The 53,983-nt window shown below is 72.2% G+C and carries 56 protein-coding genes and 2 pseudogenes; 13 read left to right on the top strand and 45 right to left on the bottom strand.

Annotated features, from left to right (window positions below; all coding sequences use genetic code 11):
• Both TR46_RS11575 and TR46_RS11570 read right to left on the bottom strand, forming a co-directional pair.
• Nucleotides 1-2,397 (bottom strand): sialidase family protein (locus tag TR46_RS11575; RefSeq protein ID WP_042397988.1); only part of this gene is annotated, 2,397 nt, incomplete at its 3' end.
• 199 nt (nucleotides 2,398-2,596) lie between these two features.
• Nucleotides 2,597-3,613 (bottom strand): LacI family DNA-binding transcriptional regulator, encoded by a 1,017-nt coding sequence (locus TR46_RS11570; RefSeq protein WP_042397985.1) that lies wholly within the window; start codon nucleotides 3,611-3,613, stop codon nucleotides 2,597-2,599.
• Nucleotides 3,614-3,821: 208 nt separating this feature from the next.
• Here TR46_RS11570 and TR46_RS40940 point away from each other — a divergent pair.
• Nucleotides 3,822-4,151 (top strand): annotated as a pseudogene (locus tag TR46_RS40940) (nucleotidyltransferase domain-containing protein); the annotation flags it as partial.
• A gap of 25 nt (nucleotides 4,152-4,176) precedes the next feature.
• Here TR46_RS40940 and TR46_RS45015 read toward each other — a convergent pair.
• The 9 genes and pseudogenes from TR46_RS45015 to TR46_RS11530 all read right to left on the bottom strand — a co-directional run bounded on the left by TR46_RS45015 (nucleotide 4,177) and on the right by TR46_RS11530 (nucleotide 11,362).
• On the bottom strand, nucleotides 4,177-4,305 hold the full coding sequence (locus tag TR46_RS45015; RefSeq protein WP_269084252.1) for a hypothetical protein: 129 nt from the start codon (nucleotides 4,303-4,305) through the stop codon (nucleotides 4,177-4,179).
• A gap of 65 nt (nucleotides 4,306-4,370) precedes the next feature.
• A pseudogene (locus tag TR46_RS45305) lies at nucleotides 4,371-4,727 on the bottom strand (hypothetical protein); the annotation flags it as partial.
• 114 nt (nucleotides 4,728-4,841) lie between these two features.
• On the bottom strand, nucleotides 4,842-5,321 hold the full coding sequence (locus TR46_RS11560) for an SRPBCC family protein (protein ID WP_174505113.1): 480 nt from the start codon (nucleotides 5,319-5,321) through the stop codon (nucleotides 4,842-4,844).
• Nucleotides 5,322-5,458: 137 nt separating this feature from the next.
• Nucleotides 5,459-6,001: an arginine repressor gene (locus TR46_RS11555; protein WP_042397979.1), complete on the bottom strand. Its 543-nt coding sequence runs from the start codon at nucleotides 5,999-6,001 to the stop codon at nucleotides 5,459-5,461.
• Nucleotides 6,002-6,006: 5 nt separating this feature from the next.
• Nucleotides 6,007-7,209 (bottom strand): acetylornithine transaminase, encoded by a 1,203-nt coding sequence (locus TR46_RS11550; protein ID WP_042397976.1) that lies wholly within the window; start codon nucleotides 7,207-7,209, stop codon nucleotides 6,007-6,009.
• Nucleotides 7,206-8,144: an acetylglutamate kinase gene (argB, locus tag TR46_RS11545; protein WP_042397973.1), complete on the bottom strand. Its 939-nt coding sequence runs from the start codon at nucleotides 8,142-8,144 to the stop codon at nucleotides 7,206-7,208. The genes TR46_RS11550 and argB overlap by 4 nt, the downstream gene beginning before the upstream one ends.
• Nucleotides 8,145-8,159: 15 nt before the next feature.
• Nucleotides 8,160-9,335: a bifunctional glutamate N-acetyltransferase/amino-acid acetyltransferase ArgJ gene (gene argJ, locus TR46_RS11540; protein WP_042398119.1), complete on the bottom strand. Its 1,176-nt coding sequence runs from the start codon at nucleotides 9,333-9,335 to the stop codon at nucleotides 8,160-8,162.
• Nucleotides 9,336-9,364: 29 nt separating this feature from the next.
• A complete protein-coding gene (argC, locus tag TR46_RS11535; RefSeq protein ID WP_042397971.1) occupies nucleotides 9,365-10,420 on the bottom strand; it encodes an N-acetyl-gamma-glutamyl-phosphate reductase in 1,056 nt (351 codons plus the stop codon).
• Between the two features lie 111 nt (nucleotides 10,421-10,531).
• The gene (locus tag TR46_RS11530) at nucleotides 10,532-11,362 is read right to left on the bottom strand and encodes an SDR family NAD(P)-dependent oxidoreductase (protein WP_052432715.1); all 831 of its coding nucleotides are present in this window, start codon (nucleotides 11,360-11,362) and stop codon (nucleotides 10,532-10,534) included.
• A gap of 143 nt (nucleotides 11,363-11,505) precedes the next feature.
• Between TR46_RS11530 and TR46_RS11525 the strand changes: the two genes are divergently transcribed.
• Complete coding sequence (locus TR46_RS11525; RefSeq protein WP_042397966.1) at nucleotides 11,506-12,363, top strand: 3-hydroxybutyryl-CoA dehydrogenase; 858 nt, start codon at nucleotides 11,506-11,508, stop codon at nucleotides 12,361-12,363.
• A 54-nt stretch (nucleotides 12,364-12,417) separates the two neighbouring features.
• Here the strand turns inward: TR46_RS11525 and TR46_RS11520 are convergent, their stop codons facing one another.
• The 6 genes from TR46_RS11520 to TR46_RS11495 form a co-directional block, all read right to left on the bottom strand.
• On the bottom strand, nucleotides 12,418-12,696 hold the full coding sequence (locus tag TR46_RS11520) for a hypothetical protein (RefSeq protein ID WP_042397963.1): 279 nt from the start codon (nucleotides 12,694-12,696) through the stop codon (nucleotides 12,418-12,420).
• Nucleotides 12,697-12,698: 2 nt separating this feature from the next.
• Nucleotides 12,699-12,929 carry a hypothetical protein gene (locus TR46_RS11515; protein ID WP_030265321.1) on the bottom strand — a complete coding sequence of 77 codons (231 nt, stop codon included), beginning with the start codon at nucleotides 12,927-12,929 and terminating at the stop codon, nucleotides 12,699-12,701.
• A 67-nt stretch (nucleotides 12,930-12,996) separates the two neighbouring features.
• Nucleotides 12,997-13,221 carry a hypothetical protein gene (locus TR46_RS11510; protein ID WP_042397960.1) on the bottom strand — a complete coding sequence of 75 codons (225 nt, stop codon included), beginning with the start codon at nucleotides 13,219-13,221 and terminating at the stop codon, nucleotides 12,997-12,999.
• Between the two features lie 50 nt (nucleotides 13,222-13,271).
• Nucleotides 13,272-13,502, bottom strand: coding sequence for a hypothetical protein (locus tag TR46_RS11505; protein ID WP_042397957.1), 231 nt, complete (start codon nucleotides 13,500-13,502; stop codon nucleotides 13,272-13,274).
• 192 nt (nucleotides 13,503-13,694) lie between these two features.
• Nucleotides 13,695-13,913 carry a hypothetical protein gene (locus TR46_RS11500; RefSeq protein WP_152626418.1) on the bottom strand — a complete coding sequence of 73 codons (219 nt, stop codon included), beginning with the start codon at nucleotides 13,911-13,913 and terminating at the stop codon, nucleotides 13,695-13,697.
• Between the two features lie 47 nt (nucleotides 13,914-13,960).
• Nucleotides 13,961-14,536, bottom strand: a complete 576-nt coding sequence (locus TR46_RS11495) for an RNA ligase 1 family protein (RefSeq protein ID WP_042397949.1) — start codon at nucleotides 14,534-14,536, stop codon at nucleotides 13,961-13,963.
• 156 nt (nucleotides 14,537-14,692) lie between these two features.
• Between TR46_RS11495 and TR46_RS11490 the strand changes: the two genes are divergently transcribed.
• The 3 genes from TR46_RS11490 (at nucleotide 14,693) to hemC (ending at nucleotide 16,595) form a co-directional block, all read left to right on the top strand.
• On the top strand, nucleotides 14,693-15,025 hold the full coding sequence (locus TR46_RS11490) for a hypothetical protein (RefSeq protein ID WP_042397945.1): 333 nt from the start codon (nucleotides 14,693-14,695) through the stop codon (nucleotides 15,023-15,025).
• A gap of 158 nt (nucleotides 15,026-15,183) precedes the next feature.
• Nucleotides 15,184-15,477, top strand: coding sequence for a hypothetical protein (locus tag TR46_RS11485; protein ID WP_042397942.1), 294 nt, complete (start codon nucleotides 15,184-15,186; stop codon nucleotides 15,475-15,477).
• A 188-nt stretch (nucleotides 15,478-15,665) separates the two neighbouring features.
• Complete coding sequence (hemC, locus tag TR46_RS11480; protein WP_042397939.1) at nucleotides 15,666-16,595, top strand: hydroxymethylbilane synthase; 930 nt, start codon at nucleotides 15,666-15,668, stop codon at nucleotides 16,593-16,595.
• Between the two features lie 21 nt (nucleotides 16,596-16,616).
• Here the strand turns inward: hemC and TR46_RS11475 are convergent, their stop codons facing one another.
• From TR46_RS11475 to infC, 14 genes are all read right to left on the bottom strand, one after another.
• Nucleotides 16,617-16,931, bottom strand: a complete 315-nt coding sequence (locus TR46_RS11475; RefSeq protein WP_042397936.1) for a hypothetical protein — start codon at nucleotides 16,929-16,931, stop codon at nucleotides 16,617-16,619.
• 87 nt (nucleotides 16,932-17,018) lie between these two features.
• Nucleotides 17,019-17,408: a hypothetical protein gene (locus tag TR46_RS43405; protein WP_042397934.1), complete on the bottom strand. Its 390-nt coding sequence runs from the start codon at nucleotides 17,406-17,408 to the stop codon at nucleotides 17,019-17,021.
• 94 nt (nucleotides 17,409-17,502) lie between these two features.
• Nucleotides 17,503-18,489: a 2-dehydropantoate 2-reductase gene (locus tag TR46_RS11465; RefSeq protein WP_042397931.1), complete on the bottom strand. Its 987-nt coding sequence runs from the start codon at nucleotides 18,487-18,489 to the stop codon at nucleotides 17,503-17,505.
• Between the two features lie 34 nt (nucleotides 18,490-18,523).
• Nucleotides 18,524-19,426: a HipA family kinase gene (locus TR46_RS11460; RefSeq protein ID WP_042398116.1), complete on the bottom strand. Its 903-nt coding sequence runs from the start codon at nucleotides 19,424-19,426 to the stop codon at nucleotides 18,524-18,526.
• 70 nt (nucleotides 19,427-19,496) lie between these two features.
• Nucleotides 19,497-20,033: a MarR family winged helix-turn-helix transcriptional regulator gene (locus tag TR46_RS11455; protein ID WP_084718310.1), complete on the bottom strand. Its 537-nt coding sequence runs from the start codon at nucleotides 20,031-20,033 to the stop codon at nucleotides 19,497-19,499.
• Between the two features lie 54 nt (nucleotides 20,034-20,087).
• Nucleotides 20,088-21,008 (bottom strand): carbohydrate kinase family protein, encoded by a 921-nt coding sequence (locus tag TR46_RS11450; RefSeq protein WP_042397928.1) that lies wholly within the window; start codon nucleotides 21,006-21,008, stop codon nucleotides 20,088-20,090.
• Nucleotides 21,005-21,931 carry a pseudouridine-5'-phosphate glycosidase gene (locus TR46_RS11445; RefSeq protein WP_042397925.1) on the bottom strand — a complete coding sequence of 309 codons (927 nt, stop codon included), beginning with the start codon at nucleotides 21,929-21,931 and terminating at the stop codon, nucleotides 21,005-21,007. The genes TR46_RS11450 and TR46_RS11445 overlap by 4 nt, the downstream gene beginning before the upstream one ends.
• 189 nt (nucleotides 21,932-22,120) lie before the next feature.
• A complete protein-coding gene (pheT, locus tag TR46_RS11440; RefSeq protein ID WP_042397922.1) occupies nucleotides 22,121-24,643 on the bottom strand; it encodes a phenylalanine--tRNA ligase subunit beta in 2,523 nt (840 codons plus the stop codon).
• Complete coding sequence (gene pheS / locus TR46_RS11435; protein WP_042397917.1) at nucleotides 24,643-25,767, bottom strand: phenylalanine--tRNA ligase subunit alpha; 1,125 nt, start codon at nucleotides 25,765-25,767, stop codon at nucleotides 24,643-24,645. The genes pheT and pheS overlap by 1 nt, the downstream gene beginning before the upstream one ends.
• Before the next feature lie 232 nt (nucleotides 25,768-25,999).
• Entirely contained in the window at nucleotides 26,000-27,112 is a 1,113-nt protein-coding gene (locus TR46_RS11430; protein WP_042397914.1) for a sensor histidine kinase, read from the bottom strand.
• A gap of 51 nt (nucleotides 27,113-27,163) precedes the next feature.
• A complete protein-coding gene (locus TR46_RS11425) occupies nucleotides 27,164-28,027 on the bottom strand; it encodes a TrmH family RNA methyltransferase (protein ID WP_042397911.1) in 864 nt (287 codons plus the stop codon).
• Nucleotides 28,028-28,146: 119 nt separating this feature from the next.
• Nucleotides 28,147-28,533: a 50S ribosomal protein L20 gene (rplT, locus tag TR46_RS11420; RefSeq protein WP_030265265.1), complete on the bottom strand. Its 387-nt coding sequence runs from the start codon at nucleotides 28,531-28,533 to the stop codon at nucleotides 28,147-28,149.
• 87 nt (nucleotides 28,534-28,620) lie between these two features.
• Nucleotides 28,621-28,815 (bottom strand): 50S ribosomal protein L35, encoded by a 195-nt coding sequence (gene rpmI / locus TR46_RS11415; RefSeq protein ID WP_042397906.1) that lies wholly within the window; start codon nucleotides 28,813-28,815, stop codon nucleotides 28,621-28,623.
• A 118-nt stretch (nucleotides 28,816-28,933) separates the two neighbouring features.
• On the bottom strand, nucleotides 28,934-29,701 hold the full coding sequence (infC, locus tag TR46_RS11410) for a translation initiation factor IF-3 (protein WP_042397903.1): 768 nt from the start codon (nucleotides 29,699-29,701) through the stop codon (nucleotides 28,934-28,936).
• Between the two features lie 433 nt (nucleotides 29,702-30,134).
• Between infC and TR46_RS11405 the strand changes: the two genes are divergently transcribed.
• Nucleotides 30,135-30,515 carry a DUF1844 domain-containing protein gene (locus TR46_RS11405; protein ID WP_042397899.1) on the top strand — a complete coding sequence of 127 codons (381 nt, stop codon included), beginning with the start codon at nucleotides 30,135-30,137 and terminating at the stop codon, nucleotides 30,513-30,515.
• Nucleotides 30,516-30,593: 78 nt separating this feature from the next.
• Here the strand turns inward: TR46_RS11405 and TR46_RS11400 are convergent, their stop codons facing one another.
• Nucleotides 30,594-31,343: an SseB family protein gene (locus tag TR46_RS11400; protein ID WP_042397898.1), complete on the bottom strand. Its 750-nt coding sequence runs from the start codon at nucleotides 31,341-31,343 to the stop codon at nucleotides 30,594-30,596.
• Nucleotides 31,344-31,508: 165 nt separating this feature from the next.
• Nucleotides 31,509-31,847 (bottom strand): hypothetical protein, encoded by a 339-nt coding sequence (locus tag TR46_RS40930; RefSeq protein WP_152626417.1) that lies wholly within the window; start codon nucleotides 31,845-31,847, stop codon nucleotides 31,509-31,511.
• Here TR46_RS40930 and TR46_RS11390 point away from each other — a divergent pair.
• Together TR46_RS11390 and TR46_RS11385 are read left to right on the top strand one after the other, a co-directional pair.
• A complete protein-coding gene (locus TR46_RS11390; RefSeq protein ID WP_042397891.1) occupies nucleotides 31,834-32,538 on the top strand; it encodes a serine hydrolase in 705 nt (234 codons plus the stop codon). The genes TR46_RS40930 and TR46_RS11390 overlap by 14 nt on opposite strands.
• A gap of 54 nt (nucleotides 32,539-32,592) precedes the next feature.
• Nucleotides 32,593-33,792: an amino acid deaminase/aldolase gene (locus tag TR46_RS11385; RefSeq protein WP_042398109.1), complete on the top strand. Its 1,200-nt coding sequence runs from the start codon at nucleotides 32,593-32,595 to the stop codon at nucleotides 33,790-33,792.
• Nucleotides 33,793-33,876: 84 nt separating this feature from the next.
• On the opposite strand, the gene TR46_RS42225 is transcribed toward TR46_RS11385, so the two are convergent.
• From TR46_RS42225 to TR46_RS11365, 4 genes are all read right to left on the bottom strand, one after another.
• Complete coding sequence (locus tag TR46_RS42225) at nucleotides 33,877-34,863, bottom strand: DUF2510 domain-containing protein (protein WP_042397887.1); 987 nt, start codon at nucleotides 34,861-34,863, stop codon at nucleotides 33,877-33,879.
• A 126-nt stretch (nucleotides 34,864-34,989) separates the two neighbouring features.
• Nucleotides 34,990-35,781, bottom strand: coding sequence for a 3-oxoacyl-ACP reductase (locus TR46_RS11375; RefSeq protein ID WP_042397883.1), 792 nt, complete (start codon nucleotides 35,779-35,781; stop codon nucleotides 34,990-34,992).
• Between the two features lie 7 nt (nucleotides 35,782-35,788).
• Nucleotides 35,789-37,195: an aldehyde dehydrogenase family protein gene (locus tag TR46_RS11370; RefSeq protein WP_042397881.1), complete on the bottom strand. Its 1,407-nt coding sequence runs from the start codon at nucleotides 37,193-37,195 to the stop codon at nucleotides 35,789-35,791.
• Between the two features lie 11 nt (nucleotides 37,196-37,206).
• On the bottom strand, nucleotides 37,207-38,568 hold the full coding sequence (locus tag TR46_RS11365) for a glutamine synthetase family protein (RefSeq protein ID WP_042397878.1): 1,362 nt from the start codon (nucleotides 38,566-38,568) through the stop codon (nucleotides 37,207-37,209).
• Between the two features lie 98 nt (nucleotides 38,569-38,666).
• Here TR46_RS11365 and TR46_RS11360 point away from each other — a divergent pair, with 98 nt between their 5' ends.
• The 3 genes from TR46_RS11360 to TR46_RS11350 all read left to right on the top strand — a co-directional run bounded on the left by TR46_RS11360 (nucleotide 38,667) and on the right by TR46_RS11350 (nucleotide 42,644).
• Nucleotides 38,667-39,449, top strand: coding sequence for a FadR/GntR family transcriptional regulator (locus tag TR46_RS11360; protein ID WP_042397874.1), 783 nt, complete (start codon nucleotides 38,667-38,669; stop codon nucleotides 39,447-39,449).
• A gap of 401 nt (nucleotides 39,450-39,850) precedes the next feature.
• A complete protein-coding gene (locus tag TR46_RS11355) occupies nucleotides 39,851-40,597 on the top strand; it encodes a gamma-glutamyl-gamma-aminobutyrate hydrolase family protein (protein WP_042397871.1) in 747 nt (248 codons plus the stop codon).
• Nucleotides 40,598-40,601: 4 nt separating this feature from the next.
• Nucleotides 40,602-42,644, top strand: a complete 2,043-nt coding sequence (locus tag TR46_RS11350) for an alpha/beta hydrolase family protein (RefSeq protein ID WP_042397868.1) — start codon at nucleotides 40,602-40,604, stop codon at nucleotides 42,642-42,644.
• 49 nt (nucleotides 42,645-42,693) lie between these two features.
• On the opposite strand, the gene TR46_RS11345 is transcribed toward TR46_RS11350, so the two are convergent.
• Nucleotides 42,694-43,620, bottom strand: a complete 927-nt coding sequence (locus TR46_RS11345) for an oxidoreductase (RefSeq protein WP_042397866.1) — start codon at nucleotides 43,618-43,620, stop codon at nucleotides 42,694-42,696.
• A 122-nt stretch (nucleotides 43,621-43,742) separates the two neighbouring features.
• On the opposite strand from TR46_RS11345, the gene TR46_RS11340 reads away from it, so the two are divergent.
• On the top strand, nucleotides 43,743-44,702 hold the full coding sequence (locus TR46_RS11340; protein WP_236655298.1) for a 5'-3' exonuclease: 960 nt from the start codon (nucleotides 43,743-43,745) through the stop codon (nucleotides 44,700-44,702).
• Between the two features lie 55 nt (nucleotides 44,703-44,757).
• Here TR46_RS11340 and TR46_RS11335 read toward each other — a convergent pair whose 3' ends face one another.
• Nucleotides 44,758-45,297 (bottom strand): hypothetical protein, encoded by a 540-nt coding sequence (locus TR46_RS11335; RefSeq protein WP_161790115.1) that lies wholly within the window; start codon nucleotides 45,295-45,297, stop codon nucleotides 44,758-44,760.
• Nucleotides 45,298-45,776: 479 nt separating this feature from the next.
• Between TR46_RS11335 and TR46_RS39310 the strand changes: the two genes are divergently transcribed.
• On the top strand, nucleotides 45,777-46,286 hold the full coding sequence (locus tag TR46_RS39310; RefSeq protein ID WP_236655300.1) for an NUDIX domain-containing protein: 510 nt from the start codon (nucleotides 45,777-45,779) through the stop codon (nucleotides 46,284-46,286).
• On the opposite strand, the gene TR46_RS11330 is transcribed toward TR46_RS39310, so the two are convergent.
• The 6 genes from TR46_RS11330 to TR46_RS11305 form a co-directional block, all read right to left on the bottom strand.
• Nucleotides 46,204-47,292, bottom strand: coding sequence for an aminotransferase class I/II-fold pyridoxal phosphate-dependent enzyme (locus TR46_RS11330; RefSeq protein ID WP_152626414.1), 1,089 nt, complete (start codon nucleotides 47,290-47,292; stop codon nucleotides 46,204-46,206). The two genes, TR46_RS39310 and TR46_RS11330, sit on opposite strands and share 83 nt — an antisense overlap.
• Nucleotides 47,289-48,629, bottom strand: a complete 1,341-nt coding sequence (locus TR46_RS11325; protein ID WP_042397862.1) for a radical SAM family protein — start codon at nucleotides 48,627-48,629, stop codon at nucleotides 47,289-47,291. Before TR46_RS11325 ends, TR46_RS11330 begins: the two co-directional genes overlap by 4 nt.
• A gap of 87 nt (nucleotides 48,630-48,716) precedes the next feature.
• Complete coding sequence (locus TR46_RS11320) at nucleotides 48,717-50,588, bottom strand: hypothetical protein (RefSeq protein WP_152626413.1); 1,872 nt, start codon at nucleotides 50,586-50,588, stop codon at nucleotides 48,717-48,719.
• 203 nt (nucleotides 50,589-50,791) lie between these two features.
• Complete coding sequence (locus TR46_RS11315) at nucleotides 50,792-51,757, bottom strand: SMP-30/gluconolactonase/LRE family protein (RefSeq protein WP_042397856.1); 966 nt, start codon at nucleotides 51,755-51,757, stop codon at nucleotides 50,792-50,794.
• 97 nt (nucleotides 51,758-51,854) lie between these two features.
• Entirely contained in the window at nucleotides 51,855-52,808 is a 954-nt protein-coding gene (locus TR46_RS11310) for a helix-turn-helix domain-containing protein (protein WP_084718288.1), read from the bottom strand.
• A 155-nt stretch (nucleotides 52,809-52,963) separates the two neighbouring features.
• Nucleotides 52,964-53,983, bottom strand: a 1,020-nt coding sequence (locus TR46_RS11305; protein ID WP_042397853.1) for a chitinase, incomplete at its 5' end; no start/stop codon positions are given.

Below are 53,983 nucleotides of genomic sequence, written 5' to 3'. Positions count from 1 at the left end.
GGTGGGAGTCGGCGTGGGGGTGGGCGTCGGCGTGGACGTGGAGGTCCCGCCGGCGATGTCGCCGTACAGGATCCCGCGCCCGTTGCTGCTCACGTACACCCGGCCGTAGGTCCGCATGTCGCCGGTGATCGCCGCGCCGGTCCAGCCCCACTGGTGCTGGTCGTCGTTGATCCGCACCCAGGTGGCTCCCGCGTCGTCCGAGCGGAAGATCCCGCGCACCCCGCCGACCTGCGCACTGCTGTACAGCGCCGGGTAGCTGCTGCCCGGGGCCGCCTTGCCGAAGCCGATGTCGTCGGCCTGGTCCACGGCGCCGACCCGGGTGAAGCCCGCGCCGCCGCTGGTCGAGTGCCACAGCCCGTAGGTGCCGCCGCTCTGGCCGCCGGCGAACCAGATGTCGCCCTTGACCCCGGGCACGGCCTTGAAGCGGACGTTGCCCGCGCTCGGCAGCCCGGTGGCCGCCGTGGCGCTGAAGGTCGCCCCGGCGTCGGTGCTGACGTAGAAGGTCCCGCCGGAGTAGCCGTAGAAGGTCTTGGGGTCGGAGCGGTCCGAGGCGACGGTCGCGCCGGCGGGGATCCCTGTCGAAGCGCTCCACGCGTTGCCGTAGCCGGTCGAGTGGTACACCCCGGTACCGGCCGGGCTCCACACCGTCGCGCTGCCGTCGGCCGCGAGCGCCACGGTGCCGCCGCCGGTCACCCCGCCGGGCTCGGTGGAGGCCGCGAACCAGTCGGCGCCGTCGTCGGTGGAGTAGCCGATGTGCTTCTCCGTCGAACCTGACGCGGTGTCACCGACCCGTACGATCACGCTCGGTGTGCTCTCCGCGTAGTCGATCCCGGTGGAGGTGCTGAACTGCGGCGAGGAGAAGGCCTTGGCCGGGACGGCGGTCACGTCGGTGTGCCGGAAGCCGCTGAGGTCGCCCAGCGCGCTGAGCAGCGGGGCCCCGGTCGGCGGGCTGATCAGCCCGTTGACCGCGGTCTCCTCCAGGCCCTGGACCACGGGCGCGATGGTGATCTTCTTGCCCGCGTCGAAGTCGGTCAGGTCGCTGCTGCCGAACAGGGTGGCACCCGTCCCGTACATCATCCGGTCGGAGTTGAACGGGTCGATCTCCAACGACTCGGTCATCCAGCCGAGTTTGGGCGTCTCCTCGGGCGGCGAGGGGTTGGCGTTCATGGTCAGCCAGGGCACCGAGGTCAGGTCGATGGTGTACTGGTCGGCCCTGGTCGGGTAGCTGGTGTAGGACCAGAACGGCTTCCAGGTCGCCCCGCTGTCGGTGCTGCGCCAGATCTGGGTGTCCGGCCACCACGAGCTGTAGGCGGTCACCATCAACGTCCCCGGGTGCTCCCGGTCCACGGTCAGACCGCTGTAGCCGAAGTAGTCGTTGCTGGTGTCGGTGGACGGCACCGGGCTGACATTGGTCCAGGTCCCGGTGGAGGTCGCGTACTTCCAGACGTCGCCGTGCGCTCCGTCGTAGGGGCCGCCGGTGTCGCTGTAGGTGATGAACAGGTTCCCGCCGGAGGCGTCGAGCACCGCCTTGTGCGGGATCATGCCGGTCGGCTGCCCGGTGACCGCCGTCCAGGTGGAGCCGCCGTCTTCGGAGCGGTAGATGCTGTGCGCCTTGTCCGCGACGCCCACGTAGACCGTCTTGGTCACCCCGTTGGCGGTGCCGCTGCCCTTGTCCAGGACCTCCCAGAGCACGCCCTCGGGGTCGTTCTGGTAGCCGGTGGTGTCGGTCGGGTCGGGCGCGTACGGGCCGGTGTCGGGGAAGGACGTGACCTTGGCCCAGGTCACGCCGTAGTCGGTGCTGCGCCACAGGCCGTTGCCGCTCTCGGCGCCGAAGTACAGGACCTTGTCGTTGTTGGGGTCGATGGTCAGCCGCTCGCCCATCCCCCGGCCCGGCATGTTGCCGCCGACCTTGAACGGCAGCACGGTGCGCTGCCAGGTGGCGCCCTGGTCGTCGGAGCGCAGGATGGCGCCGTCGTTCGGGTCCCAGCTGTTGGTGTAGCTGCCGGCGGCCAGGTAGACCCGGTTCGGGTCGACCGCGTCGGTGGCCAGGCTGGCCACGCCGCTGAGGTTCCAGTCGCTCCAGCCGATCGAGTCCAGCAGCGGGATCCACTTGCCGGTCGCCGGGTCCTGCCGGTAGGCGCCGCCGACGTCGGTGCGCGCGTAGACCAGCCCGGAGCGGCCCTCGTTGAAGACGATGCCGGGGACGAAGCCGCCCCCGCCGATCTGCACATTTTTCCAGTTGTAGGACTGGCTGGTGGCGGCCGCGGTGACGGTGTCCGGAGAACCGGCCTGGCGCTGGGCCGGGAGCGCTCCCGGCAGCAGGCCGACCACGGCCACGGCGGCGGCAGCGGTCAGCACGGAGAGCAGGGATCTGGCCTTGGTGCGTGGGTGGCGCATCGGGCGGCTCCTCGGGAGGTGCGCGGGGGTGGGCCCGCCCATGAACGCAGTCGACTGACGGTTCGTCAATCCGACCTATGGGACATGCAAGCGCTTCGCCGAACACCAGCGGCTCAGGCGGTTCTGAACACCCGTCACCCGTGAAAGCTACACAGCCGGATCCCCGGCCGCCCGGGCCGAGAGCTCAAGCCGCGCGGCCTCAGGCCGACTGGCGCAGCACCAGCGCGGTGTCCATCACGACCTGGTCCTCGGCCTGCCCCAGCCCCAGCAGTTGTGCCACCGCCCGTGCGCCCATCTCCTCCACCGGCTGCCGCACCGTGGTCAGCAGCGGACGGACCCGGCAGGCGACCGCGTCGTCGTCGAACCCCACCAGGGCGACGTCCTCCGGTACCCGGATCCGCATCCGCTGCAGCACCCGGAGCGCCCCGGCCGCCATCAGGTCGGAGGCGGCGAAGACGGCGTCCAGCCCGGGGCGCAGCTCCAGCAGCCGGACCATCGCGTGCTCCCCTGAGGCGACGGTGAAGTCCCCGTACGCCACCGTCTCGCGCCCCGGCCCGTCGGCCTCGCGCACCGCGCGGAAGTAGCCGCGCAGGCGGTCCGCGCCGACCGACATGTCCGGCGGCCCGGCGATGGTGGCGACGGTGCTCCGCCCGGAGTTGAGGAGATGGCCGACCGCGCCGGCCGCGCCGCCGAGGTTGTCCGCGTCCACATAGGGCAGGTCCCCCGGCGCCAGCGGCCGTCCCAGCGAGACCACCGGCACGCCCGCGGCCCGGATCAGCTGCGGCAGCGAGTCGTCGCCGCGCGGCCCGACCAGCAGCACCCCGTCCACATGGCCGCCGCAGAGGTAGCGGAGCAGCGAGGGCCGCCGGGTCCGGCGGGATGCGGTCAGCACCACCAGCTCCTGCTCGCCGGGCTGGAGCGCGCGCTCGACGCCGACCAGCAGCCGCGAGTAGAAGACGTCCGACCGGTAGTGGATCATGTCCTCGAAGACCACGACGGCGACCGCCCCGGTCTCCCGCGCCCCCACGCTCTGCGCCCGCTGGCGCACATAGCCCAGCTCCTGCACGGCCGACTCGACCCGCGCCAGCGCGTCCTCGCTGACCGGCGCGGACCGGTTCAGCACCCGGGACGCCGTCGCTGTGGAGACACCCGCCCTTCGCGCGACCTCGGCGAGGGTGGGTCGCGAGGCGGGCGGGGCGGGGGGAGCAGCAGCCATCTCCGGTCCCTTCGACTGTCGGCCGTCGGCCGAACACGGGCGGGCCCCGGACCGCCCCCGGATCCCGTCAGCGCACCATGAACCGCCTGTCAGGCACCCGTCACCGCGCAATACGGAGCGTCGGGCACGGCCGACCCACTGTCAAGACTCCTGCACACCAAGACCGTTGGCCCCAGCCCTCGACCCGCGGTCACAGTAGGTTGTGACCATGACCGAATCCCTGCCGTCCGGCGGCGTAGTGCACGACGCGGACGAACTGGAGGCACGGTGGGCGGACGCCTGGCGGCCGGAGCGGATCGCGGAGCGCCTGGACGGAGTCGGCGTGCCCTGGTGCGTCGCGGCAGGGTGGGCACTGGACCTGTTCCGCGGCACACAGTCACGACCGCACGGCGATCTGGAGATCGCCGTGCCCGCAGCGGGATTCCCGGAGATCCGGACCCGCTTCCCCGAGTACGCCTTCGACGCCGTGGGCTCCGGACAGGTCTGGCCGGCCGCGGACGCCGAGGCGCTGGCCGCCGTGCACCAGACCTGGGTACGGGGATGAACAGGTAGAAGACTCCGGATCATTCCGGGTAGCGGTGGAACGCGACCGTGGGAATCGGGAGCCCCAGCGGCTCGGGCAAGGGAATCGGCTGGCCGAACGCGCCCTTCGCATGCTCCTCGTAGACCCCGGCGACCAGCACCAGCACCACCCAGGTCCCGTCCGGGGGTCGACGATCACATAGATCGGAATACCGGCACGCTGGTAGGCGGCGCGCTTGTCCTCATAGTCGCGCTTGGCCGCGCCCCGCCCCGCACTGACCGTCTCCACCACTGCTCGCACCACGGAGGCGGGCCAGTCGCGCACATACTCGGGAATGTCCTCCGCCAGCGCGATGGCCACATCGGGGCGCGGCCTGTCCGTGGGACCGATGGCGATACCACGCTCCGAGAACGCCTCGAAAGGCTCGGGAACCGTACGGACGAACACCCGACCCGGGACATCGTGAAGGTGGGTGGGATTCGCCTGCACCACGATCTGGGAGTCCAGCAACTCCGCCCAAGCACCGCTCGGGAGCTCCAGCTCGCTCCACAGCCGCTGGATCTCACGCTCCTCGTCGCCCTCGTAGCTCATGCCACCAACGCTATGCGCAGCCGCGCGGCGTCGACGATCGGCGTCAGCTCTGCCGGGTGCGCAAGGTCAAGCCCCTCCTCGAACGCGCGTTGGACAGTCAGGCGCGTGACTACTTCACGTTCCGGAGACGAGCCCGGCCAGGTGGTGCAGCGAGTTGATCAGGTGCTCGGGGCCGAACGGCGGGAAGCTGATGCCTCGGTCACGGATGTACTGGGGCACCGCGGACCAGTCGTAGCTGAGTGTGACCTCGGTTTCGGACGGGCCTTGCGGCGCCAGGTCGTAGCGCCAGAGCCAGCCGCCGAACTCCATCTCCCCGTCGTCCTTCTCCCGCCCCGTCAGCCAGCCGATGGCGCGCGGCGGGTCGAGCACCTGGACCTTGTTGACGGTCTGGTAGTCACGGTTCGGATGCCCGGCGTGGTACATGCTCATCCGAAAGACCTGCCCGGCCTCGGTCAGCGGCGCCCTGTCGACCGCTCCCGAGACCCACCCGGTGCCGTCGATCGCAGCATGCGTCGTCGGATCCGCCAGCGCCGCGAACACCTTCGCGGCGGGCACGGCCACCGTCAGGGTGGCGCTCATCTTCTCCTGGTCCATGGTCTGCACCGCTCCTTGTCACTGGTCATCCCGCCGCCGGCCCCCACCGGCGCGGAGGCGGGACGTTCCCAGCATGGAGACGACTCGGCAGGGCGGAACTCATCGGTCGGACCGAAAGCGGGCGTGGCCGCGCCCGGTCAGGACTGGGCCAGTTCCAGCATGCGGGCGGCCAGGGCGTTGCCGCCGGCGGGGTCGCGGGAGATGAGGAGGACGGTGTCGTCGCCGGCGATGGTACCGATGATCTCGTGGATGCCGGACTGGTCGATGGCGGAGGCCAGGAACTGGGCGGCGCCGGGCGGGGTGCGCAGGACCACCAGGTTGCCGGAGGCGGTCGCGGAGACCATGAGCTCGGAGGAGAGGCGGGCCAGCCGGCCCTCGTTGCCGAACTCGCCGCCGGCCGCCTGGGGGGTGCGGTCGCCGCCCTCCGCCGGGACGGCGTACACCAGATTGCCGTACTGGTTGCGGATCTTGACCGCGCCCAGCTCGTCCAGGTCCCGGGAGAGGGTGGCCTGGGTGACCGCGAGGCCGTCGTCCGCGAGCAGTTTCGCCAACTGGCTCTGCGAGCGGACGGGCTGACGGGTCAGCAGGTCCACGATGCGCCGGTGCCGTGCGGTCCGCGTCTGCGGCAGCTGGGACACCGGTCCCGTGGTGACCGGATCGGGCTGGGCGTCGTCGGCCATGGGGTTCAGTCAGCCTCTCGTACGGAACGCAGGATGCCGGGGAGCACGGCGAGCAAGGTGTCCGCGTCGCGCTCGGTGAGGATCAGCGGCGGGGCCAGCCGGACGACGTCCGGGACGGCGGCGTTGACCAGGAAGCCGGCCCGCTGGGCGGCGGCCTGGACCTGCGCGGCGACCGGCTGGGTGAGCACGATGCCGAGCAGCAGCCCGGAGCCCCGGACCTGGTCCACCAGCGGGTCGCCGATGGCCTCGATGCCGTTCCGCAGCCGCTCCCCCACCTTGGCGACCTGGTCCAGCAGGCCCTCGGCCTCGACGGTGTCCAGGACCGCGTTGGCCGCGGCGCAGACCACCGGGTTGCCGGAGAAGGTGGAGCCGTGGTGGCCGGGGTGCAGCAGCTCGGCCGCCTCGCCGAAGGCCAGGGTGGCGCCGATCGGCAGCCCGCCGCCGAGGCCCTTGGCCAGGGTGACGATGTCCGGGTCCACGCCCTCGAAGGCCTGGTGGGCGAACCACAGTCCGGTGCGGCCGATGCCGGTCTGGATCTCGTCCAGGACCAGCAGGGTGCCGGTGGCGCGGGTGATCTCCCGGGCCGCGAGCAGGTAGTCGGCGGGCGGGACGACCACGCCGTTCTCGCCCTGGATGGGCTCCAGCACCACCAGGGCGGTGTCGGTGGTGACGGCGGCGCGCAGCGCCTCGGCGTCACCGAAGGGGACGTGGCTGACGTCGCCCGGCAGCGGCCGGAACGGGTCCTGCTTGGCGGGCTGGGCGGTGAGCGACAGCGCGCCCATGGTCCGACCGTGGAAACCGCCGTGGGCGGAGACCATATGGGTGCGCCCGGTGAGCCGGCCGATCTTGAAGGCGGCCTCGTTGGCCTCGGCGCCGGAGTTGGAGAAGTAGACCCGGCCGGTGGTGTCCCCACGCCCGGAGAGGGAGACCAGCCGCTCGGCGAGCCGGACCGTGGGCTCGGCCAGGAAGAAGTTGGAGATGTGCCCCAGGGTGCCGATCTGCGCGCTGACCGCCGCGACGATCGCCGGGTGGGCGGTGCCGAGGGCGTTGACGGCGATGCCGCCGAGGAAGTCGGTGTAGCGCTTGCCGTCCGCGTCCCAGAGGTGGACCCCCTCGCCGCGGACCAGCGGGATGCGCGGGGTGCCGAAGTTGTTCATCAGCGTGTGCTGCCACCGCTGGGTGAGGTCCTGGTTGCCGGTCCCGGTCATGCGAGCCCCCCGGTGATGATGGTTTCGGTGTCGGCATCGGGCACGACCATGGTGCCGATGCCCTCGTCGGTGAAGATCTCCAGCAGCAGGCTGTGCTGCACCCTGCCGTCCAGCACACGTGCGGTGCCGACGCCCTCGCGGACGGCGCGCAGGCAGCCCTCCATCTTCGGCAGCATCCCGCTGGCCAGGGTCGGCAGCAGCTTCTCCAGCTCGCTCGCGCTGAGCTGGCTGATCACGTCGTCGCTGGCCGGCCAGTCGGCGTAGAGGCCCTCGACGTCGGTGAGCACGACCAGCATCTCGGCGTCCAGGGCGACCGCCATCGCGGCGGCGGCGGTGTCGGCGTTGATGTTGTAGACATGGCCGCCGGAGCCGCGGGCGATGGAGGAGATCACCGGGATCCGGCCGTTGTCCAGCAGCGCGTTGACCGCGCCGGGATCGACATGGGCGATGTCGCCGACCAGGCCGATGTCGACCTGGTCGCCGTCCACCTCGGCGTATCGCTTGACCGCGGTCATGGTGTGGGCGTCCTCGCCGGTCATGCCGACGGCGAACGGGCCGTGGTCGTTGAGCAGTCCGACCAGTTCGCGCTGGACCTGGCCGGCCAGCACCATCCGGACCACGTCCATGGTCTCCGGGGTGGTCACCCGCAGGCCCGCGGTGAAGTGCGAGTCGATGCCCAACTTCTGGAGCTGGGCGCTGATCTGCGGACCGCCGCCGTGCACGATGACCGGGCGCAGCCCGGCGTAGCGCAGGAAGACGACGTCCTGGGCGAAGGCCGCCTTGAGCGACTCGTCGACCATGGCGTTGCCGCCGAACTTGATGACCACGGTCTTGCCGTGGAAGCGCTCCAGCCAGGGCAGCGCCTCGATCAGCGTGAGCGCCTTGGGCAGCGCGGTGTTGTTGCGGGCCTGTTCGCCCTTGGGTGCGATCTGCACGGCCGTCGGGCCCCTTCAGCTGGAGTAGGCGCTGTTCTCGTGGACGTAGTCGGCGGTGAGGTCGTTGGTCCACACGGTGGCCTCGGCGTCGCCCGCGTGCAGGTCCGCGGTGATCACGACCTGACGGTCCGTCATCGTGACCAGCTCGCGGTCCTCGCCGACGCCGCCCGACTTGCAGACCCAGACGCCGTTGATGGCGACGTCGAGGGCGTCCGGGTCGAAGGCGGCGCTGGTGGTGCCGATCGCGGACAGCACCCGGCCCCAGTTGGGGTCCTCGCCGTGGATGGCGCACTTGAGCAGGTTGTTGCGGGCGATGGTGCGCGCCACGTCGACGGCCTCGGCCTCGGTGGCGGCGTTGACGACGTCGATCCGGATGTCCTTGCCGGCGCCCTCGGCGTCGCCGACCAGCTGCAGCGCCAGGTCGGCGCAGACGGCGCGGACCGCCTCGGCGAACGCGGACTGATCGGGCGTCAGTCCGCTTGCGCCGGAGGCCAGTAGCAGCACGGTGTCGTTGGTGGACATGCAGCCGTCGGAGTCCACCCGGTCGAAGGTGGTACGGGTGGCCGCGCGCAGCGCGGTGTCCAGCCGCTGGGCGTCCACCACGGCGTCGGTGGTGAGCACGACCAGCATGGTGGCCAGGCCCGGGGCGAGCATGCCGGCACCCTTGGCCATCCCGCCGACGGTCCAGCCGTCGGGGTGGGTCACCACCGCGGTCTTGTGCACGGTGTCGGTGGTCTTGATGGCGACGGCCGCGGCCTCGCCGCCGTCCGCCGCCAGGGCCGCCGCTGCGGCGTCGACTCCGGGGAGCAGCTTGTCCATCGGCAGCCGGACCCCGATCAGCCCGGTGGACGCGACGGCGACCTCGGCCGCGTTGAGGCCGAGCACCTCGGCGGTGCGCTCCGCGGTGGCGTGGGTGTCCTGGAAGCCGAGCGGTCCGGTGCAGGCGTTGGCGCCGCCGGAGTTGAGGATGACGGCGGAGACTGTGCCGCCCTTGACCACCTGCTCGGACCAGTGCACCGGGGCGGCCTTGACCCGGTTGGAGGTGAAGACACCTGCGGCGGCGAGGGCGGGCCCGTCGTTGACGACCAGGGCCAGGTCGGGGGTGCCGGAGGCCTTGATGCCCGCGGTGACACCGGCCGCCCGGAAGCCCTTCGCCGCGGTGACGCCGACGCCGGTGGCGCCGGCGCCGATGGTTTCGTTGCCGGGGGTGGTGGAGCTGGTCACGGTGCGACTCCAGTCTGGGGAAGGCCGAGCTCCTCGGGCAGCCCGAGGGCGATGTTCATGCTCTGGACGGCGCCGCCGGCCGTCCCCTTGGCGAGGTTGTCGATGGCGCTGACCACGGTGATCCGCCCCACGCTCTCGTCCAGGGCGACCTGGACCAGCGCGTGGTTGGAGCCGAGCACGGCGGAGGTGGCCGGCCACTGCCCCTCGGGCAGCAGGTGGACGAAGGGCTCGGCCGCGTAGGCGGAGCTGTAGGCCTCGCGCAGGCTGTGCCGGATGGTACCGGGTCGGGCCTTGACGCTGCAGGTGGCGAGGATGCCGCGGGACATCGGCGCCAGGGTGGGGGTGAAGGAGACGGCCACCCGCTCACCGGCGACGGCCGACAGGTTCTGCGTCATCTCCGGTGTGTGCCGGTGCACGCCGCCGACCCCGTACGGGCTCATGCTGCCCATCACCTCGCTGCCCAGCAGATGGGTCTTGGCGGCCTTGCCCGCGCCGGAGGTGCCGGAGGCGGCGACCACCACCGCCTCGGGCTCGGCGAGCCCGGCGGCGTAGGCAGGGATCAGGGCGAGGGTGACGGCGGTGGGGTAGCAGCCGGGGACGGCGATGCGCCTGCTGCCCTTGAGCGCGTCCCGGGCTCCGGGCAGTTCGGGCAGCCCGTACGGCCAGGTGCCGGCGTGCGGGGAGCCGTAGAACTTCTCCCACTCGGCCGGGTCGTGCAGCCGGAAGTCGGCACCGCAGTCGACGACGAGGACATCCTCGCCCAACTGGGCTGCCACGGCGGCGGACTGACCGTGCGGCAGGCCGAGGAAGACCACGTCGTGCCCGGCCAGGGTCTGCGCGTCGGTGGGTTCAAGGACCCGGTCGGCCAGCGGCAGCAGATGCGGCTGGAGCTCGCCGAGACGGGTGCCGGCGTTGGAGCCGCCGGTGAGGGCGCCGATCTCGATCCGCGGGTGGTTCAGCAGGATGCGCAGGACCTCGCCCCCGGCGTAACCGCTCGCACCTGCCACCGCTGCCCGGAATGTGGTGGGCGCGCTCGTGGGCGTGACTGCCATGTCTCCTCCTCCGCGTTGGGATAACTATACGAAGGAAGGCACATTCATGCAATCGGCTGAGCGTCCGGCCGGCTGCCGCCGACGAGCCGCCCACAGCCGGCCGTGCGTCGGTCAGCCGTGCGTCCGGGCGAGCGGGTCCTCCTCACTGTAAGGGCGCAGCCGCAACGTCCGGGCGTCGTTCTCGCTGATCCGGCCGGCCTGCTCCAGCAGCTCGGGAACACTGTCGCGACCCAGGTGCAGAAAGCGCCCGTGCAGCAGGTCCAGCCGGCCCCGGGCCGCGTCCGCGACGGTCGACACCAGCAGCGGGATGCTTCCCCAGTGCAGCATGTCGGCGAACATCGGCATACCCGCGGTCATCTCGGTGGCCACCGCCCCTGGGCTGATGTCCAGCACGGTCACCCCGTGCGGACGCAGCGGCCCGGCGACGTTGTCGCTCAGCCGCAGCAGCGCCGCCTTGGAGGTGGCGTACGCCGAGTAGCGCCACTCCGGGCGCAGCGCGAACCCCGAGTTCAGATTGACGACCCGGCCGCGCTGACGCTCCACCATGCCCGGCAGCACGACGCGCATCAGATTGAAGGGTCCGCGCAGATTGGTCTCCACGACCGACCACCACTGCAGCGGGTCCGCCTCCCAGAGCGGCACCTCGGCGCGGTCGACCTGCCCGGCGTTGTTGACCAGCAGGTCGACCGGCCCCAGGTCGCGCTCCACGGTGCGCACCGCCTCGCGGACCGCGCCGGGATGGGTGACGTCGGCCGCCACTGCGACACATTTCACACCCTGCTTCACACAGGCCCGCAGGGTGTCGGCCAGCGTCTCCCGATGGCGTCCGATCACGCCCAGGTGCATGCCTTCCTCGGCCAGGCCGAGTGCGATCTCGCGCCCGATACCCCGGCCCGCACCGGTGATCAGGGCGACCTGTCCTTCGAGCGTCCGCACGGGCACCGTGTACTCCTCTCGTGGCGGACTGCCATTGTTGATCAGCGGGCCGCACCGGCGGCCTCGGACACGCGGGCCGTGACGGAGTAACGTCGGCTCGGTTGATCTGCCGGTCGACCACTCAACGGGCACGGACGAATGGACTTGAAGTGAGCGACATCGCGCGGGTAGGGGTCGTCGGCTGCGGGCTGATGGGGTCGGGGATCGCCGAGGTGTTCGCCCGGGCCGGACTCGACGTCAGGGTCTCCGAGGCCGGTGGCGAGGCCCTGGAGCTCGGCCGCACCCGGCTCACCGGCTCGTTCGACACCGCGGTCAAGCGCGGGAAGCTCACCGAGGAGGAGCGGGAGGCGGCGCTGGCCCGGATCTCCTTCACCACCGAGCTCGCCGACTTCGCCGACCGCGACCTGGTCATCGAGGCCGTCGCCGAGCGCGAGGACGTCAAGAGCGCGATCTTCCAGACCCTGGACCAGGTGGTGGAGCGGCGCGACGCCATCCTGGCGTCCAACACCTCCTCCATCCCGATCGTGAAGCTGGCCTCGGCGACCTCCCGGCCGGAGCAGGTGCTCGGAATACACTTCTTCAACCCGGCCCCGGTGCAGAAGCTGGTCGAGATCATCCCGACGCTCACCACCTCGGCCGAGACGGTGACCCGCGCCGAGGCCTTCACCCGCGAGGTGCTGGCCAAGGACCCGATCCGGGCCCGCGACCGGGCCGGCTTCGTGGTCAACGCGCTGCTGGTGCCCTACCTGCTCTCCGCGGTCCGGATGTTCGAGTCGGGCGTGGCCACGGCCGAGGACATCGACAAGGGCATGGAGGCCGGCTGCGCCCACCCGATGGGGCCGCTGCGGCTGTGCGACCTCATCGGACTGGACACCATCGTCTCCATCGCCGAGTCGATGTACCACGAGTACAAGGAGCCCCTGTACGCCGCGCCGCCGCTGCTGCAGCGGATGGTGGACGCGGGGCTCCTCGGCCGCAAGTCCGGCCGGGGCTTCTACCAGTACTGACGGCGGGCCCCGGCGCCGTACGGGTCGGCGCCGTACGGGTCGGCGCCGTACGGGTCAGACGCCGGACCACTCGCCCGGGTGGTCCACCCAGCAGACGCGTTCGGGGTCGGTCAGGTCGATGCCGGGGCGGTGCATCTCGACCAGTGCCTCGAACCGCTGCTGGCTGTCACAGGGCCGGGTGACGGCGACGCCGTCGGCGCCCACGATGCGGACCTGCCGATTGCGCTCGCCGGGACTGTAGGCGAACACGTAGACGGCGGTGGTCCCGGGGTCGCGGTGCTCCCCCTCGTCCTCGTCCTGGTACGGGTCCAGTTCCTCCAGGTCGTCGGTCATGGTCAGTCCTCCGGCCATTCGCCGGGGTGGCCGCCGGCCCAGTGCACCTGGGTCGGGTCGTTGAGGTCCACGTCGGGCCGGAACAGCTTCAACGCGGCCCTCAGGTCGTTCTGGGTGGAGCAGGCCTCCCAGAGCGGATCGCCGCCGCCGATGCGCTGCATACGCACGTGGCGGTGGCGGTCCCACGGGACCAGCGGGCTTATCTCGACGGGGTGAACGCTGAGTATCGCCATGGCTACACCCTGACTCGGTCCGGCCCGGGTCGCATGTCGAACCGGACGGGCCCGGGACGCTCCGTGCTCAGCCGCGCGGCCACTCCCCCGGGCTGCCGACCCAGTGCACCTGCGACTGGTCGGTCAGGTCCAGGTCGGGACGGAACATGGTCAGCGCGGCGACCAGGTCGGCCCCACTGGCGCAGGCCTCCCAGACGGCCGGGGAGCCGGGGCGCTCGATTCGGACGTGGCGGTGCCGGTCGCCGGCCACGAGGGGGCCGATCTCGACCGGGTAGGTGGCGTTTCTGCCCATACCGCCAGCCTCGCCCCAAGCGGCGCGGGCCGCACGTCGGCTCGACCGGGTCAGAGCCCGGACCACTCCCCCGGGTGATCCACCCAGTACACCTGTGCGGGATCGTCCAGGTCGGTGCCGGGGCGCTCGCGCGCGACGAAGCGCGCGAGGTCGTCCTGGCTCGCGCACAGCGCCCGGACGGTGTCACCGTCCGGGCGCACGACGTGGACGTAGCGGTCGCGGTCCTGGGGGACGTAGGCGCCGATGTAGACGGGCTTGTCGGACTCCGGGTGCTCGCTCATGGGCCCAGCCTCACCCGGGGCGCAGCGGGGCGCACCTCGGGTCGGGGCGCGGGCGGGGGCGCGGGTGGATCGTCGGGTGCGGACCGTAAGGGGCTTGTCGCGCGCGCTGTTGATCAAGCAGAGCCCCGCGCCCCCGGGGGCTGCGACTGAACCACGGTGGGCAGGTTCCACCACGCGCTTAGCGCGGACGGCCTACGGGCCGACCGGCCACACACCCCGGTCGCCGTCCCAACTGACCCGGTCCTCGTCGTCCAGGTCGACTGCGAGGCCGAGTTGGCCGAGGAACTCCTCGGCCTCGCGGCGGCTGGCGCAGGCCCGGACGGCCGGGATTCCGCCCGGGGTCGAGGCGCTGACCTGCCGACTGCTCTGGCTCGCGTCGAGCATGCCGATGAACACCGTTGTCTCGCTCATGCGTCCACCCTCGCCCGGCACCCGGGCCCGCGCACGGCGGGCGGGGCTCAGAACGGGTCGGCCGGGCCGAAGTCGCGGGCCTTGATCTTGGCCTTCCGGCCGTCCGAGTGGTGGAAGACGATTCCCTCGCAGCCGTCCGCCGCGGCCAGCGCGAGCACGGTCTCCCGGATGCCCGCGAAGCTGCGGTCCGGCACGTCGAGGCGCTCCGCCGTGTCGTGCGCGACCAGGCGGTGGACCTCGCTGCGCTCCGGGTTGCCGTTGACCTTGGGGCCGATCAGCTCGAAGGTGCCCTCGGAACCGGGGGCGAGGTCGGAGTGGGCGACGGCCTCCGCGTGCCACCTGGCGAAACCGGACTGCTCGATCGGCTCCCAGCCGACCGTCTTCCCGGTCTCCTCGTCGGTGTGCAGCGGCAGGTAGTCCGGCGGCGGGGTCCCGCCCGCCTTGACCTCGCGGCGGGCCCACCAGCGGCCGTCCGCGTCCAGCGCGGTGCAGGCCCCGTCGTACTTGCGCGTGGGCGTCCCCTCGCCGTCCAGGACCCATCGGCAGCGCGGGTCGGGCTGCTCGGTGACGTATGCCGGGCGGGCGGAGAAGTCACGCACGAACACGGTGGGGATCTTCTGCATCGGGGTCTCCGGGGCAACGAACCGCTGGGCTACTGGGGCTGACCCACCGTAGGCGGGTCCGGAGGCTGCCGTCGCCCGGATTTCACAGGCGCCCCGGCACTGCCGGGCCCGCCGGTCTGGTAGAAGTAGACGCCGCCGCCAGAAGGAGCCCGCACGATGACCCGGCCGTCCTCCGCCGTCGAAGCCATCCGCTCCAGGCACGCCGCCGGGGAGACCGACCGCTGGGAGTCGGCGGACGTCGCCGTCCTGCTCGCCGAGATCGACCGGCTGCGGACCCAGTTGTCCGGCGGTACGGTCGAGTACGCCGTGCGCGCCGTCATCGACGGGCAGCCCGGGGAGATGGTCGAGTACGGCACCGAACGTGACGCTCTGGAGATCCGGCTGGAGCAGCACCGGGAGGAACAGCTCGCCGACTACCGCCTGGTCGTGCTGACCCGGCACATCGTCCGCACCGAATGGCTGGAGCAGCCCGACGCCTCGGCGGTGTGAGCACCGAGAAATCTGCCGTGTCTCCGCGCGTGGAACGTGTCTTACGCTGTCGTGGCGGCCCGCGGCCTGACAACATACGGCTCCAGGGCAGCAATCCGCCCGCATGGTCGCCGCTGCGGGGGCAGGCGACAAGGAGACTGCTGTGGAAAGGAACTGACATGCCGTCCGTGACCATGCGCCGGAAGCGTCCGGTTACCGTCCGCACGCTCCTCTGGACCGGCGTCAACCAGGAGGAGATGCGGGAGTTCTGCGGCGGCGCGTTCCGGGTCGTCGACCCGACCCGCCCGAACCGGGACGCGAAGATCACCGCCGAGGTCTTCGACGAACTCCACTCCACCTGGATCGGCGTCTACACCGGGCACCATGTGGTCCGCGGCGTCCGCGGTGAGTACTACCCCATCGACGAGGCCGCCCTCAACGAGACCTACGAACCGACCGGCCCCGACATGTGACCCAGGGCGTCAGCCCTCCACGGTGCAGATCTCGCGCTCGTCACCGGGACCCCCTGCGTGCCTACGCCTCGCCCACTGCGCCGCTCCTCCCGGACCGCAACCGAGTCAGGCTACTCCCTCGGGGCGGACGGCAGGCCGCCCACCTCCCTGATGTCGGGTCCAGGGCGGGGACGCCCTACGCTGAGGCCATGTCAGACCCTCAACTGATCCGTATCGGCGCGCGTTCCTCCCCGATGTCGCTGGCCCAGGTGGAGCGGGTACGGGCCGAACTGGCCGCCGCGCACCCCGGGATCGTCACCGAGGTCGTGCCCTTCACGACGTCGGGCGACCGCTGGTCGGGCGCGCTGGTGGAGCTCGGCGGCAAGGGCGCCTTCACCCGTGAGCTGGACGAGGCGCTGCTGGCCGGGACCGTCGACCTGGCCGTGCACTGCGTCAAGGACGTGCCCGGGGACCGACCGGTCCCGGCCGGGACGGTGTTCGCCGCCTACCTCAGGCGTGACGACCTGCGGGACGCCGTGGTCCACCCCGGCGGGCTGACCCTGGACCGGCTCCCGGCCGGCACCCGGATCGGCACCTCGTCCGTCCGCCGGGTGGCCCAGCTCGCGCAGCGCTGGCCGGAGCTGGAGCCGGTGCCGATCCGCGGCAACGCCAACAGCCGGCTGGCGAAGCTGGACGCCGGCGACGTGGACGCGCTGATGCTGGCCGTCTCCGGGCTGGAGCGGATCGGGGCGCAGGACCGGATCACCGAGATCCTCAGCGTCGAGCAGATGATGCCGGCGGTGGGCTCGGGCACCCTGGCCCTGCAGTGCCGCAGCGAGGACGAGGCAGTGGTGGAGGCCGTCACCGCGCTCAACGACGCGGAGACCTTCCGGCAGACCACCGCCGAGCGGATGCTGCTGCATGTGCTCCAGGGCCACTGCAACTCCCCCATCGCCGCCTTCGCGACCACCGAGCACGACGGCCGGCTGTCGCTGCGGGCCCGGGTCTTCAGCCCGGACGGGAAGACCACCCTGGACGCGCACGAGTGGGACCGCAATGCGCTGGCGCTCGGCACGTCGGTTGCGGCAACGCTGTTGCGGCAGGGGGCGCATGAGGTGATCAACGCCATTCCGCACTGACTCCGGGTGAGTCGGTCGCGCCTACCCGGCCTCGATGGTCAACAGCTCTCCGCCGTCCGGGCCGTGCAGGTCGATGCGGGACGGCGGCGTGCGCCCGTGGAGGGTGAAGTGGTCGCGGACCCGGGAGAGCACTCCCGGGAGCGCGGCCTCGGTGTCGGAGGACACCGGCCCCTGCTGCAGCCAGTGCAGGCACAGGGTCCAGTCGTCCGGGCTGTCGGGGGTGACGGTCCGTACCGGCTTCGCGGAGACGTCGATGTCGTCGAGGGCGGCGAGGATCGCGGCCATGTCGTCCGGGTGGATCCGGCCGGGGTCGTCCTCCACCAGTGCTTCGGTCATACCCCCGGCCTACCCCGTCCCTGCGGTCACATGCGCACCGCAGGGCGGGCATCGGGCCCCTGAGCCCGGGGGCTCAGGGGCAGGGGCTCAGTGGCCGAAGAGGTGCACACCGCGGGGGCGGCCCTTGGTGAGCACCGGCCTGGTCACGGTGTCCTCCTCGCCGGTGGCGGTGCCGACGGGAGCGGCGGTGTCCGCGTCCGCGGCCCGCGCGGCGGCCCTGCGCTCGCGGCGGGCGGTCCGCAGCTCCGCGTTGCGCCGGCGCTCACGGCGGGCGCCGGCCGAGACCATCAGCATGGCCAGGCAGAAGACCAGGGCCAGCGCCATCCCGGCGAGGAACGCGCCGAGGGTGTTGACGGTGGCGAGATGGTGACCGAAGAGGGTGGCCGAGTAGTGCGGCCCCCCGTCGAGGTTGTCGGCGATCACCACCGTGGTGAAGGCGATGGTCGCGCCTACGATCAGTAGTCCGAGCAGCAGCATGTCGCACCTCCGGTTGGTGTCTGTCCAGCGCGTACCCGGGATATCGCCGTGCTAACGCGGTCCTTATCCCTGTCCTGCCGGCCAGGACAGCCCGTCAGAGCAGGCCGTGCACGCGGGCGCTGAGGCGGGTGAGGCCGAGGAGGGCGTCGATGCTGGGGGTGGGCACCCCCAGCAGCCCGCCGATCTCGCGCACCGATCCGACCAGGGCGTCGAGTTCGAGCCTGCGTCCGGCCTCGGCGTCCTGGAGCATGGAGGTGCGGGCGACACCGAGCTTGCGGGTGACCTCGCTGCGTTCCTCGGGGCGCTGGTCGATCGGGCAGCCGATCCGGCCGCCGATCTCGGCGGCCTCCCGCATCGCGGCATGGGCGAAGCCCATCACCAGCTCGTCGTCGAGGATGAGGTCGCCGGTCGCGCCGGTCAGGGCGGAGATCGGGTTCATGGTCATATTGCCCCAGAGCTTGAACCAGACGTCCCGCTGGATGCCGTCGGAGACGGTGGCGTCCAGCCCGGCGCCGCGCAGCACCGCGGCGAGCTCCCGCACCCGTTCGGACCCGCCGCCGCCGGGCTCGCCGAGGATGAGCCCGGCGCCCTTGTGGTGGTGCACCAGGCCCGGTTCGGGGGTGCTGCAGCTGACGTGCACCACGCAGCCCAGGACCCGGTCGACCGGTACCGCGGCGGAGATCAGGCCGCCCGGGTCGACGGTGTCCAGGTGCCGGCCCTCGCAGGGGCCGCCGAATCCGTCGAAGAACCACCAGGGGACGCCGTTGAGGGCGGTGACCACGGCCGTCTCCGGGCCGACCAGGTGGGCGAGGCTGTCCAGGGTGGACGGCACCGCGTGCGCCTTGACGGCGAGCACCACCACGTCCTGGACACCCAGTTCGGCGGCGTCCCCGGTGGCCCGGACCGGCGCGGCGGCCACCGCGCCGCCGGGCGTCTCCGCGGACTCCAGCCGCCAGCCGTACTCGCGCAGTGAGGCCAGGGTCGCGCCGCGGGCGACCGCCGAGGTCTCCACGCCCGCGAGGGCGAGCCTCGCTCCGATGAAGCCGCCGACCGCTCCGGCACCCAGCACACAGATCCGCATGGGGGCGACCGTACCCCGCGGGTGACCGGCCCGGTCAACCCCGCACGTGCTGCAGCCAGGCGGGACGTCCGGCCAGGGTGGCCGCGGTGCGCCGGGCCTCGCGCTCGGCCAGCTCGGCCGGGGTGGCGAAGCCGTCCGGCAGCCACTCGGCGGAGCGGGCCGCGCGGGCGGCGAGATGGCTGACATAGGCCTCGCGCTGCTGCCCCGGGGAGTCCAGGCCCGGCTCGGGCTCCAGCCACCGGTCCGGGACCAGCGCGGTGACCTCGCGCAGCAGTTCGACGGTGACCCGCGGTGCCAGGGCCCGGTCCGCTCCGGCGACGTCCGGGGCGTAGCCGCCGAGGGCGTGCTCGGACATCGGGTACGTCCGGGCGACCGCGTCCGGCGCACCCGACCAGCGGTGGTGGAAGATCAGCGCCGCACCGTGGTCGATCAGCCAGAGCCGCTGGTGCCACACCATCAGATTGGGGCTGTGCACGGTGCGGTCGACATTGCCCACCAGGGCGTCGAACCAGACGATCCGTCCGGCCTCGGCGGGCGACACGTCGACGTCGCGGCGCACCGCGGGGGCGAAGTCGCGGGCCCCCGGCAGGAAGTCCATGCCGAGGTTGAGGCCGGCGCTGGCCCGCAGCAGGTCCTGCACCTCCGGGTCGGGCTCGTGCGCCGCCACTGCCGGATCGAAGTCGACCAGCACCAGCTCCGGGACGCGAAGGCCGAGCCGGCGGGCCAGCTCGGTGGTGATGATCTCGGCGACCAGGGCCTTGGGGCCCTGCGCGGCGCCGGAGAACTTCACCACATAGGTGCCCAGGTCGTCGGTCTCGACCACGCCGGGGAGCGAGCCGCCGGCCCGCAGCGGCTCCAGGTAGCGCAGCGCCGCCACCTCGGTCAGTCCGGTACCCGTCCGCACCCGCTCCGCCTCTCGTCCGTACTCGGCCCCCATGAGCGGCGGGGCCGCCCAGCCGCCGCCCAGCATCAGTTCGACGACCTGCCAGTCGGCCCTCCCCAGCAGGTCAACCATGCCGGTTGTCCGCCGATTCCGGCTGTCCGCCGCGGGCGCCGTCGCGTGCCTCGCGGCGGGCGCCGCGCCGGGCCGCCGCGTCGGGGCCGCCGCTGTCGTCGCCGACCCCGGGGAGGGCGTCCAGCAGGTCCACCAGCGCGGCCAGGCCGCCACCCGCCCACACCTCGTCGGCGAAGACGTCGTCGGCGACCTCGCCGGCGGTCCGCTCCATCTCCTCCAGACGCTCGCGCCCGGTCGGGGTCAGCGCCGCATAGGCCACCCGGGCGTCGCGCGGGTCCGGCTCGCGGACGACCAGGCCGATCCGCTCCAACGGGATCAGGCCGCGGGTGACGCCGGAGGCGGACAGGCCCAGCGCCAGCGCCAGGTCCACCCGCCGCATCCGACCGCCCTCCGCCTGTCCCAGGCAGCGCAGTACCGCCAGGTCGGCGAAGCTGACGCCGTGCAGCGCGGACAGCCGCGCGTCGAACCGCTTGACCAGCGCGGCCTGGGCCCGGACCAGGCGCAGCGACGTCTCCAGTGCATCGTTCACGGTGTCACCGTAGCAGAAGCTTGAGTGCTCAAGCACTGGTGCAGTATCGACGGCCTATCCCGGTCGACCACCCACGGCGACGACCGCCGCAGCGCCCAGCCGGCAGCCCGCAGCCGCTGCCGCCGACGGCTCGGCGCCGTCCAGGAGGGCGGCGAGCAGTCCGCCGGCGAAGGCGTCGCCCGCGCCGGTGGAGTCGAGCGGGACGGCCGCGGGAGCCTGGACCGGGCCGAGGACTTCACCGTGTTCGGCCAGCAGTGCGCCCGCCGCCCCTAGCTTCAGCGCCACCAGGCAGCCGCAGTGCGCGCTCAGCGCCCGGGCAGCGGCCGGCGGGTCGGCGGACGGGACGGTCAGCACCCGGGCCTCGTCGAAGTTGGGCAGCAGCAGGTCGACACCGCCGAGCGAGGCCAGCAGGGCCAGGAAGCGGTCCGGGCCGAACTCGTTCAGAAAGCCGCTGGACGCCGGATCCACGCTGACTCCGATCCCTCGGGCCCGGGCCGCAGCCACCGCGACCGCGGCGAGGGCCCGGCCATCGGCGCCGAAGAGCAGATAGCCGGAGAGGTGCAGCCGGCCCACTCCGTCCAGCAGCGAGGCCTCCCAGTCGGCGGGGCCGAGCGCGCCGCTGGCGCCGCGGTCGGTCACAAAGGTCCGCTCCCCCGCGCCGTCGACCAGGTCGATGACGACCGCGGTCGGCCGCTCCGGGTCCACGCGCAGGCAGGGCTCGACGCCGCCGCGCACCAGCGCCTCGCGGTGCCAGTCGGCCGAGTCGGCCCCCACCCGCGCCAGCAGCCGCACCCGCGCCCCGGCCCTGGCTGCCCAGGCCGCCGTGTTGGCGGCCGAGCCGCCCGGGCGGATCGCCGTCCGCGCGGTGGTGTCGGTGTCCGGGGCCAGCGGCTCGGCGTGCAGCGCGACCACATCGGTGACCAGGTCGCCGACCACCAGCAGGGCCCGGCCCCGGGGAGGCTGAGGGCCCGTCAACTCAGCGCCGCATGGCTGCGGGCGATCTTCGCCGCCAGTGCGACATTGCCGCGCACCGCGGCGAGGTTGGCCTCCAGCGAGGCGCCGTCGGTGTGCTTGACCAGGTAGCCGAGCAGGTACGGGGTGACCGCCTGGCCGGTGACGCCGTTGCGCTCGGCCGCGCGCAGGGCCTTGGCCAGCACCCGGTCGTGCAACTCCGGGTCCAGTTGCCGGTCCTCGGGCACCGGGTTGGCCACGATCAGCGCGGTGAGGTCGGCGTTGAGCTGCCAGCGGGCCTGCATCAGGGCCGCGACCTGCTCGGGGCTGTCCACGGTCCAGTCCACCGGCAGGCCGGAGCTGCTGAGGTAGAAACCGGGGAACTCGGCGGTCCGGTAGCCGACCACGCCGACGTTCAGGGTCTCCAGCCGCTGCAGGGTCGCGGGAACGTCCAGGATGGACTTGACGCCCGCGCAGACCACCGTGATCGGCACCCGGGCCAGCAGCCCCAGGTCGGCCGACTCGTCCTGCAGGGTCACCCAGTCGCGGTGGACGCCGCCGAGGCCGCCGGTGGCGAACACCGGGATGCCCGCGGCGTGGGCCAGGAACGCGGTCGCGGAGACGGTGGTCGCCCCGCTGGCGCCGAGCGCGACCGCCGAGGCCAGGTCGCGGAACCCGAGCTTGCGCATCCCTTCGTCGTTGGCGACCCGCTCCAGGTCGTCCTTGCCGAGTCCGACCCTGGCCACCCCGTCCAGCACCGCGATGGTGGCCGGCACCGCGCCGCCCGACCGCACCGCCGCCTCCAGCTCCCGGGCGACCTCCAGGTTCCGGGGCCGCGGCAGTCCGTGCGAGATGATCGTCGACTCCAGCGCCACCACCGGGCGCCCCCGTTCGACGGCTTTTCGGACCTCGTCGGACAGGCGTATCGGGGTGGGACCGGACGGCATGGGGCCTCCTGCAGCAGGAACTTTCCTGCCCTTGATCCTGTCGCCGCCCGCCGCGGCTCAAACCCGACATGGCCGGAACCCGACGGAACCCGTACGCGGAGCCCGGGGTCCGGGGCCCGCACGCCGACGGCGGTCCGCCCCCGCGTGGGGGACGGACCGCCGTCGTCCGGCTCTGGCCTCGCCGTGCCGTCAGCCGCGCAGGCTCGCCCCGGTGCGGGCCACGGCCTCGGCGATAGCGGCCTCGCGGGCCCCGCTCGCCTCGTCCGCGGTCAGCGTGCGGTCCGGCGCGCGGAAGCGCAGCGCATAGGCCAGCGACTTCTTGTCCGCACCGATCTGCTCGCCGGTGTAGACGTCGAACAGCCGCAGCGACTCCAGCAGCGGTCCGGCGCCGGCCCGCAGCGCGGACTCGACCTCGGCGGCCGGCACCGCGGCGTCCACCACCAGGGCGACGTCCTGGGTGGCGACCGGGAAGCCGGAGATCCGCGGACCCTCGACATGCCCGGAGCCGTCCGCCGTCAGCAGCTCCACGTCCAGCTCCATCGCGCAGGTGCGCTCCGGCAGGTGCAGCGCCTTGACGGTGCGCGGGTGCAGCTCGCCGGCGTGGCCGACCAGGGTCTCGCCGACGTAGAGCGCGGCGCAGCGGCCCGGGTGCCAGGGCGCGTGCTGGTCCTGGCGGACCGTCAGCTCCACGCCCGCTGCGGCGGCCACGGTACGGGCCGACTCGACGGCGTCGGCCCAGGTCGCGGCGCGGCCCTTGCCCCACCAGCCGTCGGGCTCGCGGTTGCCCGCGAGGACGGTGGCGACCCGGCGCGGCTGGCGCGGCAGCGCCGCGTCGAGCTGCGCGATCTCCTCGTCGGTGGGACGGCGGTCGACCGGCAGCCGCGGCGCCTTGAACAGCGTCCCCGGGTCGGTGCCGTCCACCCGGAAGGCCAGCCCCTGCTCGAACAGCGCCACGTCCGTCGCGCCCCGGCCGACATTGCGGCGCAGCGCCGCCAGCAGCCCCGGCAGCAGCGTGGTGCGCAGCGACGGCTCCTCGTCGGAGATCGGGTTGGCGAGCTTCACCGTCTCCCGGCGCGGGTCGTCCGCGTCCAGGCCGAAGGCGTCCAGCACGGTCTCGCCGATGAACGGGTAGTTCAGCACCTCGACGTAGCCGGCCCCGGCCAGCGCCAGGCCGGTGCGCCGGCGCAGCCGCTGGGCCTCGGTCAGGCCCTTGCCCGCGGGCGGCGTGGGCAGGGTGGAGGGCAGCTCGGCGTAGCCCTCCAGCCGGATGACCTCCTCGGCGAGGTCGTTGGGGTCGGTGAGGTCGGGCCGCCAGCTCGGCGGGGTGACCACCAGCACGTCCCCGCCGACCACGGTGCAGCCGACCTCCTGCAGCCGGCGGACCACGGTCTCGCGGCCGTACTCCTGCCCGGCCACCCGGTCGGGGTGGTCGGCGGCGATGGTGATGCTGTGCACCGGGTGCGGGGCGGCGATGTCGGTGACACCGGCCTCCGCGGTGCCGCCGGCGACCAGCACCAGCAGGTCCACGGCGCGCTGCGCGGCGGCCTTGCCGGCCTCCGGGTCCACGCCGCGCTCGAAGCGCTTGGCGGCCTCGGAGGGCAGCTTGTGCCGGCGCACGCTGCGGGCGATGGCGACCGGGTCGAAGTGCGCGGCCTCGACCACGACCTCGGTGGTGCCGCTGACCCGGCCGGTCTCCGGGTCCTCGACCGCGGTGGCGATCTCGGTGCCGGCCCCGCCCATGACCCCGGCCAGGCCGATCGGCCCGGAGTTGTCGCAGATCAGCAGGTCCTCGACGTCGAGAGTGCGCTCGACGCCGTCCAGGGTGCGCAGCTTCTCGCCCGCGCGGGCGCGGCGCACGGTGATCGCGCCGTCGATCCGGCTGCGGTCGTAGGCGTGCAGCGGCTGGCCGAGCTCCAGCATCACGTAGTTGGTGATGTCCACGGCCAACGAGATGGGTCGCATCCCGGCCTTCTGGATCCGGCGCTGCAGCCACAGCGGGGACAGCGCGGTCGGCTCGATGCCGACCACACCGCGCGCAACGAAGCGGTCGCAGCCCGCCGGGTCCTCGACCTTGACCAGCGGGCCGTAGGAGTTGGCCGGGGGGACGTCCAGCAGCGCCGGGTCGCTCAGCGGCAGGTCGTAGGCGATGGCGGCCTCGCGGGCGACTCCGCGCACCGACAGGCAGTAGCCGCGGTCGGCGGTGACGGCGATGTCCAGCACCTCGTCCACCAGCTCCAGCAGCTCGATGGCGTCGGTGCCGGGGGTGAACTCGGCCGGCAGCACGATGATGCCGTCGTGCTCGTCGCCCATGCCCAGCTCGCGGGCAGAGCAGATCATGCCCTCTGAGGTGTGGCCGTAGGTCTGCCGCGCCGAGATCGGGAACGGGCCGGGCAGCACCGCGCCGGGGAGCACCACGACGACCTTGTCGCCGACGGCGAAGTTGCGGGCGCCGCAGACGATGTTCTGCGGCTCACCCGTCCCGTTCGCGTCGCCGACGTCGACCTGGCAGTAGCGGATCGGCTTCTTGAAACCGGTGAGCTCCTCGATGGCCAGGACCTTGCCGACCACCAGCGGGCCCTTGAGGTCGCCGCCGAGCTGCTCGACGGTCTCCACCTCCAGGCCGGCCCGGACCAGCTTGTCGGCCAGGTCGCGGCCGGACTCGCCTGCGGGCAGGTCGACGTACTCCCGCAGCCAGGAAAGCGGGACGCGCATCAGATCTCCATCCCGAACGGAAGGGTGAAGCGCACGTCACCCTCCACGATGTCTCGCATGTCTTCGACGTTGTGGCGGAACATCAGCAGTCGCTCGATGCCGAAGCCGAACGCGAAGCCGCTGTACCTGTTGGGGTCGATGCCGCAGGCGATCAGCACCCGCGGATTGACCATCCCGCAGCCGCCCAGCTCGATCCAGCCCTCGGAGGAGCAGGTGCGGCAGGGGCGGTCCGGGTTGCCGACGGACTCGCCGCGGCAGTTGAAGCACACCATGTCCATCTCGGCGGACGGCTCGGTGAAGGGGAAGTAGTTGGGGCGCAGCCGGGTCTTCATGCCCTCGCCGAAGAGCGAGACCACCATGTGGTCCAGGGTGCCCTTGAGGTCGGCCATGGTCAGGCCCTCGTCCACGGCCAGCAGCTCGATCTGGCTGAAGACCGGGGTGTGGGTGGCGTCCAGCTCGTCGGAGCGGAACACCCTGCCCGGGCAGATCACGTAGATCGGCGGCTCGGAGGCGGCCAGCATGGAGCGGATCTGCACACCGGAGGTGTGCGTGCGCAGCACGACGCCGTCGGTGGAGTGTCCAGTGGCGTCCTTCAGGAAGAAGGTGTCCTGGGTGGAGCGCGCCGGGTGGTCCGGGCCCATGTTGAGGGCGTCGAAGTTCAGCCACTCGGCCTCGACCTCGGGGCCCTCGGCGACGGCGTAGCCCATGGCGGTGAAGATGTCGCCGAGCCGCTCGGAGAGGGTGGTCAGCGGGTGCCGGGCGCCGCGCGGGGCGCGGTCGAACGGAAGCGTGACGTCCACGGCCTCCTCGGTGAGCACCCGGGCGTCGCGCTCGGCCTCCAGCACGGCGCGGCGCTCGGCGAGGGCCTTGTTGACCGCCCCGCGCGCCTGTCCGACGCGCTGGCCCGCCTCCTTCTTGGCCTGCGGCGGCAGCGCGCCGATCTCGCGGTTGGCCAGGGACAGCGGGGAGCGGTCGCCGGTGTGGGCAACCTTGGCCTCCTGCAGCGCGGCGAGGTCGGCGGCGGCCTCGAACGCGGCCAGCGCCTCGTCCCGCAGCCGCTCGATCTCTTCCGGCTTCAACGCCTCTACCTCGACCGGGTCGTAGGACTTGTTCGGTGCGGACATCCCTCTTCTTCCCATGCTCCTGTGTGATTCACTCCGGACAGACCGCGTACAGGCCACCCGCCCGGCACCCGCCACCCGGGGTTCGCGTGGGGATTCGGGGGGTCGCTCCCCGATGAGTTGGAGTAGCGCACGACGCCAAAGGCCGAGTCTACTGAGGTTCTCGGGTCGGCAGCGCCCGCGTGCCCCCCGGTGCGGCCTGCGCGGTCCCTGGGGACGTACCGGTACGGACCGGTCAGGCCATGAAGTCGGGGATGCCCGCGGGCAGGATGAATCGGAACCTGGCGCCGCCCTCGGGCACCCGGTCCACCGCGATGCTGCCGCCGTGGGCCTCGACGATGCCCTTGACGATGTACAGGCCCAGGCCGGTGCCGCCGCGCTTGCTGCCGCGCCAGAAGCGGGTGAAGACGCGCGGGATGGACTCCTCGGGGATGCCGGGGCCCTGGTCGCTCACGGTCACCGCCGTCCCCTCGCGCAGTTGGCCGGAGGCGAGGACCGCCTTGTCCGGCTGGACCTCGATGGTGACAGTTCCCTCACCGTGGCGCACCGCGTTTTCCAGCAGGTTGCCCAGCACCTGGTCGACCTTGTCGGCGTCGGCCCACAACGGTGGCAGCGGCTCGTGGACCCGGATGACGAAGCGCTCGGGGGCCACCCCGGCGGCGATCTTGCCGTCCACATGGCGGCGCAGCGCCAGCGGCAGGTCGACCTTCTGCCTGCGGACCTCCAGCCGGCCCGCGTCGATCCTGGAGATGTCCAGCAGTTCGGCGATCAGCCGGGTCACCCGGTTGGCGTCCGCGTCGACGGTCTCCAGCATGAGTTTCTTCTGGTCGTCGGTGAACCGCTCCCACTTCTGCAGCAGGGTCGCGGTGAAGCCCTTGACGCTGGTCAGCGGGGATCGCAGCTCATGGGCGACGGTGGCGATCAGCTCGGCGTGGCTGCGCTCGGTACGGCGCCGGGCCTCGGTGCCGCGCAGCGCGACCACCACCCGGCGCACCGGGCCGGTGCCCTCGCGCAGGTAGCGGGCGGAGACCAGGACCTCGCGGCCGCCGGGCAGTAAAAGATTGCGCTCCGGCTGGCCGGTGCGTATCCGCAGGCCCCCGTACGGGTCCAGCAGCGGCCACCAGCGGCGGCCCTCCAGGTCCTCCAGCGGCAGGGCCTCGGCCAGCGGGCGGCCCAGGGCCTGCTCCGCGCTGATCCCGCTGATCCGGGCGGCCGCGGAGTTGAAGCACACGACCGTCCCGTCGGCGTCCGCGACGACCAGTCCGTCCGGCAGGTCCTCCGGATCGAGCTGACCGGGGCCCGGCAGGACAGCGCGGGTTGACGCACGGAGCTGCCGCGTGTCGGTCATGGCCGCCCTCCCCTCCGGATGCCGCCGTTGGTCACCCTAGCGAACCTGTGCCTAGGAGCGGCACCCGGTGGGGCCGCGCTGTGCCCGGGCGGAGGCGTAGAGGCAGACGGCGGCGGCCGTCGCCAGGTTCAGGCTCTCGGCACTGCCGTGGATCGGCACCCGGACCACCTCGTCGGCCAGCGCCCGGGTGGACTCCGGCAGGCCCCAGGCCTCGTTGCCGAAGACCCAGGCGGTGGGCCCGCCCAGGGTGCCGTCGTCAAGCTCCTGGTCCAGGTCGCGCTTGCCGGCCCCGTCGGCCGCCAGCACCCGCACCCCGGCCTCCCGCAGCGCGGACACGGCCCGCTCCACCGGCACTCCCACGGCCACCGGCAGGTGGTACAGGCTGCCGACCGAGGCGCGGACGGCCTTGGGGTTGTAGAGGTCCACCGAGGCGTCGGTGAGCACCACAGCGTCGGCCCCGGCGGCGTCCGCGGTGCGCAGCACCGTCCCGGCGTTGCCGGGGTCGCGGACATGGGCCAGCACCGCGACCAGCCTGGGCCGGGCCGCCAGCACCTGCTCGAAGGGGGTGTCCACGAAGCGGCAGACCGCGACGATCCCCTGCGGGGTGACGGTCTGGCAGACCGACTCGATCACCTCGTCGCCGGCGGTCAGCACCGGCACCCCGGCGGCACGGGCGTCCGCCAGCAGCTCGGCGTGGCGCTCGGCGGCCTCCGGGGTGGTGTAGATCTCCACCACGGCGTGCTCGCCGCCCGGCAGCCTCCCGTACGCCACGGCCTCACGGACGGCCTGCGGGCCCTCGGCGACGAAGCGGCGCTCCTTGCCGCGCTGGGCCCGGCGGGACAGCCGGCGGGCGGCGGTGACCCGGGGCGAGCGCAGCGAGGTCAGCTCGGGCGCGGGAAGGTGCTGCTGGGGCATCGCTTGCTCTCACTTCGACGAACGGGAACGGACCCGCAAGGGGTGCTCCCCCTACGGGTCCGTTCCTCGGAATCACGCTTACGCGCTTACGCGCTTACGGCGACGCGGGGCGCAGTCGCTCAGGCGGCGACGCGGGGCGCGTTGACGTCGGCCGGGAGGGCCTTCTGCGCGACCTCGACCAGCGCGGCGAACGCGGTGGCGTCGTGCACGGCGAGCTCGGCGAGCATCTTGCGGTCGATCTCGACGCTGGCCAGCTTCAGACCCTGGATCAGGCGGTTGTACGTCATGCCGTTCGCACGCGCCGCAGCGTTGATGCGCTGGATCCACAGCTGGCGGAAGTCGCCCTTGCGCTTCTTCCGGTCGTTGTAGTTGTAGACGAAGGAGTGGGTGACCTGCTCCTTGGCCTTGCGGTACAGCCGCGAGCGCTGGCCGCGGTAACCGCTGGCGCGCTCGAGGATGACCCGGCGCTTCTTGTGGGCGTTTACTGCCCGCTTGACGCGTGCCACGTTGTTACTCCTTGGTGAGGACCGCGGTCTGTCTCACGCGGTCCGGTTACGAATGGGTCGAGGGGATCGGCTGCGCGGGGCGCAGGATCACTTGCCGAGAAGCTTCTTGATCTTCTTGGCGTCGGCGGGGGACACCTCGACCGTGCCGGCAAGGCGACGGGTCAGCGTGGACGCCTTGTGCTCGAGGTAGTGACGGCGGCCGGCGCGCTGGCGCAGCACCTTGCCGGAGCCAGTGACCTTGAAGCGCTTGCTGGCACCGGAGTGCGTCTTGTTCTTCGGCATGTCGCCGTACTCTCCTCGTCGGTCCGCTCCCGCCCGTGCGCCGGGGCGCGGGCGGGAGCGCTGTGGTTCTTCTGGTGCCCTCCGGCGGGTGCCGGTGGGCCGGTGCGGATGCGGCAGCCTAGCTGGCTGCCGCCTCCGGAGCGTCCGAGACCTCGTCGCCGACGGGGGCGTCGACAGTCTCTTCGGCGGCCTCGGGGGCTGCGGCCGCCGCGGACTCGGCCGGCTCCGCTGCGGCGGGGGCCTCGTCGTCCTCGGCGGGACGGCCCTGGCGGTCGGCCTTGCGCGCGGCTGCCGCCTCGCGGGCCTCGGCCATGGCCTCGGTCTTCTTCTTGTGCGGGCCGAGAACCATGATCATGTTTCGGCCGTCCTGCTTCGGGTTGGACTCGATGAAGCCCAACTCCTCGACATCGGACGCGAGCCGCTGCAGCAGTCGGAAGCCCAGCTCGGGACGGGACTGCTCGCGACCACGGAACATGATCGTGATCTTGACCTTGTCACCCTGCTTGAGGAACCGGACGACGTGACCCTTCTTGGTGTCGTAGTCGTGCGGGTCGATCTTCGGGCGGAGCTTCATCTCCTTGATGACCGTGTGCGCCTGGTTCTTGCGCGCCTCACGGGCCTTCAGGGCGGACTCGTACTTGAACTTGCCGTAGTCCATGAGCTTGCACACCGGCGGCCGGGCGGTCGCCGCGACCTCGACCAGGTCCAGGTCGTACTCCTGCGCAAGTTCCAGGGCCTTGGCAAGCGGCACGATGCCGACCTGCTCGCCGCTGGGACCGACGAGTCGCACCTCGGGGACGCGAATCCGGTCGTTGATGCGGGGCTCGGTGCTGATGGATCCTCCTCGGTTGCACCTCGCGGCTGCCGACGGCAGTCGCGCGAACATCGGACTATTCACCGCCACACAGGACTTCATTCGTACCGCGGTGGGAATTGCGCCGGGCGCAGCACCGCGGGCACGAAAAAAGCCCCGCATGACTCACAGGCGGGGCTCCACGGAAACCGGGCGCGCCACCGCGGAGCACATGTCCGCGATACGCGCTGAGCGACGCCGCGTCCTTGGCAGGACGGGCACCACCGGACCGGAACCCGACGACCCGGGGGTCGATGCGGGTGGGAGGGAGCCTCCACTTGTGGGCCGGGTACGATGCGGTCCGCCCCTGGGGGGCATGGCAGTACCTGGCCGGTCAGTGTCCAACCATAGCAGCGTTCGGCCGTAGCGCAGAATTCCCCGGCGCGGGGGGCTTTTGCGGGCGCTGCCCGGTGATCAGGCAGACTTCGGTGCAGACATCCGCGTTCGACCGGTGAGACGAGTACCCATGAGCAGCCAGTCCGAGAGCCCCGAGAACTCCGGGACTCCTGAGAACCCCGACTTCGACGACCTGACCCGTGACATCGCGGACGTCCCGGCGGTGGAGGTCATCACCACGGTCGCGGTGCACCTGATGAGCGCGGCGGCGGTCAACCTGGGGCTGGCCGAGGACGGCGAGAAGCACAAGGACCTGGACGAGGCCCGCAAGTTGATCACCGCCCTGGCCGGACTGGTCACCGCCGGCGCGCCGGAGATCAGCAACTTCCACGCCGCACCGCTGCGGGACGGGCTGAAGTCGCTCCAGCTCGCCTTCCGCGAGGCCTCGCTGGTGCCGGACGAGCCGGGGACCGGCCCGGGCGAGAAGTTCACCGGGCCGGTCTACGGCTGACCGGGCGGGGTCCCGCCGGGGTCCGGGGGTTGTCCCCCGGACCGGCACAGCACCGGGCCGGTATACGGCTGACCGACCTCAGCGCGTATAGAGGGGTGTGGCCGGCTCCGACGGGGACGGGGGGACGACCGCCAGGTCGAGGCCGTGGTCCAGGCGGATGCGGAGCAGGTCGTCCGCGGCCAGGGCGGTCGCCAGCCCCTGGACCGCCGCGGTGAGCGCGGCGGGGTCCGCCGCCGGGGCGGTGATGAGAGCCAGGGTCGCGTCGGCCCGCTCGCTGGGCAGCAGATGGGCCCGCAGCACCGCCGGCTGCTGCGCCAGCAGCCCCCGCACCGCCTCGGCGACCGCGGGGTCGCGCAGCGGGGCGATCCTGGCCCGTCCCTCGGCGACCGCACGCATCGCGGCGCCGGAGAGCTCGTAGAAGGCGGGGCCGCCCAGGTCGATCAGCAGCGCGTCGGCCTGCTCCGACCAGGCCGCCTGGACCGCCTGCGAGGACGGGACCGGGGCCGGACGGGCGTCGGCGCGCCAGCGGGTGAGCGCCTCCAGGGAGGTGAAGGCGGGCAGCCCCCTGCGTCCGTCCGGGGCCTGGACCGTGGGGACCGCCATGTCGCTGGACTTCTCGTGCTTCAGGCCGTCCGCACCGGTCTCGGCCTCACCGAGGATCGCCACGATCGGCACCATCAGCCTGGCCCCCACCAGCGCGGCCAGCAGCTCCTGCTCGGTCTCCGGCGAGGGTTCCGCCGCATGACGGGCGAGGGCCGCCGCGAGACGGGGATCGGCCGAGCCGTCGTCGCCCGCGAAGCCGGGGTCTGGGATGTTCTTACGCTGCACCCGGCGAGCCTAGTCGACCGCTCCGGCACCTCCGCCCCCGCCTCCGCCCGACCCCGGCGGCCCGCGCTGCCAGCCGATTCCCCACTTTCTCCCAGGCCACGCGTAGGCGCGGTGCCTACCGTCCGGAACCATGTCTACGAGAAGTCCAGCCGGTACGCCGGAGCATCAGCAGGGGTCGGGGCCGAGCGGACACCTCTGGCCGGCCCGGATCCGGAGCCGGGCCGGGATCGGCGCCGCCGTCCTGGCGGTGATCGCGGTGGCCGTCACCACCGCGGCGGTGCACGGGCACAGGGCGACGGCGCAGAACAGCGCCCTGGTGTCGGCGGCGTCCTCGGATTCCTCCCCGGCCTCCCCGTCGGCGACGGTAGGGTCGGACTCCGACCGGGCGTCGGCCTCGGCCTCGGCATCAACCCCGGCAACAGCGTCCGCATCCGCGAACGCCTCGGCCACGCCGTCCGCGAAGCCCTCGGCGACCAGCTCGGAGACGGCGATGGAGCAGCTCAAGAAGGCCGCCGCGGCGGCCGAGGGCTCGGTGGCGGTCGCCGCCACCGACCTGACCACCGGGGCGTCACTCGACTACGGGGACACCGACCACGCCTTCGTCACCGCCAGCATCGCCAAGATGGACATCCTGGCCACCCTGCTGCTCCAGGCCCAGGACAACGGCACGACCCTGACCTCCTCGCAGCGCGCGCTGGCCACCCGGATGATCGAGAACAGCGACAACACGGCCGCCGACAGCCTCTACCAGGAGATCGGCGAGAGCGGCGGCCTGGACGCGGCCAACAAGCGGTTCGGCCTGACCGGGACGGAGGGCGGCCCGGGGGTGTACTGGGGTCTCACCACCACCAGCGCCGCCGACCAACTGCGGCTGCTGCGCCAGGTGTTCACCAGCTCGTCGAAGTTGAGCGCCGCCTCGCGCAGCTATGAGCAGGAGCTGATGGGCCAGGTCGAGAGCGACCAGCGCTGGGGCGTGAGCGCGGCGGCGACCGACTCCGGCTTCGCTCTGAAGAACGGCTGGCTGCCGCGCTCCGCCACCGGTCTGTGGGTGATCAACAGCGTCGGCCAGGTCTCCCGCGACGGCCATCTGCTGCTGATATCCGTGGTCTCGGACGGCAACACCTCCGAGGCGGGCGGGATCTCGCTGGTGGAGTCGGTGGCCAAGGCCGCAGCCGAGACCGTCAGGGGAAGCTGATCCGCACCGGGCTCCCCCTACCCGCAGGTAGCGGCGGTGTGGCACGCTTCCGGCATGGTGACACCTTCCGCTGACCGCACGCGCTACGACCGTGCCACGGCCCACCTGGACGCCCCGCTGGCGATAGTGGACCTCGAAGCCTTCGACGCCAACGCCGAGGACCTGGTCCGGCGCGCCGCGGGCAAGCCGGTCCGGGTGGCCAGCAAGTCGGTGCGGGTCCGGTCCCTGCTGGAGCGGGTGCTCCGGATGGACGGTTTCCAGGGGATCATGAGCTTCACCCTGGCCGAGTCGGTCTGGCTGGCCCGGGCGGGCTTCGACGACATCCTGCTCGCCTACCCCTCCGCGGACCGGGCCGGCTACGCCGAGCTCGCCGCCGACCCCAAGCTGGCCAGGGCGATCTCGGTGCTGCTGGACGACCCGGCGCAGCTGGACCTGATCGACGCGGCGCGCGGCTCCGGCACCGAGGAGATCCGCGTCTGCCTGGAGCTGGACACCGCGCTTCACCTGCTCGGCGGCCGGATCCGGATCGGCGCCCGGCGCTCGCCGCTGCGCACCCCGGAGGCACTGGCCGAGTTCGCCCGGCTGGTGCAGCTGCGGCGCGGCTTCCGGGTGGTCGGGCTGATGGCCTACGAGGGCCATATCGCGGGTGTGGGCGACAGCATCGCCGGGCGTCCGTTCCGTTCGCGCATGGTGCAGGCCATGCAGCGCACCGCCCGGGCCGAACTCGCCGAGCGCCGGGCCGCCGTGGTGCGCGCGGTACGCGCGGTGGCCGACCTGGAGTTCGTCAACGGCGGCGGGACCGGCAGTGTGGAGAGCACCGTCGCGGAGAACGCGGTGACCGAGGTGGCGGCCGGGTCCGGCCTCTACGTCCCCCGACTGTTCGACAACTACCGCTCGTTCCACGGGCGTCCGGCCGCACTGTTCGCCCAGCCGGTGGTGCGCCGGCCCGGGGTGGGCGTGGTGACCGTGCTCGGCGGCGGCTACCCGGCCTCGGGCGCGGCGGGCGCCGACCGCTCCCCCGTCCCCTACCTGCCGCAGGGCCTGCGCTACGACAAACAGGAGGGCGCCGGAGAGGTGCAGACCCCGCTGCTGGGGTCGGCCGCCGACGATCTGCTGATCGGCGACAAGGTGTGGTTCCGGCACGCCAAGGCCGGTGAGCTGTTCGAGCGCTTCGCCGAGGTGCGACTGGTCGAGGGCGACCGGGTGGTGGAGACGGTGCCCACCTACCGCGGCGAGGGACAGACCTTCCTCTGAACTCCGAACTCCGAGCTCCGAAGCTCCGCTCATGGCTGTGCCCCCGCCGACCGGTCGGCGGGGGCACAACTGTGCGGCGAGAGGTCAGGAGTTGCTGCCGGTGCCGGCGGAGGTCCCGCCGGAAGAACCGCTGACGGTGGCGTCCTTGATGCCGCTGACGATGGTGTCCATCACCGAGACGTCCGGGGCCTTGGCGGCGGTGTCGAAGCCCATGTGCAGCGCGACCAGGCTCTTGTTGTCGCTGGTCGGGAAGACCACGGTCTCGACCGTGCCGCTGTTGCCGACCTTGGCGTCGACCTTCCAGCGGATCAGGTAGCCGGAGCGCCCGGCCACGCTGACCGCCTGGGACTCCAGCACGGTGTGGCCGTTGAGGTCGTTGTAGGCCTCCTTGGCGGCGGTCGCGATGTCGGCCTCCGCGGCGGCCTTGGCGCCCGCGCTGACCGAGGCCTTGACGGCCTCGGTGTTGGCGCCGCCGAGGGAGCAGGTGGAGCTGGAGCCGGAGGTGGTGCCCGCGCAGGCGTAGGAGCCGACGTACATGGAGGCGTAGCCGTCGGTGGTGGTGTCGCCCTTCCACCCGCTGGGGATCGGGAGCGAGATGCCGTCGACGACGTCGTAGGCGGTGGTGCTGCCGGCACCGGTGCCGCCGGTGGAGCCGCCGCTTGAGCCGCTGCCGCCGCCGGTCGAACCCGAGCCGCCGGAGGAGCCGCCCGAACCTCCCGAACCTCCGGAGCCGCCCTCGCCGAACAGTCCGCCGCTACCACCCCCGGGGGCGGTACCGTTGCCCGGTGTGGACACGGCGGCCTTGGCCGTCCCGTCGTTGCGACCGTCCATGATCAGGTACGTGGTCAGGCTGCCCACGCCGAGACCCAGCAGCGCCGCCACGGTTCCGGCCACCACGGTGGCCCGACGCGGGCGGGAGCGCTGCTTCGGGGCGTCGGTCCCGACGGACAGCAGTTCGTCCGTCTTGGTGCTGACGGTCCATTCGGTGCCGTTCCACCACCGCTGTCCGGGGTTGGTGGGATCGGCGGGCTTGGGGTCCGGGTACCAGCCGGCCGGGGTTGTCGTACTCACACGCGCAATCTACGGCTCATTGGATAAGCGTGCGATCAATCGCCTCTGAGTATCAGCTGAGAATCGCATGGGCAGAGAGCGGGCTTACTCATCCGGCGGGCTGGGTACTTGATCATTCCGGTGGGCCTACAGCGGGGTGACGTAGGCGCCGCCGATGCCGCCGTCGACCAGGAACTCGCTGGCCGTCATGAAGGAGGAGTCGTCGCTGGCGAGAAAGGCCACCGCGGCCGCGATCTCCTCGGGACGGGCGAAGCGGCCCTGCGGGATGTGGACCAGACGGCGGGCGGCGCGCTCCGGGTCCTTGGCGAACAGTTCGCGCAGCAGCGGGGTGTCAACCGGGCCGGGGCACAGGGCGTTCACCCGGATCCCCTCGCGGGCGAACTGCACGCCCAGCTCGCGGGACATGGCCAGCACGCCGCCTTTGGAGGCGGTGTAGGAGATCTGCGAGGTGGCGGCGCCCATCACGGCGACGAAGCTGGCGGTGTTGATGATGGAGCCCCTGCCCTGACGCTGCATATAAGGGAGCGCGGCCTTGCAGCACAGGTACACCGAGGTGAGGTTGACCTCCTGGACCCGACGCCAGGCGTCGATGCCGGTGGTCAGGATGGAGTCGTCGTCGGGCGGGGAGATGCCGGCGTTGTTGAAGGCGATGTCGACGCTGCCGTAGGTGTCGTGGGCCACCTTGAACAGGGCGTCCACCTGCTCCGCGTCAGTGACGTCGACCCGGACGAACAGCCCCCCGACCTCCTCGGCCGCCGCCTTGCCTGCGGTCTCGTCGATGTCGCCGCAGACCACGTGCGCGCCCTCGTCCGCCAGCCGGCGGGCGGTGGCCAGGCCGATGCCGCTGCCCGCGCCGGTGATGACGGCGGTGCGGCCGACCAGTCGGCGGCAGACGGCGCCGGTCTCTTCGTTGCTCATATGCTCTCTACTCCTCGGTGGCGAAGAAGACGTTCTTGGTCTCGGTGAAGTGGGCGAGGGCGTCGGGGCCCAGCTCGCGACCCAGGCCGGACTCGCCGAAACCCCCGAAGGGGGTCCAGTAGCGGACCGAGCTGTGCGAGTTGACCGACAGGTTCCCGGCGTTGACGCCCCGGGCCAGCCGGACCGCGCGGCCCAGGTCGCGGGTCCAGAGGGAGCCGGACAGGCCGTAGCGGGTGGCGTTGGCCAGCCGCAGCGCGTCGGCCTCGTCGGTGAACGGGAGCACCACGGCGACCGGGCCGAAGATCTCCTCGGTCGCGGCGCGGCTGTCCTCGGCCGGGGCGAGCAGGGTCGGCGGGCACCAGAAGCCGCGACCTGAGGGCGCGTCGCCCTGGGCCAGCACTTTCTGATCATCCGCCAGGAAGCTGTTGACCCGGTCGCGTTGCAGCGCCGAGATCAGCGGCCCCATCTCGGTGTCCGGATCGGCCGGGTCGCCGACCCGGACGGCGGCGATCGCCGGGGCGACCCGGGCCAGGAAGTCGTCGTAGACCTCGCGCTGCACCAGGATCCGGGTCCGGGCGCAGCAGTCCTGGCCGGAGTTGTCCAGGAAGGACATCGGCGCACTGGCGGCGGCCTTCTCCAGGTCCGCGTCGGCGAAGACGATGTTGGGGCTCTTCCCGCCGAGTTCCAGGGTGACCCGCTTCAGCCGGCTCGCACAGCGGGCCATGATCTCCTTGCCGACCGCGGTGGATCCGGTGAAGACCACCTTGCGCACCCCCGGGTGGTCCACCAGCGCCCGCCCGGTGATCCGCCCGTGGCCGGGCAGCACCTGGAACAGTCCCTCCGGCAGTCCGGCGGCCAGAGCCAGCTCGGCCAGCCTGAGCGCGGTGAGCGGGGTGGTCTCGGCCGGCTTGAGCAGCACCGCGTTGCCGGCCGCCAGGGCCGGGGCGAAGCCCCATCCGGCGATCGGCATGGGGAAGTTCCACGGTGCGATGACGGCGACCACGCCGAGCGGTTCGTGGAAGGTGATGTCCAGGCCGCCGGCGACCGGGATCTGTCGGCCGGTCAGCCGTTCGACCCCGCCGGCCGCGTATTCGAGCAGGTCGCGGACGTTGCCGGCTTCCCAGCGGGCGTTGCCCAGGGTGTGGCCGGCCTCGCGCAGCTCCAGCCGCGCCAGCTCCTCCACCGCGCCGTCCACCGCGTCGGCGAAACGGCGCAGCAGCCGGGCCCGGTCGCCGGGGGCCAGCGCGGCCCAGCGGCGCTGGGCCGCGGCGGCGCGGGCGACGGCGGCGTCCACCTGCTCGGCCGTGGTGGCCGGGACGGTGGCGACGACGTCCTCGGTGGCGGGATTGAGGACGGTCAGGTCCTCGGGCAGGCCGTCGGGGGTCAGACCGTCGGGGGTCAGGTCGTCGGACATCTCTGGGCGGCTCACATTCGTTCGAAGGAGCGGAACCGCTCCCAGTCCGTGACGGCGGTGTCGTAGGCGTCCTGCTCGACCTCGGCCATCCGCAGGTAGTGCTGGACCACGTCGCTGCCGAAGGCGGATTCGGCGATCTTGCTGCCGGCCCACAGGCCGGCGGCCTCGCGCAGGGTGCCCGGGAGCTGCTCGTAGCCGGCGGAGTAGGCGCTGCCGGCGCAGGGCTCCGGCAGTTCCAACTGCTGCTCGATTCCATGCAGCCCGGCGGCGATCATTCCGGCGACGGCCAGGTACGGGTTGACGTCCCCGCCGGGGGCCCGGTTCTCGAACCGCAGCGAGGGGCCGTGGCCGACCACCCGCAGCGAGCAGGTGCGGTTGTCCCGGCCCCAGGCGACGGCGGTGGGCGCGAAGGAGCCGGGGCGGAAGCGCTTGTAGGAGTTGATGTTCGGGGCGTAGAGCAGGGTGAGTTCGCGCATGGCGGCGAGCTGGCCGGCCAGGAAGTGGCGCATCAGCGGCGACATGTCGCCGTCCTCGCCGGCGCAGACGGGCTTGTTCTGGGCGTTGCGCAGCGAGAGGTGGATGTGGCAGCTGTTGCCCTCGCGCTCGTTGTACTTGGCCATGAAGGTCAGCGACATGCCCTGCTGGGCGGCGATCTCCTTGGCCCCGGTCTTGTAGACGCTGTGCTGGTCGCAGGTGGTGAGCGCGTCGTCGTAGCGGAAGGCGATCTCGTGCTGGCCCAGGTTGCACTCGCCCTTGGCCGACTCCACCACCATCCCGGCGGCGCCCATCTCGTTGCGGATCCGGGCCAGCAGCGGCTCGATCCGGGCGGTGGCCAGCAGCGAGTAGTCGGCGTTGTACTGGTTGGCCGGGGTCAGCTCGCGGTAGCCGCCCTTCCAGGCGTCCTCGAAGCTGTCCCGGAAGACGATGAACTCCAGCTCGGTGCCGGCCCAGGCGGTCAGGCCGTGCTCGGCGAGCCGGTCCAGCTGGCGGCGCAGGATCTGCCGCGGCGAGGCGGGGACGGGGGTGCCGTCGTGCCACGCCAGGTCGGCTGTGACCAGGGCGGTGCCGGGCTGCCAGGGGGTGCGCCGCAGGGTGGCCAGGTCGGGAACGAGGGCGAAGTCGCCGTAGCCGGTGTCCCAGGAGGCCATCGGGTAGCCGTCGACCGTGTTGAGCTCGACGTCGACGGCGAGCAGGTAGGCGCAGCCCTCGGTGCCGTGGGCCAGGACGTCGTCGAGGAAGAAGCCCGCGGCGAAGCGCTTGCCCTGCAGCCTGCCCTGCATGTCGGTGAAGGCCAGGGCGACGGTGTGGATCTCCCCGGAGGCCACCAGCCGGCGTAGGTCCTGGACGCTGAGCGGGGGTTGACGGTCTGTCACGGACGGGCCTCCGACTGCTTGCGATTGCTTTCCGAATGGACCGGCGGTCGAGCAAGCCAAAGGTATAGCCTTGTACCAATGAAAGGGAAGGGGGCTCGATGAGCGGAACCGCAGCGGGTACTCGTCCGGCTCGTCCGGCCGGCGCCGCTCCGGCCGGCGCCGATCCGCTGGCCGCGGCGCTGCGGCCGGTGCGGTCGGGGAACACCTTCGAGGAAACGGTTCAGCGGGTACTCCAGCTGATCCGTCTCGGACTGGTGCGCGAAGGCGAGCGGCTGCCCCCGGAACGCGAGCTGGCGGAGCGGCTCCAGGTCAGCCGGGTGACGCTGCGCGAGGCCCTGAAGGTGCTGCAGGACGCCGGCCGGCTGGAGATCCGGCGCGGCCGCTACGGCGGCGCCTTCGTCCGGCAGGCGGAGCAGGACGCCCCTTCGGGCGACGGCGCGGAGCTGCGCCGCCGGGCCGAACTGCTGGGCGACCGGCTGGAGGACACCCTGCTCTTCCGCGAGGTGCTGGAGGTCGGCGCGGCCGAGCTCTGCGCCGTGCGCGACACCGGCGGCGAGGAGGAGCGGCGGCTCCGGGACTGCCTGGCCGCCACGGCCGCGGCCGGCCTGGCCGACTACCGCAGCCAGGACACCCGGCTGCACCTGGCCATCGCCGAGCTCAGCGGCTCGGTCTCGGTCGCCGCCCAGTACGCGGCGGTCCGCTCGACCGTGAACGAGCTGCTGGACTGCATCCCGCTGCTGCCGCCCAACCTGGAGCACAGCGAGCGGCAGCACACCGAGCTGGTCGCCGCCATCCTCGGCGGCGAGCCCGACCGCGCCCGCGCGGTGATGCGCGAGCACCTGGCCGGGACGGCGGCGCTGCTGCGCGGCTTCCTGGCCTGACGCCGTTCCAGCCCCGACCTGATCCCCCGTACCCCTGCCTGAAGGAGCCTGTTGACCTCTCCCCCAGCTGAAGCAGGGGGTTCTTCCCTCGCGGGTCGAGCTTTCTGCTTCATCGACAGCAGCTGCCCCGAACCAACGGCCAGGGACGTTGGTACGTCCAGCAGTCTTACGCCAGCTCCACAGACCTGACATCCCTCCAGCCCGGAGGTAGACCCAGACGGCTTGGTTGTCGCCACCCGGATAACGACCACCCTACCCAGCAGCCGCTCACCGGGAAGTCCCCTGGGAGAGTGACCCACCGGCGGTCCGCCTTGACGGCGAACCGCCGCCCGCTGCCCCGCACCGCGAGCAATCCGACTGCTCCCCCGAGTCAAACCGGGGGCATCCATGGAGGCCTCCAATTGAACCGTCCATTGATCGGTGTGACGACCTACCTCGTCCCGGCGGCCTGGGGCGTGTGGACCGAGACGCAGGCCGCACTGCTGCCGGTCCCGTACTCCGCCCAGGTCCAGCTGGCCGGGGGCATCGCCGCGATGCTGCCGCCCGGCGACCCCGGCACCGCCGACGACGTCGTGTCGCGGCTGGACGGACTGGTCGTCAGCGGCGGCCCCGACGTCGACCCGGCCCGGTACGGTGCGCCGCGCGATCCGCGCACCGACCCGGCGCCGACCGAGCGGGACGGCTGGGAGCTGGCGCTGATCGCCGCCGCCCTGCGGCAGCGGGTGCCGCTGCTGGGCATCTGCCGGGGCATGCAACTGCTGAACATCGCCTGCGGTGGCGACCTGGTGCAGCACCTGCCCGACACGGTCGGGCACGAGGGCCACTCCCCCACACCGGGCGCCTACTCGGTCCACCCGGTGGTCCCGGTGCCGGGGACCCGGCTGGCGGGGCTGCTCGGCGAGTCCGCGATGAATGTGCCCACCTACCACCACCAGGGCGCGCACCGGCTGGGCGCGGGACTGGTCGCGAGCGCGCACCACACCGACGGGACGGTGGAGGCGGTCGAGCCGGCGGAGCCCGCCGGCGGCTTTGTGCTGGGCGTGCAGTGGCACCCCGAGCAGGGCACCGACCTGCGGCTGTTCCAGGCGCTGGTGCAGGCCGCGGTCAACGAGGGGTCTGGTGCGCGCACAGCTCCTGTTCCAGGATGAACCCATGCCTGACGACTCCGCAGCCGACGCCGCCGCAGCCCCGACCGCGTTCCACGATCTGGGGGCGTTCGCCGCGCTGCCCAGGATCAGCTCCCTGACCCTCTCCCCCGCCGGCGACCGGCTGATCGCCTCGGTCGCCGAACTCGCCGCCGACGGCACCCGCTACATCACCGCGCTGTGGGAGGTCGACCCGGCTGGAGAGCGCCCGGCCCGCCGGCTCACCCGCTCCGCCAAGGGCGAGTCCGCGCCCGCGTTCCGCCCGGACGGGACGCTGCTGTTCCTCTCCGCCCGTCCCGACACCGACCCGGCCAAGGACGAACCGGCCGAGGAGGAGGCCGCGTTGTGGGCGCTGCCCGCCGGGGGCGGCGAGGCGTTCAGGGTGCTCGGCCGCCCGGGCGGGGTCGAGAGCGTGGTGACGGCGCGTCAGTCCGACCGGACGGCGCTCACCGCCTCGCTGCTGCCCGGGGCCGAGTCCGCCGAGGCGGACGCCGAGCTGCGCAAGGCCAGGAAGGACGCCAAGGTCAGCGCGATCCTGCACGAGGAGGGGGAGGTCCGCTTCTGGGACCACGACCTCGGCCCCGGCCTCCCGCACGCCTTCACCCTGCCCGAGGCGTCCGCCGAGGCGGCGCCGGTGGACTGCGGGCCGGTCGACCGGAGCGAAGCGCAGCCGGCACTGTCCCCCGACGGCGCCCTGCTCGCCTGCACCGTGCAGCTCACCGAGGACCCGGACCTGCACCGCAGCGCCGTAGCGGTCGTGGACGCGGCGACCGGCAAGCGGCTGCGACTGATATCCGCCCCCGACGCCGAGTACCTCGCCCCGGCCTTCGCCGCCGACAGCCGCACGCTGGTCTGCATGCGCGGCACCATGTCCAGCTTCGAGGAGAGCTTCGACCTGACCCTGTGGTCGCTGAACGCCACCGACGAGCAGGACCAGGGCCGCGACCTGCTCCCGGACCTGGACCTGTGGCCGGGACAGGGCGTGCCCTCCCCGGCCGGCGGCGCGGTCTTCTTCGCCGCCGACGAACGGGGCCACTCCCCGGCCTTCCGGCTGGACACCGCCGACGGCACCGTCACCCGGCTCACCGCCACCGGCAGCTACACCCACCTCTCGGTCTCGCCGGACGGCGGCACCCTGTACGCGCTGCGCGCCGCCGTCGACGCCCCGCCCACCCCGGTCAGGTTCGACAGCTCCACCGCCGACCAGCAGCCGGTCGAACTGCCCTCGCCGGCCCCGGTCGGCGCGCTGCCCGGCAGCCTCACCGAGGTCACCACGACCGCCGAGGACGGCACGGCGCTGCGCTCCTGGCTGGTGCTGCCGCACACCGCGAGCGCCCAGGAGCCCGCGCCGCTGCTGCTCTGGGTGCACGGCGGCCCGCAGGGCAGCTGGAACGCCTGGACCTGGCGCTGGAACCCCTGGGTCGCCGCGGCGGCCGGGTACGCGGTGCTGCTGCCGGACCCCGCCATGTCCACCGGCTACGGGCAGGAGATGCACCGGCGGGGCTGGCAGGACTGGGGCGGCAACCCGTACCGCGACGTGATGGCACTGACCGACGCCGCCCTGGTCCGCCCCGACCTGGACGCCGACCGCACCGCGATGATGGGCGGATCCTTCGGCGGCTACATGGCCAACTGGATCGCCACCAGCACCGGCCGCTTCAAGGCGATCGTCACCCACGCCAGCCTCTGGAACCTCCACGCCTTCGCCGGGACCACCGACTCCCCGCAGTACTGGCGGCGCGGTTTCGGCGACCCGCTGAAGACCACCGAGCGGTACGAGAGGTCGTCACCGCACCTGCGGGCGGCGGAGATCAGCACCCCGATGCTGGTGATCCACGGCGACCGCGACTACCGGGTGCCGATCGGCGAGGCCCTGGGCCTGTGGACCGACCTGGTGCGCTTCGGCGTCCCGGCGAAGTTCCTGTACTACCCGGACGAGGGCCACTGGATCCTCAAGCCGAACAACGCCAAGCTCTGGTACGCCACCGTGCTGGCCTTCCTGGCCCACCACGTCCTCGGTGAGGAGTGGCGCCGCCCCGACCTGCTCTGAACCGCACGGCGGGCCGACGGAGTGGCCAACAGGTTGCCCAACATCGTGCTCAACAGGCGTAGGTGACGCCGGTGAGCTGCTCCGACACCGCCCACAGCCGCTCCTGCGCGGACCGGTTGTGGGCCGGCGCGGCGGCTGCCTTGAGCACCGGGAAGCCGCGCAGTTCGAACGGGCCGTCAGGGCCGTAGTAGTGGGCGCCCATGGCGAGCGGGTCGGTGGCGGCGCGCAGGGTGGGCAGCGCTCCCATCTCGACGGGCTGCGCCAGCGGGGCGGCGACCAGGGCGTTCAGCGGCCGCAGCGCGGCCGGGACGTGCCGGGTGAGCTCGGTCGCGGTGTAGCCCGGGTGGGCGGCGAGGGCGATGGTGCCTGAGTTGGCGCCGGTGCCGGTGACAGTGCCGTCGGCATCGGCCAGCCGGCGCTGCAGGGCGTACATGAACATCAGATTGGCCAGCTTGGACTGGGCGTAGGCGGCCGAACGGCGGTAGTGGCGCTCGGACTGCAGGTCGTCGAAGTCGATCCCGCGGCGCGCCGTCTTGTGGGTGAAGCTGGAGAGGACGACCACCCGCGAGTTCGCGGTGCCGCGCAGCAGGTCCAGCAGCAGGCCGGTGAGCGCGAAATGGCCCAGGTGATTGGTGCCGAACTGGAGCTCGAATCCGTCGGCGGTACGCCGGTACGGCGGATACATCACCCCGGCATTGTTGATCAGCAGGTCGAGCCGGTCGAAGCGACGGTGCACCTCGGCCGCAGCCGTACGGACCGAGTCCAGCGAGGCCAGGTCCAGCACCAGCAGCTCGGTACGGCCCCCGATCGCCGCCGCGGCCGCCTCGGCCTTGGCGGGGTTCCGACAGGCCAGCACGACGGTGGCGCCGCGTTCGGCGAGCACTCGGGCGGTCTGCAGGCCGAGACCGGTGTTGGCCCCGGTGACCAGGGCGGTCCGCCCGGTCTGGTCGGGGACATCGGCGATGGTCCAGGCCATACGGTGCTCCAACTGCGATAGGTCGTGACGCTCAGCAGGGGCGAGCCTGATGCGCCCCCGACGCGCTGTCAACACGAGTCGGCAACCGGCGGTTGTCGTACCCGTACGGCATGATGCGACCCATGACCGCCGCACCCTCGTCCGCCTCGTCCGCGACCCCGCCCCGGCTGATGCTGCTGGACACCGCCAGCCTGTACTTCCGCGCCTTCTTCGGCGTCCCCGACTCGGTCCGCTCCCCCGACGGGCACCCGGTCAACGCCGTCCGCGGCCTGCTGGAGTTCATCACCCGGCTGGTCCACGACCACGGGCCCGACCAGTTGGTCGCCTGCTGGGACGCCGACTGGCGCCCCCAGTGGCGGGTGGACCTGATCCCCACCTACAAGACCCACCGGCTGGCGGCCGAGCCCGAGGTCGAGGGCCAGGAGGAGGTCCCGGACACCCTCTCCCCCCAGGTCCCGGTGATCGCGGCGGTCCTGGACGCCCTCGGCATCGCCCGCGTCGGCGTCCCCGGCTACGAGGCCGACGACGTCATCGGCACCCTGGCCACCCACCACCCGGGCCCGGTCGACGTGGTCACCGGAGACCGGGACCTGTTCCAACTGGTGGACGACGCGCGGGGGGTGCGGGTGCTCTACCCGATCAAGGGCGTGGGCACGCTCCAACTCACCGACAACGCCATGCTCACAGAGAAGTACGGCGTCACCGGAGCCGAGTACGTCGACTTCGCCGTCCTGCGCGGCGACCCCAGCGACGGCCTCCCGGGCGTCGTCGGCATCGGCGAGAAGACCGCCACCAAGCTCATCACCCAGTACGGCACCCTCGCCGGCATCCAGGCCGCCGCCGCCGACCCCACCTCCAAGATCACCCCCGCCCAGCGCAACCGCCTCGCCGAAGCAACCGCCTACCTCGCCGTCGCCCCCAAAGTCGTCCAGGTCGCCACCGACATCCCCCTCCCCGACCTCGACCCCACCCTCCCCCGCACACCCCGCGACCCTGTCGCCCTCGACGAACTCTCCGGCCGCTGGGGCCTGGCCACACCCGTCAAGCGCCTCCTCGACGTCCTCGCGGCAGCCGACTCCTAGCGGTATATCGCGGTCGCACAGTTCCGCGACGCCTGTGCCGGGTACCGGCAGGCCCTCAGCGCCGGTCCCGCCGGGCCAGGTAGCGCAGGCCCTGCTTCATGTAGGCGCGGGGGTTGGTGTCCAGGTGGCGGGACCACGCCGGGGGCTGGGCCTCGCCGCGAGCGACAGCGTAGAGGGCCAGGGCGTAGCCGTAGATGCGCTCGTCCAGGTAGCCGAGCTGGTTGCGGGACCAGCCGCTCGCGTCCCGGTGGAAGTCGAAGGAAGCGTTGGCGTTGAAGACACCCAGCCCGAAGTGCACCGTCAGCAGGTCGGTCAGTTCCTCCTGGTCTTCGCGCTCTCGATTCACCAGGCCGCCGTCCAGCAGCAGCACGTGCCCCAGCTCGTGCGCGACCGTGGCCACGAGCGCCGTCGGACGCTCCGTCAGGTGCTGGCTGATCGCGATCACCGGTCGTCCGTTCTCCCGGCGGTAGTGCCCGGCCGCGCCGCCTTCCCGGTACTGCAGCCCCATCTTCAGCCAGGCCTTGCGCTCCGTGTCGTCGTACGGCTCCACCTCGACCACCAACCCTGCGTAGTCCACTCGCATCCGCTTGCACACGCGCGCTACCGTCCGCCGCACATCCTCCGCCGAACCGGCATACGCCCCCCGGGAAGAACTCGGCGGTGGGCTCCACCGTCCGACGCAGCATCACCTCCCGCCCGAACTGGTCCTCCAGCCAGCGCATGTTCCGCTCCACCCACGCCTGCTCCCCCGGCTCCACCGGGCAGCGCGCCCCCGACAGCAACCCCACCGCATCCCCCTCGCCCCGATGTCTCCGGCACCATGCTGCTGCATCACGGCCGCCGCGAACAGCGATTGCCCACGCGGCACCAGGGCCGCGACACGGAGCGGTCGAGGAGGCCATGAGCTCCCGCGTCGCACCTTGCCCAGTCGGGGCAGGACAGGCTGATCCGACGTCGCACCGGATCCACTTCAGCGATCTGCACCGCCATCTCGTCCCCGACCTGGACGGCGTAACGGCGATCGAGGGGTGGGTGTCAGTGGGTTCTGGGATCGTGTGCGTCGTGGATGAACTCGTGGAGCGCGTTGACGCTCAGGACCGTGTGCTGGGGGTGGTCAGTCGGTGGGAAGCTGTTCGGGAGGGCTGGTTGCACCGAATTGCCTCGGTGGTGTGCCGTGATGGGCAGGGTCGCTTCCTCGTCCATCGGCGTGCCGAGCAGCTGTCCCGTTTCCCAGGGCACTACGAACTCGGGGTCGGGGGCGCTGCAGGAGTCGGCGAATCCTATGAGCAGGCAGCTGCCCGCGAGCTCGGTGAGGAGCTGGGAACATCGGCGACAGTGTGCCTTCGGTTCACGTTCCTCAACCGGGGCGGCTTCAGCCCTCACTGGCTTGGGGTGTGCGATGCCGTGCTTGCGGAGATCGGCGACCCCGATCCGGGTGAAGTGGCCTGGCACGGGTGGCTGACCGAGTCCGAGTTGCAGAGGACTCTGCGGCAGTGGACCTTCACTCCTGACAGCCAGGAGATTTTCGATCGGTACCTCGCCTATCGTACTGACCCGGCGCCTTCGCAGGAACGGTGTCGATGAGCTGAGTCAGAGGGCCGAAGTCGTCGGAGAGGCTGCTCAGGATGGAGCCGGACCAGCTGCTCCTACCGAACACGCTGACCGGCAGGGCGAGCAGGCCGTGTTCGCGCCGGAGCGTGTCTGCCGGGATTTCCGCCGGGAAGAAGTAGTTCCCGGGACACATCCGGCTCGCCGTGGGAATCGCCCCGAGAACCTCGGCCGGCAACCGGTCGAACAACCGCTCAGCCCGGCCGGCCAGTTCGGCGACCACCTGCTGGGGCACGTCGCTGTGCTCCGTCAGCAGCCGGTCGGCGAGCCGGAGCTGAGCCTGCGTCGGTGGATCCGCCCGGAACATCTCCGCGAGTTCGGCCTCTCCCGCGCCCAGCAGGACCACGCCGAACGTGCGTGGCCACAGCCAGCCCTTGGTGACCGAATGCAGCAGGACCGCACGGCCGGTATCCAGCAATCGACGGGTGCCGGCGGCGAACGGGGCGCCCAGGTCGTAGACGCTGTCGATCAGCAAGCGGCGGTGCGGTGAGTCCCTCAGCCATGACATCACCGCGGCGCACTCGGCATCGGACAGGTACCGGCCGAGCGGCTTGCTGGGGTTGGCGAGCAGCAGGTACTCGGGCCGGTCGTCCGCCGGCGACTTCGGCAAGGCCGGCTCCGGCAGCGTCGGGTAGGACGCGGGCGCCAGGCCCGCGGCGCGGGCCAGCTCGAAGTAGACCGGGTACACGTCACTGGGCAGCCACAACCGCGCTCGTACGGCGTGCAGCCAGCGGAACACCACACCGAGCCCGTGACGGACCCCTCGGCAGACCATGGCGCGGCCGGACAACTCCTGCGGCAGGTCGAACCGCCGCAGCCAGGCACGGGCGAGATCACACCGGTGCACCGTACGCAGATCGGTCGGCGGTTCCGGCCGCAATGGAGCAAGTGCCCGGTACACATTGGTCTCGGCGGCGTCCACGAGCGACGGGGAAGCGCTGAGCTGCTGCTGCCGGAACTCCTGGAACTCGTCGAACCTCATACCGCCACACCTTCCGGCAGGATCTCGCTGGCCCGATCCTCCAGGGAGGCGTAGCAGCGTCCGTCGGCCATCACGTTCCAGCTGCGTGCGATCCCGCTGGTTCGTTCCCAGAACAGGCTGGGCTCGGTGTAGGCGGCGATCCGCATCGGCCGGCCGTCCCAGCTGCCGTGGTAGACCGGCGCGCCCCAGGGCAGGCGGCTCGCCAGTTCGAAGCCCTGCTGCTCGGCGAACCGCGTGACCACGGACAGCGAAACCTGGTGCTCGCGGCTCCAGACGTTGGCGGCGCGGTCGAAGTAGAGCGACTCGGTGCTGGTGGAGACGTAGAGCTCCTTGAAGCAGACCTCCTCGACACCGAGCGCCGCGGCCCACGAGAGGTAGTCGGCGACTCCGGTCGCGCCGGCCACGCCGCCGTGCTGGAGCACGCAGATCAGCCTCATCCGCAGCCCCGGCCAGCGGTCACGTTCCACGCGCCAGGTGTCGATGACGGAATCCACCGGCGTGCGCAGCATCATCAGCCGCTCGCTGACGGCGTCGTCCTGGTGGTGCCGGGAGACCGCCAGCACGCTCAGGCCTGCGGCGCTCAGGGCTGCCAGTCGGCCGGCCCGGTCCGCGTGCTGCCCCTTCGCCAGGGTGTGCGCATTGGTGATCAGCACGACCTTCGGGAAGGCCGCCGAGCAGGCGGACACCAGTCGCAGCTGCTGTTCGAACGGTATGAGCGTGGGCTCCCCGCCTCCCGTGATCACCGCACGCTCGGCACCCGCCGCACGGGCGCGCTCCAGCCAGGAGGCGACCGCGTCCCACGGAACCCGAGCCGGCGGCTGATCGCTGGAGATCGAAGCCGAGGAGAAGCAGAACGAACACCTGGCCTGGCAGGCGGAGGCGACCGGCAGAACCGAAACCGAGCGCGGGCGTATGTCGGCGTAGCGACGCTGTACAGGTCCGTGCAGGTGCAGGGAGGCGGCCATCGCGTCCTCGACGGTCGTCGGGCGCAGCGCGAACTCCGCAGCTCCCTGGTCGAGCTCGTGGACGGCTGACAACCGGATACGAGGCTCGCGCAGCTCCATACCGAGGCCGGTCGACACGTTGGGCACCAACTCGTCGGGGTCCACCGTGGTTTCCAGCACCAGCAGCCGGTCGCCCGGAATCGACAGACGGTCCAGCAGGCGTTGTGCCTTGCCGGCGCCGATGCCCAGCTCCGCACGGGTCAGCAGGTGGAACCGGTCGGGATAGGTGCTCTCCGGGATCCCCGCCTTTCCGTAGGCGAACGCGTACTTGTCGAAGCCCCTCGCGAAGTTCGACAGCACGATGACGTGGAAGCGCTGGTCGCCATGGCTCATGGCGTCATCATGCACGAACAGGCCTCCTCGGCGTCCTCGCACAGAGCGGCGAGAACACCTGGGACCGCGCCGACGCGGCAACCGGGCTCACGCGTCCTGGACGCTGAGCAACGACAGTGCCAGCGCCCGGAGCTCTTCGTCCGCGTGGCCCTGGCCGGAGACGGGGGTGTCGGTCAGCAGGCGGCGCGGGGAGAACGCGAAGCCCCGCAGAGTCGGGCGCAGATCCTCGGGGACCACCCCGGTGGCGGCGAGCGCCTTGAGGGCGCGGAGGCCGACCGGGGAAGCCCCGACGAGTTCGGTGAGGACAGGGACGGCCCGGTCCGGGGAGCCGGTGATCCAGTGGTGGGCCTCGGCCGCGGCCATCCTCGTCCAGGCACCGCCTTCGAGCATGGGCTCGATGAGCGGCAGCAAGGGAGAGGCAGCGGCTCCCAACGGCTCCAGGGCGCTGAGGTACCAACTGGTCTGGCCCGCGCCCGACAGCAGTCCCTCGAAGGTGGTCAACGCCGGCTGGGCTTCGCCCGTCAGCTGGTAGTGCGCGACCGCCGCGGTGGAGCGCAGCGAAAGATCGGCACCCTGTGTCGCCTCGCTCAGCAGGTCGGTGATCCCGGGCGTGGAGAGGCCGTTGGCCCCGAGCCGACGAGCGGCGACGATGGCCGCGCGCCGCGTCCGAAGGCAGTCCACCAGCTCCGGCTGGGCCAGCCGAGCGGCGGACCCGAAGTGGGCCAGAGACTGCACCAGGGCAATGGCGTCGTTCCCGTCGGCACCCGCTGCCAGTTCGCGGCGGATCACCGGTATCAGCAGTTCGGACGCCTCGGGGAGATGCCGGGCGGCGACCGCGATCAGCCGTGGCGTGGGGCGGCGCAGCACCAGCTCCGTTGCGCGGGCGTCGCGGGAGCACACCAGCGCCAGCAGCGCCGGCTCAGCGGTCTCATCGTCGTCGCCGCTCGCGTACCGAAGCAGTGTGGCGCGGATCGCGGCATCGGGCTCGGGATGGAGTTCGATCCAGTGACCTATGGCGCGCAGACGGCCGGCGGTCGCACCGGCCTCCCGTTGCTGAGGCAAGGCCGCTTGGAGCAGGTCGAGGACGGCGGGCTCCTGGTCACGCCAGGTCTCCGCAGTCCTTTCGGCCAGCCGGGAGCCGCGTGTGCCGAGATCGCCCGCGGAGATCCAGCGGGCGGCAACGGTGAGGCCGGCACGGGGATCCGCGCCGAGCAGACGGGTGAGCATGTCGTCCTGCGTTCGGAGCCTTGACCAAGGGAAGTTGTCGCCCCCTGGATCGGGTTCGGCACCGTCCTGGGCCATCAGCTCCACCAACTCGCCCGGGTACGGCGGCTGCAGGCGCTCCGCGGCGACCACGGCGGCCGCCAGCCTGATCGCGGGCAGTGCGTCGGTCAGGGCGTCCGTCGCCCGACCGAGCCGGTCCAGGCAGACCACGGCATCAGCGCGGACGGCCGGAAGGGGATCTCCGACATACAGCGCGTGGACCCGTTCCGCGACGGCGGTTCGCTGCTCCTCCGGGAGCAGGTCGCCGACGGCGGCGACCACCCTCAGCGCGGCGCGGCGAACAGCTCCCTCGGGGTCTCCGAGGCAGCCCAGCAGCTCCGGAAGCACCTGGCACAGCTCCGCACACACCGCACCGAGCGGGCTGTCGGGCCAGTGCGGTCCGTGGACGGACTCCAGATCGTGGTCGCCCAGGACAGCCAGCAGCATCAGCAGGTCGGCGCGTTTGGCGGAGACGTGGTCGACGGCGTGGGCGAGGAAGGGGACGGCCGGCGCCGAGGCCTGGTAGACCGTGCCTTGGTGCCAGATGTTCCCGTGGAGGTCGTAGATCGCCTCGTCGGCCGCCTCCTCGTCGCCCAGGTAGAGGGATCGGATCAGCTCCGGCACGTCCTCAGCGGAACCGTAGGCGTGGGTCAGGGCCTGCCACGGCACGTCGTCGAGCTCTGCCGGCGGTCTCACGATCTGCACTCCTCAGCTGCTTGGCTGCGCCGACCTTACCGATCACCACCCGACGGTCTCCGCACGGGGCCTGTCGGACTTTCAGCTGCCGCGTTGCGCCGAGGCTCCGGCCCTTCTGAATGTACTCAGGGGCCTGGATCCTCGACGCAACCCGGGAAGCTCCGACCGGGGTTCGCTCCCCGGCTGGCGGTGCGGGCGTGGTGCTACTCGTGCAGGTGGGCGATGAGGAGGTTGGGGTCCTGGCCGGTGGTGTAGGCGGCGCTCAGGACGTAGGCGGTTCCACCGCGCAGGGCGATGGAGGTGGGGTTCTGCAGGCCGTCTGCCGCGGTCAGGACGATGGAGTGCGAGCCGTCGGGCTGGATGAGCGCGACTTCGCTGGGACCGTTGACGGCGGCCAGGATCTGGTCGCCATGGCCGGTGAAGGTGAAATCGTCGATCCCTGGCAGGCCTGTGGCCCGGGTCTGGACGGTTCCGGCGCTGCCGTCCGCGAGGACGGGGATGCGCAGGACGGTGCCCCGATCCAGGTTGGTGGCCCAGACCGCACCGTTGTGGATCTTCAGGCCGTTGGCGCCGAGGAACCCGGTGGAGGCCAACTCGGGGGCGGCGGACCAGATGGTGGGTTCGCCGCCGGTGACCGGCACCCTCCAGATGACGCCGAGCACCGAGTCGGTGATGTAGAGGGTGCCGGTGTGCCGATCGAGGGCCAGGCCGTTGGGCAGGCCGTTGGCCGGCAGGGCGGCGATGCGCTGCGGGGTGCCGCCGGGGCGGATCCGCCACAGGCCGGTGAGGTCGGCGGTACCGGTGGCATACAGGACGTACAGCGTGCCGTCGCCGGCGCGGACGATGCCGGTGGTCAGGGCGAATGTCAGTACCGGGGTGTGGACGCCGCCGTCGGCGGGTTCGGGCAGCGTGGCCAGGATCCGGGTGCTGCCGGAGGCGGTCACCCGGGCGACCTGGCGGGCGCCGGCGAAGGTGACGTCCTCGCTGCCGTCGGGGGCCAGTGCGATGTTCTCCGGCTGCTGACCCTTCAGCAGGTCGAAGTGCGCGGCGATCCGCGCCCGGCCCAGGGAGGCGGAGCCGGCTGACGCCGGAGCCGCAGCCGTCGTTGCGAGGGCGACCGCGGTCAGGACGGCGGCCGGGACGGCGGCCTTGGAGAGCTTCTTGAACATGGTTCCGGTTTCCTTGTTTTCGGGCATGCGGCAGCGGCACGCCGACGCACGAGTGCGGTCATGGGTACAGCGGTTGGATGGTGGTGCGGGTGTGGGGTCAGGCGACTCCGGGCCCGGACCCGGGCCGGGGACCAGCCCCGACCCCGGCCGCGGCCGCTCTTCGCGACGGTGACGCGGTGTCGGGCGCAGCGGCCGGAGCAGCGGCCGGAGCAGTGGCCTGGGCGAGCAGGGTCAGTGCGGCGTGTGACGCGGAGCCCACCTGCGCGGTGGCGACCACGATGTTCTGGTCCGGACCCCGGCCCAGGGTCTGCTGCGTGACGGCCAGTTCTCCGATCAGTGGATGCCGCATCGTGTAGGTGGCGACATCGCAGGCCTTGATGTGGTGGTCGGCCCACATCGTGGCGAACTCACCGCTCTTCGCGCTCAGTTCGCCCAGGAGGGCGTGCAGCGCGGCGTCGTCCGGGTGGCGCCCCGCCACCAGGCGCAGGTTCCCCACCACCGCCCTGGCCTTGCTCGGCCAGTCCGCGTACAGGTCGCGGGTGTGGGTGTCGAGGAACACCAGGCGCGCCATGTTCGGGCGCTCGGCCGGCCGGTCAGCGGCGCCCGGGTCCAGGTGCCCGGCGAACAGCGCATGGCCGAGCCGGTTCCACGCCAGGACGTCACTGCGCTGCCCGAGCACGACCGCCGGGACGTCCGCGAGCGCGTCCAGCAACTGGCCGGTCGCCTCCGCCACCCGCTCCGGCGCGGGTCGGCGGCTCCGACCGCGGTGCTTCCCAGGCCGGGCCAGGTCGTGCAGGTGCAGGCACTCGGACTCGTCCAGCCGCAGGGCTCGGGCGATCGCGTCCAGCACCTCGGGCGAGGCGTTCAGGGACTGCCCCTGCTCCAACCGCGTGTAGTAGGAGGTGCCCACTCCCGCGAGCAGCGCCAACTCCTCACGCCGCAGACCCGGCACACGCCGCCGCTCCCCGTATGTGGGCACCCCCGCGTCCTCGGGAAGCAGCTGGGAGCGTCGCGCCTGCAGGAAGTCCCCGAGCTGTCCTTTTCCGTTCATGGATCCGAGTATGGTCCGACGCCGGAACCGCAGCCTGCCCCTGGCAGGGACAGGCAGCAACGGGTACCGCCCCGATCGCCTGTGTGGACGACCGGGCCCGGTCCGGGCCCGGGTCGTCCACACGGGTCGGCACCCGGGTGGTTTCGATCAGTGCGTCAACGGCCCTGGAGGGACCTGACGTTGTCGCCGAAGGTCCAGCCCAGTGAGCCGTCCCAGTTGATCGACCAGGTCATCAGCCCCTTCAGTGAACCGCCGAAGGCGTTCCACGACTGGCTGACCAGGCTCGGGGCCAGGTAGCCGCCACCCGCGCCGGACTGGGCCGGCAGGCCGGGCACCTGCTTGTCGTACGGCACCTTGACGGTGGTGCCCTGGACGGTCAGGCCGTTGTTCAGGCAGGTGGTCTGCGCCGTGAAGCCCTGGACGGTTCCGGCCTGGTAGGAGTCGCCGGAGCAGCCGTACATGCTGCCGTTGTAGTACTGCATGTTGAGCCACCACAGTTGCCCGTTGTCGGCGTACTTCTTGATGATCGGCAGGTAGGAACCCCAGATCGACCCGTAGGTGACGCTTCCGCCGGTGACGTACGCGGTCTCCGGGGCCATCGTCAGGCCGAAGCCCGCGGGCATCTGGGACAGCACGCCGTCGATGATGCGCTCCAGGTTGGCCTGGGAGGTGGACAACGTGTTGATGTTGCCGCTTCCGGTCAGGCCGGTCTCGATATCGATGTCGATCCCGTCGAAGTTGTACTTCTTGAGGATCGGGACGACGGTCGCCACGAACCGGTCGGCGACGGTGCTGGAGCTCAGGTCGATTCCTGCGGTGGCACCTCCGATCGACATCAGGATCGTCGCCCCGGCCGCCTTGGCCTGGCACATCTCAGCCGGGGTGGCGACCTTGACATTGGTGTCCATGCCGTCCTGCCACTCGACGGTGCCGTCGGAGAGGATCACCGGGAAGGCGGCGTTGATGACGTTGTAGCCGTGCTCGGCGATCCGGCTGTCCGTGATGGGGATCCAGCCCAAGCCGGGGTGCACGCCGTTGAGGGCGCCGTCCCAGTTCTCCCAGTAGCCCTGCAGCACCTTGCCCGACGGCTTGGGCTTGGTGGCGCAGGTGTCGCCGCCCGGGGGCGTGGTGGTGGGCGGGGCGGTGGTGGGCGGGGCGGTGGTGGGCGGGGGGGG

The organism is Streptacidiphilus carbonis (assembly GCF_000787775.1).
In the GTDB taxonomy this organism is placed as follows: domain Bacteria; phylum Actinomycetota; class Actinomycetes; order Streptomycetales; family Streptomycetaceae; genus Streptacidiphilus; species Streptacidiphilus carbonis.
This window is presented reverse-complemented; position numbering and strand designations above follow the sequence as displayed.

Bases quoted from the DNA above. Each gene is read 5' to 3' on its own strand.
- argC (WP_042397971.1), bottom strand. From the start codon at position 10,420: ATGGCAGTCACGCCCACGAGCGCGCCCACCACATTCCGGGCAGCGGTG.
- TR46_RS43405 (WP_042397934.1), bottom strand. From the start codon at position 17,408: ATGCTGCTGCTCGGACTACTGATCGTAGGCGCGACCATCGCCTTCACC.
- TR46_RS11375 (WP_042397883.1), bottom strand. From the start codon at position 35,781: ATGAGCAACGAAGAGACCGGCGCCGTCTGCCGCCGACTGGTCGGCCGC.
- TR46_RS11555 (WP_042397979.1), bottom strand. From the start codon at position 6,001: ATGGCCGACGACGCCCAGCCCGATCCGGTCACCACGGGACCGGTGTCC.
- TR46_RS11390 (WP_042397891.1), top strand. From the start codon at position 31,834: ATGGAGCAGCTCAAGAAGGCCGCCGCGGCGGCCGAGGGCTCGGTGGCG.
- TR46_RS11310 (WP_084718288.1), bottom strand. From the start codon at position 52,808: ATGAACGGAAAAGGACAGCTCGGGGACTTCCTGCAGGCGCGACGCTCC.
- TR46_RS11560 (WP_174505113.1), bottom strand. From the start codon at position 5,321: ATGGACCAGGAGAAGATGAGCGCCACCCTGACGGTGGCCGTGCCCGCC.
- infC (WP_042397903.1), bottom strand. From the start codon at position 29,701: ATGTTCGCGCGACTGCCGTCGGCAGCCGCGAGGTGCAACCGAGGAGGA.
- TR46_RS11350 (WP_042397868.1), top strand. From the start codon at position 40,602: ATGCCTGACGACTCCGCAGCCGACGCCGCCGCAGCCCCGACCGCGTTC.
- TR46_RS11430 (WP_042397914.1), bottom strand. From the start codon at position 27,112: ATGACCGACACGCGGCAGCTCCGTGCGTCAACCCGCGCTGTCCTGCCG.
- TR46_RS11520 (WP_042397963.1), bottom strand. From the start codon at position 12,696: ATGACCGACGACCTGGAGGAACTGGACCCGTACCAGGACGAGGACGAG.
- TR46_RS11500 (WP_152626418.1), bottom strand. From the start codon at position 13,913: ATGAGCGAGACAACGGTGTTCATCGGCATGCTCGACGCGAGCCAGAGC.
- TR46_RS11490 (WP_042397945.1), top strand. From the start codon at position 14,693: ATGACCCGGCCGTCCTCCGCCGTCGAAGCCATCCGCTCCAGGCACGCC.
- TR46_RS11360 (WP_042397874.1), top strand. From the start codon at position 38,667: ATGAGCGGAACCGCAGCGGGTACTCGTCCGGCTCGTCCGGCCGGCGCC.
- TR46_RS11405 (WP_042397899.1), top strand. From the start codon at position 30,135: ATGAGCAGCCAGTCCGAGAGCCCCGAGAACTCCGGGACTCCTGAGAAC.
- TR46_RS11495 (WP_042397949.1), bottom strand. From the start codon at position 14,536: ATGCAGAAGATCCCCACCGTGTTCGTGCGTGACTTCTCCGCCCGCCCG.
- TR46_RS11570 (WP_042397985.1), bottom strand. From the start codon at position 3,613: ATGGCTGCTGCTCCCCCCGCCCCGCCCGCCTCGCGACCCACCCTCGCC.
- TR46_RS11315 (WP_042397856.1), bottom strand. From the start codon at position 51,757: ATGTTCAAGAAGCTCTCCAAGGCCGCCGTCCCGGCCGCCGTCCTGACC.
- TR46_RS11370 (WP_042397881.1), bottom strand. From the start codon at position 37,195: ATGTCCGACGACCTGACCCCCGACGGTCTGACCCCCGACGGCCTGCCC.
- TR46_RS11475 (WP_042397936.1), bottom strand. From the start codon at position 16,931: ATGACCGAAGCACTGGTGGAGGACGACCCCGGCCGGATCCACCCGGAC.
- hemC (WP_042397939.1), top strand. From the start codon at position 15,666: ATGTCAGACCCTCAACTGATCCGTATCGGCGCGCGTTCCTCCCCGATG.
- TR46_RS11465 (WP_042397931.1), bottom strand. From the start codon at position 18,489: ATGCGGATCTGTGTGCTGGGTGCCGGAGCGGTCGGCGGCTTCATCGGA.
- rpmI (WP_042397906.1), bottom strand. From the start codon at position 28,815: ATGCCGAAGAACAAGACGCACTCCGGTGCCAGCAAGCGCTTCAAGGTC.
- pheT (WP_042397922.1), bottom strand. From the start codon at position 24,643: ATGCGCGTCCCGCTTTCCTGGCTGCGGGAGTACGTCGACCTGCCCGCA.
- TR46_RS11460 (WP_042398116.1), bottom strand. From the start codon at position 19,426: ATGGGGGCCGAGTACGGACGAGAGGCGGAGCGGGTGCGGACGGGTACC.
- TR46_RS11550 (WP_042397976.1), bottom strand. From the start codon at position 7,209: ATGACCGGGACCGGCAACCAGGACCTCACCCAGCGGTGGCAGCACACG.
- TR46_RS11330 (WP_152626414.1), bottom strand. From the start codon at position 47,292: ATGAGGTTCGACGAGTTCCAGGAGTTCCGGCAGCAGCAGCTCAGCGCT.
- TR46_RS11345 (WP_042397866.1), bottom strand. From the start codon at position 43,620: ATGGCCTGGACCATCGCCGATGTCCCCGACCAGACCGGGCGGACCGCC.
- TR46_RS11425 (WP_042397911.1), bottom strand. From the start codon at position 28,027: ATGCCCCAGCAGCACCTTCCCGCGCCCGAGCTGACCTCGCTGCGCTCG.
- TR46_RS11505 (WP_042397957.1), bottom strand. From the start codon at position 13,502: ATGAGCGAGCACCCGGAGTCCGACAAGCCCGTCTACATCGGCGCCTAC.
- TR46_RS11485 (WP_042397942.1), top strand. From the start codon at position 15,184: ATGCCGTCCGTGACCATGCGCCGGAAGCGTCCGGTTACCGTCCGCACG.
- TR46_RS11515 (WP_030265321.1), bottom strand. From the start codon at position 12,929: ATGGCGATACTCAGCGTTCACCCCGTCGAGATAAGCCCGCTGGTCCCG.
- TR46_RS11340 (WP_236655298.1), top strand. From the start codon at position 43,743: ATGACCGCCGCACCCTCGTCCGCCTCGTCCGCGACCCCGCCCCGGCTG.
- TR46_RS11510 (WP_042397960.1), bottom strand. From the start codon at position 13,221: ATGGGCAGAAACGCCACCTACCCGGTCGAGATCGGCCCCCTCGTGGCC.
- TR46_RS11325 (WP_042397862.1), bottom strand. From the start codon at position 48,629: ATGAGCCATGGCGACCAGCGCTTCCACGTCATCGTGCTGTCGAACTTC.
- TR46_RS11445 (WP_042397925.1), bottom strand. From the start codon at position 21,931: ATGCCGTCCGGTCCCACCCCGATACGCCTGTCCGACGAGGTCCGAAAA.
- TR46_RS11385 (WP_042398109.1), top strand. From the start codon at position 32,593: ATGGTGACACCTTCCGCTGACCGCACGCGCTACGACCGTGCCACGGCC.
- pheS (WP_042397917.1), bottom strand. From the start codon at position 25,767: ATGTCCGCACCGAACAAGTCCTACGACCCGGTCGAGGTAGAGGCGTTG.